Source organism: Streptomyces sp. R818, from assembly GCF_056172735.1.
Genome location: NZ_JAOCNE010000014.1, coordinates 617,610 through 672,387 on the forward strand (window position 1 = coordinate 617,610; position 54,778 = coordinate 672,387).

At 72.7% G+C, this 54,778-nt stretch carries 57 protein-coding genes and 1 pseudogene (2 of these 58 only partly in view); 22 read left to right on the plus strand and 36 right to left on the minus strand.

The window, feature by feature from the left end:
• The 3 genes from N5I75_RS34525 to ku all read right to left on the minus strand — a co-directional run.
• Window positions 1-984, minus strand: the 5' portion of a protein-coding gene (locus N5I75_RS34525) for a thiamine pyrophosphate-requiring protein (RefSeq protein WP_476684088.1). 813 nt of this gene lie to the left of the window's left edge; the window shows 984 of its 1,797 coding nt (coding positions 1-984); the start codon lies at window positions 982-984; its stop codon lies beyond the left edge, outside the window.
• An 87-nt stretch (window positions 985-1,071) separates the two neighbouring features.
• Window positions 1,072-2,022: a TIGR03557 family F420-dependent LLM class oxidoreductase gene (locus tag N5I75_RS34530; RefSeq protein ID WP_476684089.1), complete on the minus strand. Its 951-nt coding sequence runs from the start codon at window positions 2,020-2,022 to the stop codon at window positions 1,072-1,074.
• A 101-nt stretch (window positions 2,023-2,123) separates the two neighbouring features.
• Entirely contained in the window at window positions 2,124-3,095 is a 972-nt protein-coding gene (ku, locus tag N5I75_RS34535; protein ID WP_476684090.1) for a non-homologous end joining protein Ku, read from the minus strand.
• A gap of 272 nt (window positions 3,096-3,367) precedes the next feature.
• On the opposite strand from ku, the gene N5I75_RS34540 reads away from it, so the two are divergent.
• From N5I75_RS34540 to N5I75_RS34560, 5 genes are all read left to right on the plus strand, one after another.
• Window positions 3,368-4,162, plus strand: a complete 795-nt coding sequence (locus tag N5I75_RS34540; RefSeq protein WP_476684091.1) for a SigB/SigF/SigG family RNA polymerase sigma factor — start codon at window positions 3,368-3,370, stop codon at window positions 4,160-4,162.
• Between the two features lie 19 nt (window positions 4,163-4,181).
• Window positions 4,182-4,856 (plus strand): DNA polymerase ligase N-terminal domain-containing protein, encoded by a 675-nt coding sequence (locus N5I75_RS34545; RefSeq protein ID WP_476684092.1) that lies wholly within the window; start codon window positions 4,182-4,184, stop codon window positions 4,854-4,856.
• Window positions 4,853-5,866, plus strand: a complete 1,014-nt coding sequence (gene ligD, locus N5I75_RS34550) for a non-homologous end-joining DNA ligase (RefSeq protein WP_476684093.1) — start codon at window positions 4,853-4,855, stop codon at window positions 5,864-5,866. Before N5I75_RS34545 ends, ligD begins: the two co-directional genes overlap by 4 nt.
• Complete coding sequence (locus tag N5I75_RS34555; RefSeq protein WP_476684094.1) at window positions 5,863-6,519, plus strand: HhH-GDP family DNA glycosylase; 657 nt, start codon at window positions 5,863-5,865, stop codon at window positions 6,517-6,519. The genes ligD and N5I75_RS34555 overlap by 4 nt, the downstream gene beginning before the upstream one ends.
• 124 nt (window positions 6,520-6,643) lie before the next feature.
• Complete coding sequence (locus N5I75_RS34560; RefSeq protein ID WP_476684095.1) at window positions 6,644-7,855, plus strand: MFS transporter; 1,212 nt, start codon at window positions 6,644-6,646, stop codon at window positions 7,853-7,855.
• A 66-nt stretch (window positions 7,856-7,921) separates the two neighbouring features.
• Here N5I75_RS34560 and N5I75_RS34565 read toward each other — a convergent pair whose 3' ends face one another.
• Together N5I75_RS34565 and ctaD are read right to left on the minus strand one after the other, a co-directional pair.
• The gene (locus tag N5I75_RS34565) at window positions 7,922-8,272 is read right to left on the minus strand and encodes a hypothetical protein (RefSeq protein ID WP_476684096.1); all 351 of its coding nucleotides are present in this window, start codon (window positions 8,270-8,272) and stop codon (window positions 7,922-7,924) included.
• Window positions 8,269-9,972: an aa3-type cytochrome oxidase subunit I gene (ctaD, locus tag N5I75_RS34570; RefSeq protein WP_476684097.1), complete on the minus strand. Its 1,704-nt coding sequence runs from the start codon at window positions 9,970-9,972 to the stop codon at window positions 8,269-8,271. Before ctaD ends, N5I75_RS34565 begins: the two co-directional genes overlap by 4 nt.
• 257 nt (window positions 9,973-10,229) lie before the next feature.
• On the opposite strand from ctaD, the gene N5I75_RS34575 reads away from it, so the two are divergent.
• A complete protein-coding gene (locus N5I75_RS34575) occupies window positions 10,230-12,026 on the plus strand; it encodes an ATP-binding SpoIIE family protein phosphatase (protein ID WP_476684098.1) in 1,797 nt (598 codons plus the stop codon).
• 13 nt (window positions 12,027-12,039) lie between these two features.
• Here the strand turns inward: N5I75_RS34575 and N5I75_RS34580 are convergent, their stop codons facing one another.
• Window positions 12,040-12,462: a hypothetical protein gene (locus N5I75_RS34580; protein WP_476684099.1), complete on the minus strand. Its 423-nt coding sequence runs from the start codon at window positions 12,460-12,462 to the stop codon at window positions 12,040-12,042.
• A gap of 347 nt (window positions 12,463-12,809) precedes the next feature.
• Between N5I75_RS34580 and N5I75_RS34585 the strand changes: the two genes are divergently transcribed.
• The gene (locus tag N5I75_RS34585; RefSeq protein ID WP_476684100.1) at window positions 12,810-13,076 is read left to right on the plus strand and encodes a hypothetical protein; all 267 of its coding nucleotides are present in this window, start codon (window positions 12,810-12,812) and stop codon (window positions 13,074-13,076) included.
• A 111-nt stretch (window positions 13,077-13,187) separates the two neighbouring features.
• Here the strand turns inward: N5I75_RS34585 and N5I75_RS34590 are convergent, their stop codons facing one another.
• From N5I75_RS34590 to N5I75_RS34635, 10 genes are all read right to left on the minus strand, one after another.
• Window positions 13,188-13,523 carry a hypothetical protein gene (locus tag N5I75_RS34590; RefSeq protein WP_476684101.1) on the minus strand — a complete coding sequence of 112 codons (336 nt, stop codon included), beginning with the start codon at window positions 13,521-13,523 and terminating at the stop codon, window positions 13,188-13,190.
• Window positions 13,524-13,621: 98 nt separating this feature from the next.
• A complete protein-coding gene (locus N5I75_RS34595) occupies window positions 13,622-14,200 on the minus strand; it encodes a hypothetical protein (protein ID WP_476684102.1) in 579 nt (192 codons plus the stop codon).
• Window positions 14,201-14,295: 95 nt separating this feature from the next.
• Complete coding sequence (locus tag N5I75_RS34600; RefSeq protein WP_476684103.1) at window positions 14,296-14,670, minus strand: hypothetical protein; 375 nt, start codon at window positions 14,668-14,670, stop codon at window positions 14,296-14,298.
• A 52-nt stretch (window positions 14,671-14,722) separates the two neighbouring features.
• Window positions 14,723-15,721 carry a nuclear transport factor 2 family protein gene (locus N5I75_RS34605; RefSeq protein ID WP_476684104.1) on the minus strand — a complete coding sequence of 333 codons (999 nt, stop codon included), beginning with the start codon at window positions 15,719-15,721 and terminating at the stop codon, window positions 14,723-14,725.
• A 66-nt stretch (window positions 15,722-15,787) separates the two neighbouring features.
• Window positions 15,788-17,140: an MFS transporter gene (locus N5I75_RS34610; RefSeq protein ID WP_476684105.1), complete on the minus strand. Its 1,353-nt coding sequence runs from the start codon at window positions 17,138-17,140 to the stop codon at window positions 15,788-15,790.
• Window positions 17,141-17,267: 127 nt separating this feature from the next.
• On the minus strand, window positions 17,268-18,065 hold the full coding sequence (locus N5I75_RS34615; protein ID WP_476684106.1) for an HpcH/HpaI aldolase family protein: 798 nt from the start codon (window positions 18,063-18,065) through the stop codon (window positions 17,268-17,270).
• Window positions 18,062-18,832, minus strand: coding sequence for an SDR family NAD(P)-dependent oxidoreductase (locus tag N5I75_RS34620; protein WP_476684107.1), 771 nt, complete (start codon window positions 18,830-18,832; stop codon window positions 18,062-18,064). Before N5I75_RS34620 ends, N5I75_RS34615 begins: the two co-directional genes overlap by 4 nt.
• Window positions 18,829-20,139, minus strand: coding sequence for a histidinol dehydrogenase (hisD, locus tag N5I75_RS34625; protein ID WP_476684108.1), 1,311 nt, complete (start codon window positions 20,137-20,139; stop codon window positions 18,829-18,831). Before hisD (N5I75_RS34625) ends, N5I75_RS34620 begins: the two co-directional genes overlap by 4 nt.
• Before the next feature lie 63 nt (window positions 20,140-20,202).
• A complete protein-coding gene (locus tag N5I75_RS34630) occupies window positions 20,203-20,955 on the minus strand; it encodes an alpha/beta fold hydrolase (protein WP_476684109.1) in 753 nt (250 codons plus the stop codon).
• Window positions 20,952-22,091, minus strand: coding sequence for a cupin domain-containing protein (locus N5I75_RS34635; protein ID WP_476684110.1), 1,140 nt, complete (start codon window positions 22,089-22,091; stop codon window positions 20,952-20,954). The genes N5I75_RS34630 and N5I75_RS34635 overlap by 4 nt, the downstream gene beginning before the upstream one ends.
• A 183-nt stretch (window positions 22,092-22,274) precedes the next feature.
• Here N5I75_RS34635 and N5I75_RS34640 point away from each other — a divergent pair, with 183 nt between their 5' ends.
• Entirely contained in the window at window positions 22,275-23,273 is a 999-nt protein-coding gene (locus tag N5I75_RS34640; protein WP_476684111.1) for a LacI family DNA-binding transcriptional regulator, read from the plus strand.
• 13 nt (window positions 23,274-23,286) lie between these two features.
• Here the strand turns inward: N5I75_RS34640 and N5I75_RS34645 are convergent, their stop codons facing one another.
• The 3 genes from N5I75_RS34645 to N5I75_RS34655 all read right to left on the minus strand — a co-directional run bounded on the left by N5I75_RS34645 (window position 23,287) and on the right by N5I75_RS34655 (window position 27,232).
• Entirely contained in the window at window positions 23,287-24,708 is a 1,422-nt protein-coding gene (locus N5I75_RS34645; protein ID WP_476684112.1) for an amino acid permease, read from the minus strand.
• 181 nt (window positions 24,709-24,889) lie between these two features.
• A complete protein-coding gene (hisD, locus tag N5I75_RS34650) occupies window positions 24,890-26,251 on the minus strand; it encodes a histidinol dehydrogenase (protein ID WP_476684113.1) in 1,362 nt (453 codons plus the stop codon).
• 66 nt (window positions 26,252-26,317) lie between these two features.
• Window positions 26,318-27,232 (minus strand): LysR family transcriptional regulator, encoded by a 915-nt coding sequence (locus N5I75_RS34655; RefSeq protein ID WP_476684114.1) that lies wholly within the window; start codon window positions 27,230-27,232, stop codon window positions 26,318-26,320.
• Between the two features lie 118 nt (window positions 27,233-27,350).
• Here N5I75_RS34655 and N5I75_RS34660 point away from each other — a divergent pair, with 118 nt between their 5' ends.
• On the plus strand, window positions 27,351-28,226 hold the full coding sequence (locus N5I75_RS34660) for a carbon-nitrogen hydrolase family protein (protein ID WP_476684115.1): 876 nt from the start codon (window positions 27,351-27,353) through the stop codon (window positions 28,224-28,226).
• Between the two features lie 22 nt (window positions 28,227-28,248).
• Here N5I75_RS34660 and N5I75_RS34665 read toward each other — a convergent pair whose 3' ends face one another.
• Complete coding sequence (locus N5I75_RS34665; RefSeq protein WP_476684116.1) at window positions 28,249-28,668, minus strand: hypothetical protein; 420 nt, start codon at window positions 28,666-28,668, stop codon at window positions 28,249-28,251.
• 35 nt (window positions 28,669-28,703) lie between these two features.
• A complete protein-coding gene (locus N5I75_RS34670; protein ID WP_476684117.1) occupies window positions 28,704-29,708 on the minus strand; it encodes a LacI family DNA-binding transcriptional regulator in 1,005 nt (334 codons plus the stop codon).
• Between the two features lie 143 nt (window positions 29,709-29,851).
• Between N5I75_RS34670 and N5I75_RS34675 the strand changes: the two genes are divergently transcribed.
• Window positions 29,852-30,667 carry a phytanoyl-CoA dioxygenase family protein gene (locus N5I75_RS34675; RefSeq protein ID WP_476684118.1) on the plus strand — a complete coding sequence of 272 codons (816 nt, stop codon included), beginning with the start codon at window positions 29,852-29,854 and terminating at the stop codon, window positions 30,665-30,667.
• Entirely contained in the window at window positions 30,660-32,087 is a 1,428-nt protein-coding gene (locus tag N5I75_RS34680; RefSeq protein ID WP_476684119.1) for a sugar porter family MFS transporter, read from the plus strand. The genes N5I75_RS34675 and N5I75_RS34680 overlap by 8 nt, the downstream gene beginning before the upstream one ends.
• 22 nt (window positions 32,088-32,109) lie before the next feature.
• Here the strand turns inward: N5I75_RS34680 and N5I75_RS34685 are convergent, their stop codons facing one another.
• Both N5I75_RS34685 and N5I75_RS34690 read right to left on the minus strand, forming a co-directional pair.
• Complete coding sequence (locus N5I75_RS34685; protein ID WP_476684120.1) at window positions 32,110-33,063, minus strand: YihY/virulence factor BrkB family protein; 954 nt, start codon at window positions 33,061-33,063, stop codon at window positions 32,110-32,112.
• 147 nt (window positions 33,064-33,210) lie between these two features.
• A complete protein-coding gene (locus N5I75_RS34690) occupies window positions 33,211-33,384 on the minus strand; it encodes a hypothetical protein (RefSeq protein WP_476684121.1) in 174 nt (57 codons plus the stop codon).
• Between the two features lie 162 nt (window positions 33,385-33,546).
• Here N5I75_RS34690 and N5I75_RS34695 point away from each other — a divergent pair, with 162 nt between their 5' ends.
• From N5I75_RS34695 to N5I75_RS34710, 4 genes and pseudogenes are all read left to right on the plus strand, one after another.
• Window positions 33,547-33,705 (plus strand): hypothetical protein, encoded by a 159-nt coding sequence (locus N5I75_RS34695; protein ID WP_476684122.1) that lies wholly within the window; start codon window positions 33,547-33,549, stop codon window positions 33,703-33,705.
• Window positions 33,706-33,949: 244 nt separating this feature from the next.
• Window positions 33,950-34,536, plus strand: a pseudogene (locus tag N5I75_RS34700) (FAD-binding oxidoreductase); the annotation flags it as partial.
• An 81-nt stretch (window positions 34,537-34,617) separates the two neighbouring features.
• On the plus strand, window positions 34,618-36,390 hold the full coding sequence (locus N5I75_RS34705) for a glycoside hydrolase family 15 protein (protein WP_476684123.1): 1,773 nt from the start codon (window positions 34,618-34,620) through the stop codon (window positions 36,388-36,390).
• A 21-nt stretch (window positions 36,391-36,411) separates the two neighbouring features.
• Entirely contained in the window at window positions 36,412-37,413 is a 1,002-nt protein-coding gene (locus N5I75_RS34710; RefSeq protein ID WP_476684124.1) for an SDR family oxidoreductase, read from the plus strand.
• A 69-nt stretch (window positions 37,414-37,482) separates the two neighbouring features.
• Here N5I75_RS34710 and N5I75_RS34715 read toward each other — a convergent pair whose 3' ends face one another.
• The gene (locus N5I75_RS34715; protein ID WP_476684125.1) at window positions 37,483-37,797 is read right to left on the minus strand and encodes a hypothetical protein; all 315 of its coding nucleotides are present in this window, start codon (window positions 37,795-37,797) and stop codon (window positions 37,483-37,485) included.
• Window positions 37,798-37,822: 25 nt separating this feature from the next.
• On the opposite strand from N5I75_RS34715, the gene N5I75_RS34720 reads away from it, so the two are divergent.
• Window positions 37,823-38,281 (plus strand): ANTAR domain-containing protein, encoded by a 459-nt coding sequence (locus N5I75_RS34720; RefSeq protein WP_476684126.1) that lies wholly within the window; start codon window positions 37,823-37,825, stop codon window positions 38,279-38,281.
• Window positions 38,282-38,467: 186 nt separating this feature from the next.
• On the opposite strand, the gene N5I75_RS34725 is transcribed toward N5I75_RS34720, so the two are convergent.
• A complete protein-coding gene (locus N5I75_RS34725) occupies window positions 38,468-38,977 on the minus strand; it encodes a hypothetical protein (protein ID WP_476684127.1) in 510 nt (169 codons plus the stop codon).
• A 70-nt stretch (window positions 38,978-39,047) separates the two neighbouring features.
• A complete protein-coding gene (locus N5I75_RS34730) occupies window positions 39,048-40,073 on the minus strand; it encodes a YdcF family protein (protein ID WP_476684128.1) in 1,026 nt (341 codons plus the stop codon).
• Between the two features lie 149 nt (window positions 40,074-40,222).
• Here N5I75_RS34730 and N5I75_RS34735 point away from each other — a divergent pair, with 149 nt between their 5' ends.
• Entirely contained in the window at window positions 40,223-41,032 is an 810-nt protein-coding gene (locus N5I75_RS34735) for a thioesterase family protein (RefSeq protein ID WP_476684129.1), read from the plus strand.
• Between the two features lie 9 nt (window positions 41,033-41,041).
• On the opposite strand, the gene N5I75_RS34740 is transcribed toward N5I75_RS34735, so the two are convergent.
• Window positions 41,042-41,587 carry a DoxX family protein gene (locus N5I75_RS34740; RefSeq protein ID WP_476684130.1) on the minus strand — a complete coding sequence of 182 codons (546 nt, stop codon included), beginning with the start codon at window positions 41,585-41,587 and terminating at the stop codon, window positions 41,042-41,044.
• A 248-nt stretch (window positions 41,588-41,835) separates the two neighbouring features.
• On the opposite strand from N5I75_RS34740, the gene N5I75_RS34745 reads away from it, so the two are divergent.
• Window positions 41,836-42,048 carry a hypothetical protein gene (locus N5I75_RS34745; RefSeq protein ID WP_476684131.1) on the plus strand — a complete coding sequence of 71 codons (213 nt, stop codon included), beginning with the start codon at window positions 41,836-41,838 and terminating at the stop codon, window positions 42,046-42,048.
• A gap of 13 nt (window positions 42,049-42,061) precedes the next feature.
• Here N5I75_RS34745 and N5I75_RS34750 read toward each other — a convergent pair whose 3' ends face one another.
• A complete protein-coding gene (locus tag N5I75_RS34750; RefSeq protein WP_476684132.1) occupies window positions 42,062-42,625 on the minus strand; it encodes an EF-hand domain-containing protein in 564 nt (187 codons plus the stop codon).
• Between the two features lie 217 nt (window positions 42,626-42,842).
• Between N5I75_RS34750 and N5I75_RS34755 the strand changes: the two genes are divergently transcribed.
• Window positions 42,843-43,700 (plus strand): ATP-dependent DNA ligase, encoded by an 858-nt coding sequence (locus tag N5I75_RS34755; protein WP_476684133.1) that lies wholly within the window; start codon window positions 42,843-42,845, stop codon window positions 43,698-43,700.
• 113 nt (window positions 43,701-43,813) lie between these two features.
• Here the strand turns inward: N5I75_RS34755 and N5I75_RS34760 are convergent, their stop codons facing one another.
• From N5I75_RS34760 to N5I75_RS34775, 4 genes are all read right to left on the minus strand, one after another.
• Window positions 43,814-45,517: a glycoside hydrolase family 13 protein gene (locus N5I75_RS34760; protein ID WP_476684134.1), complete on the minus strand. Its 1,704-nt coding sequence runs from the start codon at window positions 45,515-45,517 to the stop codon at window positions 43,814-43,816.
• A 61-nt stretch (window positions 45,518-45,578) separates the two neighbouring features.
• Complete coding sequence (locus N5I75_RS34765; protein ID WP_476684135.1) at window positions 45,579-46,427, minus strand: carbohydrate ABC transporter permease; 849 nt, start codon at window positions 46,425-46,427, stop codon at window positions 45,579-45,581.
• Window positions 46,424-47,395 carry a carbohydrate ABC transporter permease gene (locus N5I75_RS34770; RefSeq protein ID WP_476684136.1) on the minus strand — a complete coding sequence of 324 codons (972 nt, stop codon included), beginning with the start codon at window positions 47,393-47,395 and terminating at the stop codon, window positions 46,424-46,426. The genes N5I75_RS34765 and N5I75_RS34770 overlap by 4 nt, the downstream gene beginning before the upstream one ends.
• Window positions 47,392-48,720 (minus strand): extracellular solute-binding protein, encoded by a 1,329-nt coding sequence (locus tag N5I75_RS34775; RefSeq protein WP_476684137.1) that lies wholly within the window; start codon window positions 48,718-48,720, stop codon window positions 47,392-47,394. Before N5I75_RS34775 ends, N5I75_RS34770 begins: the two co-directional genes overlap by 4 nt.
• A 176-nt stretch (window positions 48,721-48,896) precedes the next feature.
• On the opposite strand from N5I75_RS34775, the gene N5I75_RS34780 reads away from it, so the two are divergent.
• On the plus strand, window positions 48,897-49,925 hold the full coding sequence (locus N5I75_RS34780; protein WP_476684138.1) for a LacI family DNA-binding transcriptional regulator: 1,029 nt from the start codon (window positions 48,897-48,899) through the stop codon (window positions 49,923-49,925).
• Here the strand turns inward: N5I75_RS34780 and N5I75_RS34785 are convergent.
• Window positions 49,922-50,758 carry a prephenate dehydratase gene (locus N5I75_RS34785; protein WP_476684139.1) on the minus strand — a complete coding sequence of 279 codons (837 nt, stop codon included), beginning with the start codon at window positions 50,756-50,758 and terminating at the stop codon, window positions 49,922-49,924. The genes N5I75_RS34780 and N5I75_RS34785 overlap by 4 nt on opposite strands.
• A gap of 226 nt (window positions 50,759-50,984) precedes the next feature.
• Between N5I75_RS34785 and N5I75_RS34790 the strand changes: the two genes are divergently transcribed.
• Window positions 50,985-51,857: a GNAT family N-acetyltransferase gene (locus tag N5I75_RS34790; RefSeq protein ID WP_476684140.1), complete on the plus strand. Its 873-nt coding sequence runs from the start codon at window positions 50,985-50,987 to the stop codon at window positions 51,855-51,857.
• 20 nt (window positions 51,858-51,877) lie between these two features.
• Here N5I75_RS34790 and N5I75_RS34795 read toward each other — a convergent pair whose 3' ends face one another.
• A complete protein-coding gene (locus N5I75_RS34795; RefSeq protein WP_476684141.1) occupies window positions 51,878-52,306 on the minus strand; it encodes a VOC family protein in 429 nt (142 codons plus the stop codon).
• Window positions 52,307-52,749: 443 nt separating this feature from the next.
• Between N5I75_RS34795 and N5I75_RS34800 the strand changes: the two genes are divergently transcribed.
• On the plus strand, window positions 52,750-53,199 hold the full coding sequence (locus tag N5I75_RS34800) for a hypothetical protein (RefSeq protein WP_476684142.1): 450 nt from the start codon (window positions 52,750-52,752) through the stop codon (window positions 53,197-53,199).
• Window positions 53,200-53,230: 31 nt separating this feature from the next.
• Here N5I75_RS34800 and N5I75_RS34805 read toward each other — a convergent pair whose 3' ends face one another.
• Together N5I75_RS34805 and N5I75_RS34810 are read right to left on the minus strand one after the other, a co-directional pair.
• The gene (locus N5I75_RS34805; protein WP_476684143.1) at window positions 53,231-54,130 is read right to left on the minus strand and encodes a sucrase ferredoxin; all 900 of its coding nucleotides are present in this window, start codon (window positions 54,128-54,130) and stop codon (window positions 53,231-53,233) included.
• A 10-nt stretch (window positions 54,131-54,140) separates the two neighbouring features.
• Window positions 54,141-54,778, minus strand: the 3' portion of a protein-coding gene (locus N5I75_RS34810; RefSeq protein ID WP_476684144.1) for a cupin domain-containing protein. 568 nt of this gene lie beyond the right edge of the window; 638 of the gene's 1,206 nt are visible here — the last part of the coding sequence; the start codon falls outside the window, past its right edge; its stop codon occupies window positions 54,141-54,143.

Below are 54,778 nucleotides of genomic sequence, written 5' to 3' on the forward strand. Positions count from 1 at the left end.
CAGCCGCGACAAGGTCTTCTGCGCGTCACCGACGAGGTTCAGCTCGAAGGGGTACCGCAGCCCGATCATGTGCGGATCGATGTCGATCTGCACCGCCCGCGCCTGCCCGAACTCCGGCAGGAACTGCGAGTACGGGAAGCTGGAGCCGATGACAAGGAGGGTGTCGCACTCCTGCATCAGCTCGTACGAGGGCCGGGTGCCGAGCAGTCCGATGGAACCGGTGACGTAGGGCAGGGTGTCGGGGAGGGCGTCCTTGCCGAGCAGCGCCTTCGCGACACCGGCGCCGAGGAGGTCCGCGACCTGCTCGACCTCCGCGCGGGCGCCGCGCGCGCCCTGGCCGACGAGGACGGCGACCTTCTCGCCCGCGTTCAGGATCTCGGCCGCCTTGAGGAGGTCCTCGTCCGCCGGGACGGGCGCGTAGGACGACATGCCGAGACTGGACGGGACCATCTTGAAGGCGTGCGTCGGCGGCGAGTAGTCCAGCTCCTGCACATCGGCCGGGACGATGATCGCGGTGACGGTGCGGCGCGCGTAGGCGGTGCGGAAGGCGCGGTCGATGACGCCGGGCAGCTGCTCGGGGACGGTCACCATCTCGCAGAAGTCGGAGGCCACGTCTTTGTAGAGGCTCAGCAGGTCGACCTCCTGCTGGTAGGAGCCGCCCATGGCGCTGCGGTTGGTCTGCCCGACGATGGCGACGACCGGCACATGGTCCAGCTTGGCGTCGTACAGGCCGTTCAGGAGGTGGATCGCGCCGGGCCCCGAGGTCGCCGCGCAGACACCGGCCTTCCCGGAGAACTTCGCGTAGCCGACCGCCTCGAACGCGGCCATCTCCTCATGGCGGGCCTGGATGAACTCGGGCTTGTTGCCGGCGCGGCCCCACGCGGCGAGAAGGCCGTTGATGCCGTCGCCCGCGTAGGCGAAGACATGCTCGACCTCCCAGTCGCGCAGGCGCTCGAGGATGTGGTCGGAGACCTTCTTCGACACGATGAGTCCTTTCCTGTCTCCCGAGGTGAGATGTCGGATTCCGGGTGTCCGTCCTGCGCGCACACATGCGCGGCTCCGCCGTCCGGACTACAGCCGGGGCAGGATCTCGGCCCGGTAGAAGTCGAAGAAGCCCTGCTGGTCGGGGCCGATCTGGTTGACGTAAACCTCGTCGAACCCGGCGTCGGCGAACTCCTTCACCGCGCTGAGATGCGCGTCCCTGTCGTCGCCGCAGACCACGGCGTCGGCGACCATCTCCTCCGTGACCAGCTCCGACGCCTGCTCGAAGTGGGCCGGGGTCGGCAGGACCTGCGGCAGCTCGCCGGGGAGCTGCTCGTTGGGCCAGAGCCGGTGCACGGTCTTCACGGCCTGCGCCCGGTCCGGACCCCAGCACACCTTGAGCCCGCCGATCACCGGGTTCTGCCCGCCGCCAGCGCGACGGAACTGGCCGACCAGATCCGCGTCCGGCGTCATCGTCACGAACCCGTCGCCGATCCGCCCGGCGAGCGCGGCGGCCTGCGGGCCGAACCCGGAGACGTAGAGCGGCGGCGGGCTGTCGGGGCGGGTGTAGAGCCGGGCGTTCTGCACGGTGTAGTGCGTGCCGTGATGGGTGACCTGCTCACCGGTGAAGAGGCGGCGCATCACGTGCACGGCCTCCTCCAGCATCTCCATGCGCTGCGGCGCCTCCGGCCAGGCGTCGCCGAGGATGTGCTCGTTCAGCGCCTCACCGGTGCCGATGCCGAACCGGAAGTTGCCCTCGGTCAGGACCGCCGCCGTGGCCGCCGCCTGCGCGTTGATCGCCGGGTGCATCCGTACCGTCGGACAGGTGACCAGCGTCGTCACCGGCAGCGACGTCACCTGGGAGAGCGCCCCGATCATCGACCAGACGAACGAGGCCTGCCCCTGCTCGTCGTTCCACGGATGGAAGTGGTCGGAGATCGCCAGCGCCCGGAACCCGGCCTGCTCGGCGGCGCGCGCCTGCGCGAGCAGCTCGGCGGGGGTGAACTCCTCGGAGGACAGGAAGTATCCGTACGTAGTCATGGTGGCCTTCCGACACTGTGCGCGGGGTCGCGGATCTCACGGGCCGCCGGGTACCCGCGAGGCACGACACGGAACGGCCGCACGCCACCACGCGGACCGGGTCACGCCGAGCGCCGCGCCCGTTTCGTCGCCGCCTTCTTCGCGGGCTGTTCGGCGGGCTGCCCGGCCGTCTTCTTCGCCGGGGCGGCCTTCTTCGAGGCCGTCGCCTTCTTCGTCGTCTTCTTGGCGGCCGCCTTCTTCTTCGGCATCTCGTGCACCGTCGCGTGCGCGTCGTCCCCCGAGCCGCGCGAGCTCTTCGCCTGCTGCACCGACTGCTCCAGCGCGGCCATGAGGTCCAGGACACGGCCCGACGCGGGCTCCTCGGGCGCGGCGGCGGGAGGCTGCCTGCCGTCGGCCTTGGCGTGGATGACCTCCTCCAGGGCCGCCGTGTAGCGGTCGGCGGCCCACTCGGCCTCCTCCAGCGGCTCCTCGCGGGTCATGGAGTCGATGAGCAGCAGGGCCTCGTCGACCTCGTCACCGGTGATGTCGACCGGGGCCGGGGCCAGCTCCTCGGGGGAGCGGACCTCGTCGGGCCACTTCAGGGCGTGCAGGGCGATCACGGACTCCTTGACGCGGAGCAGTCCGAGCCGCTCCCGGCCGTGCCAGGCGAACTTGGCGATGGCGGCCTTCGCGTTGCGCTCCAGGGCCTTGCGCAGCAGTACGTACGGTTTCGTGGCGGCCTGCCCGCCGGCCTCCAGGTAGTAGCCCTCGCCGATCTGGATCGGGTCGATGGACTCGTACGGCACGAACGCGACGATCTCGATCGCCTTCGCGGTGGGCAGCGGCATCTCGCGCAGCTCCTCGTCGGAGACGGCGACGACCTGCCCGGGGGCGATCTCATACCCCTTGCCGATCTCGTCCTGGGTGACCTCGCGGTCCTCAAGCTCGCACACCTTGCGGCTGCGGACCCGCCCCATGTCGTCCAGGTGGTACTGGTGGAAGCGGATGCTGTGGTCCTCGGTGGCGGTCATCACCCGGATCGGGATCGTGACGAGCCCGAACGAGATGGCGCCGGTCCACACGGGGCGGGGCATGGAGAACCTCCCTGGTCGGCCCCGAGAACGCCAGTCTAGGACGGGACCGGCGATCCGGCCGGGCCGCGCGCGGCGCCGGCCCGCTCCGCATGCGGCCCGCACCCGCCGCGCGTAGCGTGATCAGTGGCCCGCTGTTCGTCCTGGGGGACGACGGGCAGGCGGTGTGAGTGCTTGAGACCACAGGCGCGTCCGCGGGGAGCGGTACACCCGGATGCAGTCTGTTCTCTGCTTCTCGCGTTCTTTTCTTTCCAGCGTTGAGGAGCGAGTTCTCCATGGCCACTCGGCATGCGCACGACGATGCACCTGACACCGACCACACCTTCGCCCTGATGGCCGACAGCCCCCGGGGGCGCGAACACGACGTCCTCTTCGAGGAGCTGGTCGAGGCCTGGCTGCCGATGGCGAACCGCCTGGCCAGGAGGTTCCGCAACAAGGGCGAGAACATACAGGACCTGGAGCAGGTCGCCGCCATGGGCCTCGTCAAGGCCGTCGAGCGCTACGACGTCGGGCGCGGCGCCTTCGAGGCGTACGCGGTCCCCACCATCACCGGCGAGCTGCGGCGCCACTTCCGCGACCACACCTGGGACGTACGGGTGCCCCGCCGGGTGCAGGACCTGCGCAACAAGCTCCGGGTCGCGCGCCGCGAACTCATGGACGCCCCGGGCCACGAGGGCGAGCCGAGCGTCGAGGCGATCGCCGTCCACACCGACCTCACCTGCGACGACGTACGGGACGGGCTCGAAGCGCTGGAGAGCTACAGCGCGCTCTCCCTGGACGCGGAGACGGGCGCGGCGGACGACGGGTTCAGCCTGGCCGACACCCTCGGCGAGTCCGACGCGGGCTACGACCTCATCGCCGACCGCGAGGCCGCCAAGGAGGGCCTGCGCGATCTGCCCGAGCGCGAGCGCACCATCCTGTACCTCCGTTTCTTCGAGGACATGACGCAGGCCCGGATCGCCGAGGTGGTCGGCATCTCCCAGATGCACGTCTCCCGCCTCATCAACCGCAGCTGCGCCACGGTCCGCGAGCACGCGGCCCGGCCCGCCCGGCACGAGCAGGCCGCCTGAACCACAGAGAGGAGCTGCCGTGAGCGACGAGGACGGACTGCGGACCTATCGCGGGAAGCGGCACTTCGACCGGACGAGCGAGCCGAGCGGCGAGCAGGACGGGAAGACCGCACCGTCCGGCTCCGGCGCGGACTCCGACTCCGGTCCCGATTCCGGCGAGCCGGTCTTCGTGGTGCAGATCCACGACGCCAGCACCATGCACTTCGACTTCCGCCTGGAGGTCGACGGCGTCCTCAAGTCCTGGTCGATCCCGAAGGGCCCCTCGACGGACCCGCACGACAAACGGCTCGCCATCCCCACCGAGGACCACCCGATGTCGTACCGCGACTTCGAGGGGACGATCCCGGCGGGGGAGTACGGCGGCGGCACGGTCATCGTCTGGGACCAGGGCACCTACCGCCCGATGAGCCACGACAAGCGCCACCGCCCGGTCGACTTCGGCACCTCCCTGGAGAACGGCCACGCCACCTTCGAGCTGCACGGCGACAAACTGCGCGGACAGTACGCGCTCACCCGCTTCCACGGCCGTGAGGAACGGGACGGCGGTACGGCGAAGAAGCCGACCTGGCTGCTCGTGCGCAAGGGCGCGGCGGCCGGACACGGTTCGGGCACCGGCACCCCCGACCCCCGCAGGGCCCGCTCGGCCCGCACCGGGCGCACGCTGCGCCAGGTCGCCGACGAGGACCAGGCATGACGGGCCTCCTCGACACGCTGCCGCCCGCCCTCGACGGCCGTACGCGCCCGGCCGCGCCCGGCGTCGAACTCGCCGCGAGCCCCATGCTCGCGACGCTCAGCGACCGCCGGAACTTCCCCGCCGGCTGGATCTTCGAGCGGAAACTGGACGGCATCCGGGTGCTCGCCGTGCGCGAGCGCGGCGAGGTGACGATCCGGTCCCGCTCCGGCCGCCGGATCGACGCCACCTACCCCGAGATCGTCGAGGCGCTCGCCGCCCAGGACGGCGCGGACTTCACCCTCGACGGCGAGATCGTCGCCTACGCGCACGGGCGCACCGACTTCTCCCTGCTCCAGCAGCGTATGGGCCTCACCCGCCGCGCCGACGTCGAACGGAGCACCGTCGCCGTCACCTACTACGTCTTCGACCTGCTGCGCCTCGACGGCGTCGACGTGCGGCGCCTGCCGCTGCGCACCCGCAAGTCCCTGCTCCGGCGCGCCCTGACGTTCCGGGCGCCGCTGCGCTACACCACCCACCGCAACGAGGGCGGCCCCGCACTCCTCGCCGACGCCTGCGGGCGCGGCTGGGAGGGGCTCATCGCCAAACGGGCCGACAGCACCTACCAGCCCCGCCGCTCCGACGACTGGCTCAAGCTGAAGTGCAGCTTCGGCCAGGAGTTCGTGATCGGCGGCTTCACCGAACCCGCGGGCAGCCGCGAAGGGCTCGGCGCCCTCCTCATCGGCTACTACGACGAGGGCACCCTGCGGTACGCGGGCAAGGTCGGCACGGGGTTCGACCGGCGCACCCTGCTCGACCTGCGGCGCCGCCTCGACGCGATCGAGGAGAGCACGTCCCCGTTCGCGGGTCGCATCGCACAGCGCGGCGCCCACTGGGTGCGGCCCCGCCTCGTCGCGCAGATCGACTTCTCGGAGTGGACCCGCGACGGAATGCTCCGCCACCCCCGCTACCAGGGCCTGCGGAACGACAAGAACCCGGCCGACGTCGTCAGGGAACGCCCGGAGAAGACATGAGCGCGCACAAGACCGACCAGAAGAAGCTGATGGGGGAGCTGCTGCGCGGGTACGGGCAGACGTACGCCGCCGAGGCGGGCATCACCCTCAAGAACACCCCGCAGCCGCTGTACCGGACGCTCGTCCTGGCGAGCCTCCTCAGCGCCCGCATCCGCGCCTCCGTCGCCGTCGCGACCGCGCGGGCGCTGTACGACGACGGGCTGCGCGACCCGCGCACCATGCTCGACGCCACCTGGCAGCAGCGCGTCGACGCCCTCGGCAAGGGCCACTACCGGCGCTACGACGAGCGCACCGCCACCCAGCTCGGCGACGGCGCCCGCCTCGTCCTCGACGAGTGGGGCGGCGACCTGCGCAAAGTGCGCGAGCGGGCCGACGGCGACGCCGACGCCCTGCGCGCCGAGCTGCGCAAGGTGCCCGGCCTCGGCCCGACCGGCGTCGACATCTTCCTGCGCGAGGTCCAGGACCTCTGGCCCGAGTACGCGCCCTTCCTCGACGCCAAGACGCTGCAAGGCGCCGAACGCCTCGGCCTGCCGAAGGACACCGGCGCGCTGCTCCGCCTCGCGGGCGACGGCACCCCGCGCGCGGAGCTCGCCGCCGCGCTCGTCCGGGCCGCGCTCGACAAGAGCGTGGTGGAAGCGGTGCGGGTGACATAGCTCACGCACACGTACCGGTCGATCTTGGAATGTGCACGGTCCCCCGCACTGCTGCAATGCTGGTGGGCTTGCCCCCCGCAGAGCACGTCTGCGGACCGCTGTACTTCGAAAGGTCTCCTGCACCATGCCGCTGGCCCTGTTGGCCCTGGCTGTTGTCGCGTTCGGCATCGGCACGACCGAGTTCGCCACCATGGGGCTGCTGCCCCAGATCGCCGACGGCGTCGACGTCTCCGTGCCGCACGCCGGCAACCTCGTATCGGCCTACGCCCTCGGTGTCGTCGTCGGCGCCCCCGTCCTGACCGGCATCGGCGCCCGCATCCCGCACAAGCGGTTGCTGCTGCTCCTGTCGGGCCTCTTCGTCGTCGGCAACGTCGCCTCCGCGCTCGCCCCGAGCTTCGGGACGCTGTTCGCCGCCCGCTTCCTGGCCGGGCTGCCGCACGGCGCCCTGTTCGGCGTCGGCGCGGTGGTCGCCTCCCGGCTCGTCGCGCCCGAGCGGGCCGCGCGGGCCGTGTCGAAGATGTTCCTCGGGCTCACCGTCGCCAACATCGTCGGCGTCCCCGCGGGCACGGCGCTCGGCCAGCACCTGGGCTGGCGCGCCGCCTACTGGGCGGTCGCCGTCATCGGCGTCCTCGCCCTGGTCGCCCTCGCGCTGTTCGTCCCGCACCAGCCGCGCGGTCAGCAGTCGGGCATCCGGCACGAGCTGCGCGCCATGGGCAACAAGCAGGTCGTGATCGGCCTCGCGACCGCCGTCGTCGGCTTCGGCGGATTCTTCGCCGTCTACAGCTACCTCGTACCGATGCTGACCCACGTCACCGGCATCTCCGACACCTCCACCACGCTGGTCCTCGCGCTCTACGGCGTCGGCATGACGCTCGGCACGCTGCTCGCGGGCCCGCTCACCGACCGCGCCCTGCGCCCGACGCTCTACGGCGGCCTCGCGCTGCTCGCGGTGGCCCTGGTGACGTTCTACTTCACCGTCCACGCCACCGTCCCCGCGCTCATCACCATCACCGTCATCGGCGCGATGGGCTCCCTCATCACCACACCCGTGCAGATGCTGCTCATGGCCAAGGCGGAGAAGGCCCCGACCATGGCGGCGGCCTCCAACCACTCCGCCTTCAACCTCGCCAACGCGGGCGGCGCCTGGCTCGGCGGCCTCGCCATCTCGGCGGGCTGGGGCTGGGCCTCGCCCAACCTCGTCGGCGCGGTCCTCGCCGTCGCGGGCCTCGGCCTCGCCTTCACCGGCGGCGTCATGGACCGCGGCACCCGCCGCTCCGAGGTGATCAGCTCGTCCCTCGCGAAGACCCCGGCGGAGGAGACCACCCCCGCGCCCTGAGGCGCGGCAGGACACGCACAGGGGCCGTACGCCCGCCGGAATCCCCGGCAGGTGTACGGCCCCGGTTCACTTCTCGGCGACGTACGAGAACGAGACGTACGCGCACAGGGCGACGGCCGTGCCGACCCCGCCCAGACACCAGCCGAGACAGCGCGCCTTCAGCCTGGCGTACCGCTCGTCGTACTCCCCGCGCAGCTCACGCGCGCGGGCCGCGATCTGTGCGAGCGCCGCCTTGTGGAACGCGAGGCGCTCCTCGGTGAAGACGCGCTCCACCTCCTCGCGCTGCCCCGTGGTGAGCCAGGGCAGCCGCCGGGTGAAGTCCTCGGCCTGCGCCCGCGCCTCGGTCACCTTCGACGTCCACAGCAGGTACCCCTCCATCTGCTGGAGGCCGGACTCCACGTCGCGGTCGGCGCTCATTCGGAGTGGGTCTCGTTGCGGTGCCGGTTCTGGTTCGAGTCCAGGGCCGCGACGCCCGGGTGGTGCAGGTCGAACGCGGGGGACTCGGAGCGGACCCGCGGCAGGGTGCAGAAGTTGTGCCGCGGCGGCGGGCAGGACGTCGCCCACTCCAGGGAGCGGCCGTACCCCCACGGGTCGTCCACCACGATCTTCCGGCCGTACTTGGCGGTCTTCCAGACGTTGTAGAGGAACGGCAGGAGGGAGAGCCCGAGCAGGAAGGACGAGATCGACGAGATGGTGTTGAGCGTGGTGAAGCCGTCGGCCGCGAGGTAGTCCGCGTACCGGCGCGGCATCCCCTCCACACCCAGCCAGTGCTGGATGAGGAACGTGCCGTGGAACCCGACGAACAGCGTCCAGAAGGTGATCTTGCCGAGCCGTTCGTCGAGCATCTTGCCGGTGAACTTCGGCCACCAGAAGTGGAAGCCCGCGAACATCGCGAAGACGACCGTGCCGAAGACCACGTAGTGGAAATGGGCCACGACGAAGTACGAGTCCGAGACGTGGAAGTCGAGCGGCGGCGCCGCCAGGATGACGCCGGTCAGACCGCCGAAGAGGAAGGTCACCAGGAAGCCCACCGACCACAGCATCGGTGTCTCGAACGACAGCGAGCCCTTCCACATCGTGCCGATCCAGTTGAAGAACTTCACACCGGTCGGCACCGCGATGAGGAACGTCATGAAGGAGAAGAACGGCAGCAGCGCGCCGCCCGTGACGTACATGTGGTGCGCCCACACCGTCACCGACAGACCGGCGATCGCGATGGTCGCGCCGACCAGACCGGAGTAGCCGAAGATCGGCTTGCGGGAGAAGACCGGGATGACCTCGGAGACGATGCCGAAGAACGGCAACGCGATGATGTACACCTCCGGATGGCCGAAGAACCAGAACAGGTGCTGCCACAGCAGCGGACCGCCGTTCGCCGCGTCGAAGACGTGCGCCCCGAACTTGCGGTCCGCCTCCAGGGCGAGCAGCGCGGCGGCGAGCACCGGGAAGGCGAGCAGCACGAGGACGGCCGTGAGCAGCACGTTCCAGGTGAAGATCGGCATACGGAACACGGTCATGCCGGGGGCGCGCATGCAGATGATGGTGGTGATGAAGTTGACCGAGCCGAGGATGGTGCCGAAGCCCTGGAAGGCGAGGCCCATGACCCACATGTCGCCGCCGATGCCCGGGGAGTGCACGGCGTCCGACAGCGGGCTGTAGGCGAACCAGCCGAAGTCGGCCGCGCCCTGCGGGGTGAGGAAGCTGCCCATCGCGATCAGCGAGCCGAACAGGTACATCCAGTAGGCGAACATGTTCAGCCGCGGGAACGCCACGTCGGGGGCGCCGATCTGCAACGGCATGATCCAGTTGGCGAACCCGACGAAGAGCGGCGTGGCGAACATCAGCAGCATCACGGTGCCGTGCATCGTGAACGCCTGGTTGAACTGCTCGTTCGACAGGATCTGGTTCCCCGGCCTGGCCAGCTCGGCGCGCATGAAGAGCGCCATGACGCCGCCGATCAGGAAGAACGCGAACGACGTCGACAGGTACATCGTGCCGATCGTCTTGTGGTCGGTGGTGGTGAGCCACTTCACCACGACCGAGCCGGGGCGCCGCGCGTGGGCACTCTCCGAGTTGGGTGCGTCGGGCGCGGCCTCCGCGCTCTCCAAGGACGTCATCAGGTGTGGCTCTCTTCGTCGGTGCCGGCGAGGGATACGCGCAGCGGGGGATACGACCACGACTAGCCCAGGCTCGCCGCCGAAGCCGCGACGCGCCCTCCCGCGCGCGCGTGGTTCCCCCGAATGCACCAGTTCCGGGGTTGACGGGCCCGCCCCGCGCCGCGGCGAGCGGGCACATCCCGGCGAACCGGCGGAACATGGGAGGCGTCAGACCGGCGAGATGCCGAGACGCACGAGACGCACGAGGACGGACGGGAGTGGCACAGGTGGGTGGTGGTGGGCGCGAGCACGGCCGTTCCGCGGAGTACGCCGCCGAGGTGCGCCAGGTCGAGGCGTTGAACCGGCTCGAGGGCCCGGCCGCCGACGGCACCGGCGACCCGGCCGAGCGCGTCCGGCACCGCGCCGCCGACCTGCTCGTCACCGGGCACGCCCTGGCGCGCACGGAGTCCCTCGGCGACGCCCTCGCCCTGATCTCCCGCCTGCACGACCCCGCGCTGCCCCTGTGCGGCCAGGCGGTCTTCCGCGCCGACCGCGAAGTCCTGCACTGCGTCGGCCACTTCGGCTTCCCCGGCTGCGAGGACCCCGCCTTCCGCGTACCGCTGGACAGCGACTACCCCGGGGCGCAGGTCGCCAGGACCGGCCGCCCCGTCTTCCTCGCCTCCCCCGAGGAGTACCGCGACCGCTCGCCCGCCACCTTCGAACGCTCCGACCGCGAGGGCCACAAGGCGTGGGCGTTCCTGCCGCTGACGACGTACGGGCAGGTCACCGGCGTCTGGCTGACCGCGTTCGACGCCCCGGTGCAGATGACCGACGGCGTCCGCGCCCTCCTCGTCGCCCTCGCACGGCTGCTCAGCCAGAGCGTCGAGCACACCTACACCGGCGAGGCCGACCGCGCGCTCTCCCAGAGCCTGCGCTCCAGCATGTCCGGGACCGCCGCCGGCGTCGAAGGCCTCACCACCGCCGCCCGCTACCTGCCCACCGGCGGCGGGCTCATGGTGGGCGGCGACTGGTTCGACTGCATCTCCCTGCCCGGCGGCCGCCTCGGCCTCGTCGTCGGCGACGTCCAGGGCCACGACATGCACGCCGCGGGACTGATGTCCCAGCTGCGCACCGCCATCCACGCGTACGCCATCGAGGGCCACGGCCCCGACGCCGTCCTGACCCGCGCCTCCCACTTCCTCGCCGCGCTGGACGAGGACCGCTTCGCGACCTGCATCTACATGGAGGCCGACCCCGCCACCGGCACCGTGCGCATCGCCCGCGCCGGACACCCGCACCCCGTCCTGCGCCTGCCCGACGGCACCTGCCTGCTCAAGCACCTCAGCGGCGGCCTCCCCCTCGGCCTGGAGCTCACCGAGGACAACTACCCGGTCAACGTCCTCAGCCTGCGCGAGAACGAGATCCTCATGCTGTGCACCGACGGCCTGATCGAGGCGGGCGGCCACGACATGTACTCCGGCTGGCTCCGCGTCCGCAGCGCTCTCTCGCCCGGCACCCCCGACGACCTCGACGCCATGGCGGACCGGCTCCTCGGCGCCGTCGTCGCCCCCGGCGACCCGCGCTCGCCCGACCAGCCGGCCTCCATCACCGAGGACGACATCGCCCTGCTCCTGCTGCGCCGCGACCCCTCCGTGCCGCACTCGGGCCCGCCCGTGCGCCGCCTGCGCCTCACCCTCGAACAGGACCAGGCGGAGGCGCTCAGCGAGGCCCGTATCGAGTTCCAGGGCCTGCTCCACGACTGGGCGCGGCCCGAGCAGATCGACACCGCCGTCCTGCTCGCCTCGGAGCTGCTCGGCAACGTGCTGGTCCACACCGAGCACTCCGCGCTCCTGCGCGCCGACATCAGCGGCGCCCCGGGGCAGCGGCGCCTCCGCGTGGAGGTCACCGACCGCAGCGACGACGTCCCCCACCGGCGCGCCCCCGGAGAGATGTCCTCCTCCGGGCGCGGCCTCGTCCTGCTCGACCTGCTCGCCCACCAGTGGAACGTGCGCCCCGAACCGGAGGGCAAGACCGTCTGGTTCCTCCTCGACGAGGACGGCCCCGAGGAGCCCTGAGGCTGAGCCCGGCTCAGGCGCGGCCGTGCAGGGCCGTGCGGACCTGGTGCGACGCGGTCGGGAACAGCTGCGGGTCGGGGCCCGCGCCGAGGGAGGCGGTGATGAGGGCCTCGGTGCGGGGTGCGGTGGCGGGACCGGCGTTGCGGGCCGTGTACACGGTCTCCTTGTGCCGCTTGCCGTCGCAGGTGGGCGTAATCGAGGCGGCGTAGATGCCGCCCTTCGAGGTGTCGGCGAGGGCGACGTGCAGCGTGTCGGTGCCCATCAGCGCGTCGCACCGGTAGCGGACGGTCACCGCGACGCGGTCGTTCGCCGCCGTCGCCGAGACGATGTCGATCCGGTCGGCGGCCGTCGCGGGCGGGGTGGTGAGCGCGGCGGCGGCCGCGGTCAGGGCGAGGACGGTCGCGGTGCGGACGAGGCCTTCGCGGGTGCGGGACATGGAACCTCCGGCGGCTGGGACGGGGCTGCGGGCCGATCGGCCCGGCCGGTTCGAGTCTGTGCCGCCCGCCCCGGGCGCGCAGCGCGCTCCGTGCGCGGTGGCCGCCGTACGGGGGAATTGCGCAAAGTGCGCAAAAACCGTTTACTCCTACATTTGAGCAGGTCAGAAGGGTTGCGAGGGGAGACAACGCTGTCGTTCGGATTTCACGCACGGTGATGGTTGCGGATGCGGGGCGTGCACGGAGGCGGCAACGTCGGACGCGGCGGAAGGTGGCCCGTTCCGCCGGACCCCGGCAATGGCGCCGGGGGCTTGCCTTGGGCCGGCGAACTCTGAAAGGACCGCATCAGATGCGCAAGATTGCCAAGTACGTCGCTGTCGGCGCCCTCGTCACCCCCCTCGTCATCGGCAGCGCCGGCCTGGCGTCGGCCCACGACGGTCCGGGCCACGACGGCCCGGGCTACGGGAAGGCGTCGAACTCCGCGGGCGTGAACGGCGGACGCACCTCCGCCACGTTCAGCGGCTTCGGCCCTGACGGCAAGGCCTACTTCGTCACTACCAGCAAGCAGGCCGGTCCCACGGGTGCCTCCGGCACCACGGTGGGCTCGCACTCCTGACGCGCTCCCCGGTGCGGCTCGACCGCTGAGCCGGACCGCGCCGTGTGCCCCGAAGTCGGCCGGCTTCGGGGCACACGGCTGTGCGGAACGCAAGGAGTCACGGGGTCGGGGTCAGGAGTGCGTGCGGATCGTGGACCAGGTGGGACCGCCGGGGCCGCCGACCGTCACGACCGACTTCTCGAAGTACGCGGTGCCCGCGTCGTCGAAGCCGGACGCGGTGGTGGTGCAGACGATGCGGCCGCCGCTGAAGTCCAGCGTCTCCTGGCCGAACGCCGGGCCGCCGGGGCTGAACGGCGCCTCCGCCGTGGGCATCCGCGCACCGGCCGCGGGGGGAGGCTCCGCGGCGGCTGCGGCCCCCGGCGCGGCCAGGCAGAACCCGGCGGCCAGGGCGAGGGTCAGAACGGTCGGACGCGGCGCGAGGCGGCGCCCCGAAGGCAGGATCGACATGGTCCGACCGTGCCCGCCGGGCACCGGCGGGGGCGGCGACGCACCGGCACGGGCCGGTCGCCGCCACCCGTAAGTGTCATTGTCCGACTGCGGTCGGGCTAGTGGCCGGAGGCCGTGGTGACGGGCAGCGGAAGCGGGCGCGTGGCGGCGCCCGCCGTGACCGGCACCTTCGAGTCGGCCGAGGCGGACGGGGCGGACGGGACGGCGGAAGCGGCCGGGGCCGCGGGCGTCGGCGACACCGCCCCCGGGATGCTGGTGGTGGTCTTCTCCGGCGCGAACAGGGCGTTGCCCCGGAACGTGACGGTGGCCGCGCTCATCTGATGCGGCGTCACATGGAACGTGCAGGTGAACCGGCCCTCGCGGGTCGTGGTGGTGTTGCACCTCTGCGGCGCGGTCCGGGCGTCGCCGCTGACCTCCACCGACACCGCGAGCCGGGCCAGGGGGAAGAGCAGGGTGTCGCCCTCGACGAGCCGCCCCTTGACCCGCAGCGTCGACGCGGAGCCGACGACGGTCTCCCGGGCGCTCAGTTCGGTGACGACCGTGGCCGTGCGCGTGGTGTCGGCGGGCCGGTGGTGCGGGGCCGCGGGCGGCCGGCCGGCGGCGCCCGCGGCCGGCGCGGCCACGCCGATGACCAGTGGCGTGACCGCGGCGAACAGCAGTTGTCTGCGGATATGCATCACACAGCGCTCCCGTGCAAGAGGAAAGACGAACGATCTTCTTGCGGGGTGTATGCCACTCGCGGGACGACGGTTAACGGGGCCGTGCGCGCCCCTCAGTGATCGGAGTAGCTGAAGTCCCCGACCGTCCAGGCGTTGACGTCCGAGATGGCCACCCGGTACATCCCGCCCGTCTCGGGGATGCCCATGGTGCCCTGGAGGATGCGCGCGACGTGGAAGTGCAGGTGGGTGGGTGTCCCGGCCGGCGCGGGCGGCGCGTCCGTGTCCAGCGAGATGAAGGCGGTCGCGAACGGGCCTAGGTGGTCGGAGTCCTTGAGGACCTCCGACACCCGCCGGCGCCAGACCGCTTCCGGCGCGAGGCGGCCGGTGATGACCGTGCCGCCGGTGACCACAGTCAGGGACATCTGAGTGCTCTGTTCCGACTCCACGGTGGCCGCGAGCACGGTGAGCAGTTCGTCAGGCTTCGACATGGCCGCAGATTCTATGTGACCCGGTCCCCCGTGACCGGGTCACCCCACGTCATCAGTAGATGTTGACCTCGACCTCGGGGCCGTCGCCCCGGGCCGCGTTGATCTGCGCGCGGAGCGAGATCTCGTCGTAGACGCGGAACTCCTTGACGATGCGGCCCTCCTGGACCAGGAACTGGGAGACGCCGAGCATGGTCACCGGCTGCCCGGTCAGCGGGCCGAAGTCCGGCGTGCCCCGGTAGCTGCCGTGCAGGGTCCACAGGACGGCGATGCGCAGGCCCGCGTAGCGCGGGTCGTGGTGGGTCTGCACGTCGCGGACGGCGAACTTCGCGTCGGGGAAGGCGCCGACCAGCGACAGGAGGTCGCTCTGGTAGCGCTCCGGGCGGATGACGGTGCGGTCGCCGACGGTGTGCAGGAACAGGTCGCGGACCATGTAGTCCTTGATCTTGTTCAGTCGGCGCTGCGACCACACCTCCTCGATGAACTCCAGGACCATCTCGCACTCGGGGCGGAAATCGTCCGGGCGCGGACCGCTGACGCCGCACGCCAGGACGTCGGCCGGGGGCTCCTCGGTCATCGAGCCGGTGTAGCCCTGGAAGCGCAGCGCGCGGGCGGCCTCGGCGGGGTCGATGCCGAGCTGCAGACAGTCCGCCAGCTCGTCGCGGACCACCCACTCCTCGACCATGCGGCCGCGCCGGTAGAGGCAGTTGGCCACCGTGCGCTTGCGGACGCGGATGTTGCGCCCGCCGACGAGGTGCTCGTCCGCGGAGAAGACCAGGTGCGAACTGAGGAACGCGTCGTCCCCGCGCGCCTCCCACACCACGTCCTCGGCCTGGCCGATGTGGCCCGGCGTGGAGCCGATCCGCATCGTGGTGCCCTCGATGACACCGTCACGGCCGACGACGGTGCCCAGGCTGGTGTGGACGATCGAGTCGGGCTCGTAGTTCTCGACGATGTGGGCGATGTCGCGGTCGACCCAGATGCGGTCGGTGACCTCGCGGATGAAGTCGTCCGGGTCCTTGTAGGGGAGGTAGGCGGCGGGGTCGAGCGGCACGGGTGGCTCCGTTCTCAGAGGGTGGGTATGTGTATGCGTATGCAGGTGGGCTGACGTTCCCGGTGCTCAGGACTGCTTGGCGAACTTGTCCGCGCCGAGCTGGCTCCGGTAGGTCTCCGTCATGAAGCGGCTCACCGTCACCAGGGCGAGGAGCGCGGCCACCGCCAAGTAGACCCAGACGGCATAGATCGTGTCGAAGGTGTTCACGAGCAGCGCGGCCACGAACGGCGTGATCCCCATGAAGATGGAGAACGAGCTGTTGTACGCGATGGCGCTGGCGCTGAACCGGGTGCGGGTCGCGAACAGCTCGGCCGCGCAGACCGTGATGATGCCGGTGAGGAAGAACTCCGGTACTAGGTAGATGAGTTGGCTGGCGACCGCGGCCCCGAAGGTGCCCGCCTCACCGACCCAGAAGGCGACCGGTACGAGAACGATGCAGGCGGCGGCGCCCGTCATCAGCATCGGCCTGCGCCCGATCCGGTCCGACAGCATGCCGGCCAGCGGCAGCATCGGGATGAGGACCGCGATGGAGATGGCGTTCGAGGCGAGGCCCATCCAGCGCGGAAGCCCGAGCGTGTCCGTCAGGTACTGCGGATAGAACGTGACCCAGGTGTAGGAGAGGATCGCGCACATGATGGAGATGCCGCAGTAGACGAGGATGGGGCGCGCCTGCGTGCGCAGCGCCTCGCGCACCGGCGCCTTCACGACCTGCGTCCCGTCGGCGGTGGCCCGGACGAACTCGGGCGTCTCCTGGATGTGCCGGCGCAGCCAGATCCCGACCAGGCTGAGCGGGATCGCGAGCAGGAACGGGATGCGCCAGCCGTAGGAGTCGAGCGCGTCCCCGTCGAAGACCCAACTGGTCAGCGCGGCCGTACCGGCACCCGCGAGCGTGCCGACGAAGCAGCTGTTCGAGGCGTACGAGGTGTAGTACGCCCGCCGGTTCGGCTCGGCCCACTCGACGATGAAGGCCACCGCGCCGACGTACTCGCCGCCCGAGACCGTGCCCTGCACGACGCGGAGCACGAGCAGCAGGACCGGCGCGAGGATGCCGACCTGGTGGTAGGTGGGCAGGGCGCCGATCAGCGCGGTCGCCACGCCCATGAACACGATCGTCCACAGCAGGGTCTTCTTGCGTCCTGCCCGGTCGCCCCAGCGGCCCACGAGGGTGCCGCCGAGCGGCCGGAACAGGCAGGCCACGGCGATGATCGCGTAGGTGCCGAGGACCGCCACGGTCCGGTCGCTCTCGGGGAAGAAGGCGGGGGCCATGATCGGGGCCATGTAGCCGTAGAGCCCGTAGTCGAACTGCTCTACGAAGTTGCCGATGCTGCCCGCGCCGATGGCCCGGCGGATCGCACGGCGCCGGACCGGATCGGACGGCGGCGCGTCGGGGAGGGTGGTGGGAGGCGCTGCGGCGGACATGGCTTCTCCGATCGCGCAGGGGGAGAGGGGTGCGGAACGTGCGGGGAGCACGGGGGAGCGGGGCGTTCATCCGTGGTGTGCATACGTATGAACTCGGAATGAACGCTAAGGGCCCCGTCAGGGGGCGTCAAGAGGCTGCCGGGGAGTAAGTGGCGTCCGGGGACGCCGGCTCCGCGAGGGCGCGGAACGTGTCCATCAGGACGTGCGCCATGTTGAAGAGAATCAGCTGCGAACCGGCCTTCTCGGCGGCCCTGGCACGCTCCTGACCGGGCACGATGGTCATGACGGCGCGACCGGTTGCGCGGGCGGCGCCCTGCGCATGGGCGATGAGCCCGTCGACGGTCTCCTGGCCCGGGAAACCGAGGTCCGCCGCGAGGTCGGCCGGGCCGACCAGGACGGCGTCCACACCCGGCGTCGCGGCGATCTCCTCGGCGGCGGCGCAGGCCCGCTCCGTCTCGATCATCGCCACGACGAGGGTGTCCTCGGCGGCGGCCACGTGCTCGGCGGCGGTGACCGTGCCGAACCGGCCCGCCCTGCTGTAGGTGGCGAACCCGCGCTCACCGAGCGGCGGATAGTGGCTCGCGGCCACCGCGCGGCGGGCGTCCCCGGCGCTGTCCACGTGCGGATGGATCAGTCCGACGGCGCCCAGGTCCAGGCAGCGCAGGGCGAGCGACGGCTCGGCCGTGCCCACGCGGACCAGGACGTCGATGCCCTGCGCCGCGGCGGCGGTGAGGTGGTGCTGGAGCAGCGCGGTGTCGGCGGGACCGTGCTCGCAGTCGATGACCACGTAGTCCAGGCCCGCGACGCCCGCCATCTCCACGAGCGTCTCAGAGGGCAGCCGCAGCAGCGCGCCGCGCAGGCGCTCACCTGCCGCGAGCCGCTGCTTGAGGCTGCGGCGCGGCTCTCCCGCGCGCGGCGCCGTCACCGTGCCACCATCCCGGCCGACAGGTCGATGTCGGCGCCGCACAGGCCGCGCATGCGCAGCATCGCGGTCACGGCGTCGCCCACCTCGTCCTCGGTGACCATCCGCCCGAGAGCGGAGCGCGCCACGAACGCCTGCTCCGCCTCGGCGTAACTGCTGCCCGTGCGCTCGGCCTCCAGGCGGAAGTTGCGCTCCATGCGCGGGCCCGAGACCGGGCCGGGGGAGAGCGAGTTGACCGTGACGCCCAGCGGCCCGACCTCGCCCGCAAGGGTCGTCGTGAGGCCGATGACCGCCATCTTCGAGGCGCAGTACGGCGTACGCCGAAGCAGCGGCCGTTTGCCGGACACGGAGGCGATGTTGATGACGTCACCGGCGCCGCGCCCGGTCATGGCGGGCAGGAAGGCGCGGCACATGAGGAACACGCCGCGCACGTTCACGTCGAAGACCTCGTCCCACTCCGCCGGGTCGATCTCGGTCAGCGGCGCGACGGGTCCGGCGATCCCGGCGTTGTTGACCAGGATCGATATCTCCTGGTCCGCGAGGCTCGCGGCGAGTTCCCGTACCTGGTCCGGCCGCGACACGTCGCAGACCCGGTGCTCGGCGCGCGGGCCGAGGGCGGCGACCGTCTCCTTCAGCGCGGTCTCGTTGCGGCCGGTGATCACGACGCGGGCACCGTCGGCGAGGAGGGAGCGCGCGACGGCGGCGCCGAGCCCGCTGCCTCCTCCGGTGACGAGCGCGGTCCGGCCGGCCAGCGGCTCGGCGGCGCTCACGCCCGGCCCTCCTCGTTCCACGGCAGCGTGCCCTTGCCGTACTTGGCGGCCCGTACGTCGCCGGAGCGGGCGTGGCCCTCGAACAGCTCGACCCGCGCGGCCCGCCCGCACACCTCACCGAGCAGGGCGGAGGAGGAGGTGTCGGTCACCTCCTGATACGTCACCGTCTTGAGGTACTTGCCGACCCACAGGCCACCCGTGTAGCGCGCGGCGCCCCTGGTGGGCAGCACATGGTTGGTGCCGATGACCTTGTCCCCGTACGAGACACATGTGCCCTCGCCGAGGAAGAGGGCGCCGTAGTCGTGCATCTTCTCCAGGGCCTGGCGCGGGTTCTCGGTGAGGACCTCGACGTGTTCACTGGCGTAGGAGTCGGCGATCTCGAAGGCCTCGTCGAGGGTGCCGGCGACGACGATCTCACCGTGGTCGCGCCAGGCGGGCCCGGCGAAGTCCTTGGTCGGCATCCCGGGCAGCAGCCGCTCGACGTGCGCGGCGACCTGGTGGCCAAGGTCCTCGGAGGTGGTGACGAGGACGGCGGGGGAGTCCGGGCCGTGCTCGGCCTGGGAGAGCAGGTCGACGGCGACGACGAACGGGTCCGCGTGCTCGTCGGCGATGACCAGGATCTCCGTCGGCCCGGCGAACAGGTCGATGCCGACCTCACCGAAGAGCTGCCGCTTGGCCTCGGCGACGTACGCGTTGCCCGGACCGGCGATCATCGGGACGCGCCCGATCGTCTCCGTGCCGAGGGCCAGCGCGGCGACGGCCTGGACGCCGCCCAGGAGGTAGATCTCGTCGGCGCCCGCGAGGTGCATCGCGGCGACCGTGGCGGCGGGGATCTCGCCCCGGATCGGCGGAGTGCAGGCGGCGACCCGGGGGACGCCCGCGACCTTGGCGGTCACGATCGTCATGTGCGCGGACGCGGTCAGCGGGTAGCGCCCGCCCGGCACGTACGCGCCCGCGCCGGACACCGGCACATGGTGGTGGCCGAGGCGGACCCCGGGCAGGGTCTCGATCTCCACGTCGCGCATCGAGTCGCGCTGCGCCTGTGCGAACGCCCGCACCTGTTCCTGCACGAAGCGGATGTCGTCCAGGACGGTCTCCGGGACGTCGGAGACGATGCGCGCGATGTCGTCGGGCGACAGCCGGAACGATTCGGGGCTCCAGCCGTCGAACTTCTCCGAGTACTGGCGAACGGCGTCGTCACCGCGCGCGCGGATGTCGTCGAGGATGGCGTGGACGCGCTCGGCGACATCGGCACGGCCGGCGCTGACCTGCGCGGCGGGCACGGGGGATTTCAGGTGTCGGGGCATGACGGCTCTCTTCTCACGGATTCTTACGGAGGTGCAGGGGTGCAGGGGTGCAGAAAGGTCAGGTCAGGTCAGGGCGACCGGGGCCGCGCCGCGCTCGGCGGCGTCGACGACCGCGCGCACCGCCTCGGTCACGGCACCAGGCCGTTGCCACGGCAGCAGGTGCCCCGCGTCGGGCAGCTCCCGCAGCCGGGCGCCGGGCACGGTGTCGGCGATCGCCCGGTGGAACACGGGCGGGCACAGGGCGTCCCGCGCGCCGCTCAGGACGAGGGCCGGGCAGCGCGCGGAGCGCAGCGCGTCGGCCGCGTCGGTGCGGGTGGCCTGCGCGGCGAGCTGGGCGCGGGCGGCGCCAGGACCTACCCGGTGAGCCATCTCCCGGTAACGGTCGGCCTGTTCGGGGGTGAAGCGGCGGCCGGGGAACATGTCGGGGAGGGTCTGTTCGACGACGTCCGCGAAGCGCCCGGCGTCGATCTTCTCGCCCATCGCGCGCCAGGCCGCGTACTGCTCGGGGCGCGGCGCCTGCGCGTTGGTCGACATCACGCACAGGCCCGCGATCCGCTCCGGGGCCCGGCGCAGCGCCTCGAAGCCGACGATGGCGCCCAGGCTGAGGCCGACCAGGACGAACGGGCCCGGCACCGAGGCCAGTACGTCGTCCGCGAGCGCCCCGATGTCCGGCTTCGTCAGCGGGACGTGACGCACCTCGCGGTCGCCGGGGAAGTCCACGTCCGCCCATAGACCCCGGTCGCAGAGCATCCCGGGAACGACGACCACCGGCAGCGGGCGGCCCTCGCCGCCGCCCCGGCGCACGGCGGCGGTCACCAGCGCCGGGCGGAGCGCGGCAGCAGCGCGTACGGGGCGACGTAGCCGTTGTGGTCGATGCCGAGGCCCGCGTCGGCGGCGGCCTTGCAGACCTCCTCGTCCCACTCCAGACGGACGCGGCCGTCGCCGGAGTTGACCACGAGGAGATCGCCCTCGGTGTCGCCGGCATTGCGCAGGGTCCGCCAGGCGTCCTGCGGCACGGAGAGCATGTCGCGCGGGCCGATCCGGACGGAGACAGGGTCCGTGCGGTTGAGCGTGATCTCCCACTCGCCGCTCTGCACGATCAGCGTCTGCGTCTCGTGCTGGCGGTGGTACGAGACGCCCTGGCCGGGCTCGGCGCGCAGCCACGCCGCGTTGTGGCCGTGCGGGTTGAAGATGCGCGGCTCCTGGTGCGGGTCCTCGGTCATGCCGTAACCGATGACGCAGGCGAGGCGGGCGCCGCCGCCGGGCAGGGAGCTGTCGAGGAAGGGGTGGTCCGACCAGACCAGGTCGTCGGTGGCGGCGACGCGGCGCTTCATCTCGTCGGGGCTGTAGTGGCGGAGGCGGTCGATCTGCTCCTGGGCCATCGGCGTGACGCGCTCGCTCTCCGGCGGCAGCGCGTCACCGGCGACGGTGTCGATGAGCTGATTGTCGGCGCTGAGGTAGAGGCCGTGGCCCGCCGCCTCGCGCAGGACCGAGGGGCCCCAGATGATGCCGCCGGTGTGGTCCATGCCGAGGACGGTGAACATCCAGCCGTCGTCCGGGCCGGTGTTGGTGAAGCCGCGGAAGATCCAGGTGGGGACGGAGGCGATGTCACCGGCGCGGAGCGTGAGTTCGCCCTCGGTGCCGTCGGCGCCCCAGCGCAGCAGGTACTCGCCCTCGGTGCAGATGAACACCTCGGCGGTGTAGTGCAGGTGCAGGTTGTTGGTGATGCCGTGCGGCATGGCGGCGGCGCCGATGTTGTAGCCGTGCGGCAGGCGGAGGTTGACGAACTGGCCGGCGGCCTGCGAGACGCCCGGCCCGATCATCGCGTAGTTCTCCTTCCGGTCCGAGCCGGGTGTGCGGCAGTCGATGAAGGCCTGGTTGCAGGAGACGAAGTCGCTGCGGCGCACCGTGCGCTCCGCGAGTTCGCTGCTGGTGACGGTGGCTTCGGGCATGACGGACGACTCCTTGCTGCACGCGCAGCCGACCTGCGGATGCGTTGTTGGAATACGTATGCATTCCCATGACAGGTGTTGGGGTGGCGTTGTGTCAAGGGGTCGGGCCGGATTCGGCATACGTATACTGATCCGGAAGCCCGCCGGGATGGCGGCGCGGTGCCGGGGACGAGGGGCGAGCCGATGGGGATCACCAGTCACGACGTGGCCAGGCTGGCCGGGGTCTCGCAGCCCACGGTCTCGCGGGCGCTGCGCGACGACCCCCGGGTGTCGCAGGCGACCAGGGAGAAGGTCAGGCGGGCCGCACTGGCGCTGAACTACGTGCCGAGCGAGGCGGGGCGCACCCTGTCCACGCGTTCGACCCGGCGCGTCGGCGTCATCGTCACCGACCTGACGAACCCGTTCTATCCGCATGTGATCGCCCCGCTCCACGACGAGCTGCGCGGTCTCGGCTACCGGATGATGCTGATCACCGAGCGGTCCGACGAGGCCGTCGCCGAGGAGAAGCTCCTCGACCAGTCCCTGGACGGGGTCGTCCTGGCGACGGCGACCACGGATTCCCGCCTGCCGGCCCAGCTGGAGCGGCGCGGTATGCCGTACGTCTTCCTCAACCGCGACACCGGCCGCCCGGACGACTACGCCTCGGTCGTCGACAACGAGGGCGGTGGCCGGCTCGTCGCGCGCGAACTCGTCGCCCTGGGCCACCGGCGCGTCGCGGGCGTCTTCGGCTCGGCCAACACCACCACCGGGCGCGACCGCGAGCTCGGGTTCCGGCTGGCTCTCGCCGAGGCGGGCGTCGGGCTCGCCGAGGACCGGGTGGTGCGCGGCGCCTTCGAGTTCGACACCGGCTACCGCGCGCTGCCCCGGCTCCTCGACGCCGCCGCGCCGCCGACCGCCGTGTTCTGCGGCAACGACGTGGTCGCCATCGGCGTCCTGAACGCCGCGCTCGCGGCGGGTGTCCGCGTCCCCGACGACCTCACCGTCATCGGTTTCGACGACCTTCCGATGGCGGCCTGGGAGGTGTTCCGGCTCACCACCGTCCGGCACGACCTCGGCGAACTGTCGCGGCAGGCGGCCCGGCTCCTGGTCCGGCGCATCGGCGGCGAGGTCGACGCGGCCGGTGAACGCCTCGTGCTGCCGACCGAGTTCGTGCCGAGGGCGACGCACGCGCGCGTGTCCTGACGGGCCGCGTCGTTCACAGCCGGGCGGCGGCGGGTTCAGCCGTGTCCGCGCCGCTGCCGGTGGATCCCCGTAGCCTGCGCTGGCGTACGACCCCCACGGCGACGAGGACCGCAGCGAGGCCCAGCGAGAGCCAGAGTTCGAGCCGGTGTCCGGGCAGGACGGCCATGAGGACGAGCACCCCGGCGATGAAGACGATCGTGGCGAGCGTGAGGTAGGGGAACGCCCACATGCGCACCTCGGCCGGGCGGCCGCCCTTGCGCCGGTTCGCGTACTGGGTGAGCGCGATGACGAGGTACATCATGAGCGCGATCGCGCCGCTGGAGGCGATGAGATACGTGAAGACGCTCGGCAGCAGGTAGTTGGCGACGACCGCGGCGGCGCCGATGACGGTGGAGGCGACGACCGCGTTGCGCGGCACTCCGTGGCGCGAGGTGCGGCCGAAGGCGGCGGGCGCGTCGCCGCGCTTGGCCAGCGAGAACACCATGCGCGACGCCGTGTAGACGGCGGAGTTGAGGCAGCTGCTGACGGCGACGACCAGGACGACGTCCATGATGCGGCCCGCGCCCGGGATGTTCATCAGCTCCAGGACGGCCTGGTACGAGCCGGCCTCCGCGAGGTCGGCGGAGTTCCACGGCACGAGGCAGACGACGACGAGGATCGAGCCGATGTAGAAGAGCCCGAGGCGCCAGACGACCGCGCGGACGGCCTTCTTGATGTTCTTCTTCGGCTCCTCCGACTCGGCGGCGGCGATGGTGACGATCTCGCTGCCCTGGAAGCTGAACATCGCGGTGAGCAGCCCGGCGAGGATCGCGACACCGCCCTTGGGGGCGAAACCGCCGTCGCTCCACAGATGGGAGATGCCGTGCGTGTCGGAGCCGGGCAGCACCCCGAGGATCGCGAGCACGCCGAGGACGAGGAAGGCGACGATCGCGACGACCTTCAACAGCGCGAACCAGTACTCGAACTCCCCGTAGTTGCGCACCGCGAGCAGGTTGCTGCCCGCGAGGAGCACGATCATCGCGAGCGCCGGGATCCAGCTCGGCAGCGAGGTGAGGGCGGCGATGACCTCACCGGCCGCGATCGCCTCGATGGGGATCACGAGAATGTAGAACCACCAGTAGAGCCACCCGATCGAGAACCCCGCCCAGCGGCCGAGCGCGCGGTCCGCGTATGTGGAGAAGGACCCGGTGTCGGGCTGCGCGACGGCCATCTCACCGAGCATCTGCATGACGAGCACGACGAGCGCGGCGGCCAGCAGGAACGAGATCAGGACGGCGGGGCCCGCGGCGGCCACCGCGGTGGAGGAGCCGACGAAGAGACCGGCGCCGATCACCCCGCCGATGGAGATCATGGTGATCTGGCGGCCCTTGAGGCCCTGGGTGAGAGCGGCGCCCGCGGGGGCGGCCGGTGGTGGCTCGGGCGGGTGGTGCGGCATACGGGGATCCTCGGATGGGCGTGGGGACGCGGGCGACCTGACGGGAGAAGGGGGCGGGGACGGGCCCGTGTCCGCGCCGCCGCACGGGTGGGAAGGCGGCGCGGACACGGGGGACGGGGGAGGCGGGCCCCGCCGCCGGGCAGCGCGGGCGGCGCGGCGGCGGGGAAGACGGCGGGACGGGTCAGAGCTGCTCGCGCAGCGCCGCCGGCACGGCGTCGAACATCTTGTCCGTGCGGCCGACCTTGTCGAGGCGCAGGGTCGCGGTCGCGCCGTGGGCGGCGAGGCCCTCGAACGCGGAGATCCGCTCGACGGCCGGGGCGAGCGCCGCCGTCCCCTCCTTCACGGCCCGTTGGTACGTCAGCGGCTTGAGGAAGCGGGAGACGGAGAGCCCGGCGTTGTAGCGGGCGGTCTTGCCGGTCGGCAGGACGTGGTTGGTGCCCGCGATGCCCTTGTCGGAGTAGGCGACCGTGGACCAGGGCCCGATGAAGAGGGAGCCGTAGCAGGTGAGGTTGTCCAGGTAGTAGTCGTCGTCCTCGGTCTGGATCTCCAGGTGCTCGGGGCCGAGGACGTCGGCGACGGCGACCGCGTCGGCCTTGTCGCCGACCACGATGACCGAGCCGAAGTCGCGCCAGGCCGGACCGGCGATGTCGCGGGTGGTCAGCGTCGCGAGCTGGCGCTCGATCTCCGCGATGACGGCGCGCCCGGTCGCCTCGGAGGTGGTGATGAGGGCGGCGGGGGAGTTGGGGCCGTGCTCGGCCTGGCCGAGGAGGTCCGCCGCGACCCACGCCGGGTCCGCGCTGTCGTCGGCGATGACCGCGACCTCGGAGGGGCCGGCCAGCAGGTCGATGCCGACCTGGCCGAAGAGCTGCCGCTTCGCCTCGGTGACGAACGCGTTCCCGGCGCCGACGAGCATGTCGACCGGGGCCTCGCCGAGCAGGCCGAACGCCATCGCGCCGAGTGCCTGGACGCCGCCGAGGGCGAAGACGCGGTCGGCGCGGGAGAGGTGGGCGCCGTAGAGGACGGCGGGGTGGGCGCCGTGCTCGCCCGACGGGGGAGTGCAGGCGAGGACGGTCGGGACACCGGCCGTCTTGGCCACGTTGACGGTCATGAAGGCGCTGGCGAGGAGCGGGAAGCGGCCCGCCGGGAGGTAGGCGCCGACGCGCGAGACCGGCACGTAGCGCTGGCCTCCCGCGACGCCCGGGGCGAGTTCGATCTCGAAGTCGGTGAGGTGCTCGCGCTGGGCGGCGGCGAACCTGTGGGTGCGCTCGTACCCCATTTCCAGGGCGGTGCGGACGTCCGGGGGCAGCGCGTCCCCGGACTTCTTCAGCTCGGTGGCGCCGATCTCCAGGTCGCCGGACCAGCCATCCAGCTCCTCGGCGTAGGCGCGGACCGCGTCCATGCCCTTGCGCTCGATCTCCGACAGCATCTGCGACACCCGCTCGACGACCTTCGGGTCGCGCTGGGCGGGGGGACCGTCGACGGACGGCTTCTTGAGCCAGTTCAGAGGGGGCAGGGCCTGGGCTTCGTCGTGCGTGATCTGCATGGCGAGGACGCTAGGCGCTCCGCTGGCACAGGACCAGAGGGGCAGTTCCTGTCCTGTCCACAGGGTTTACCTGTACTTCAGCTCCGTGCCGATCTCGCGCAGGGTGTCCTCGGCGATCCGGGCCAGCTCCCGGGTGGCCCGGGACAGCGGGTGCCCCCGGCGCCGGACGAGGGCGATGGTGTCGTACAGCGGCTCGTCGAAGGACGCGGTGTGCAGCCCGGCGGGGAAGGTCGGGCCCGCCACGACGGCCCGGCTGGCGATCGTGTCGCCCACCCCGGCGGCCACGAGCTTCAGGGCGGCCTCGACGTGTTCGAGCTCGATCAGCGGGTCGACGTTCACCCCGGCGAGCTGGGCGCGCTCCGCGATCTGCCGCCGCGTCGGGTCCTGCCAGCCGTAATGCGCGTCGTAGAGCACGAGCGGCGCGCGCGAGAACGCCTGGATGGTCACGGGCGCACGGGTGCGCTCCTCGTCCGCGCTGACGTAGTACACCTCGTCGCGCAGGAGCGGGGTCACGGCAAGACCCTCGTCGTCGATGGGCAGGACGACCAGGCCCGCCTCGATGCGTCCGGCGGCGACGGCTGCGGCGGTCTCCGCCGAGTTCTGGCCGACGAGGCGGACACGGACCGACGGATAGCGGGCGTGGAAGAGCTGGACGAGGTTGGAGAGCAGGTAGTAGTCGGCGTTGCGCAGCACCCCGAAGGTGGCGGTGCCGCCGCCGAGCGAGCCGAGCGAGCGCACCGCCCGCGTCCCGTGGTCGGCGGCCTCGACCGCCTGCTGCGCGTACGGCAGCAGCTCCTGCCCGGCCGACGTCAGGGTCAGGGTGCGGCTGCCGCGGACGAACAGCTCGGCGTCCAGCTCGGCCTCCAGACGGCGGACGAGTTCGGAGGCCGATGCCTGCGCCATGTCCAGGGCCTGCGCCGCGGCGGTGAACGACCCGAGCCGCTCCGCCTCGACGAAGGCCCTCAGCTGAGTGAGGGTCATGGCCGCCATGCAAGCACAGGTTCACCCTGTGGTTCGCACAGGGTCCGGGGCCCTTGTCCTGGGGGCGGCCCGGGTGATTGGCTCGGCCGCGCCGCCCGCCCACCGGAGAGTGACGCCCATGTCCCAGCCTTTGCCGATCGGCCTCGTCCAGGCCGCCGCCCGCCCGCACGGCGCGCCCGACCTGGACTCCTTCGCGGCGGAGGTGAGCCGCCACACCAGGACCTACCCGGGTGTGCGGCTGTTCGCCCACCCGGAGCTGCACCTGTGCGGGCACACGCCGGACGAGGACCCCGAAGAGGTCATGGCCGCGGCGGCGCAACCGCTCGACGGGCCGCGCGGCAAGACGCTGGCCGCCCTCGCGGGCGACCTCGGCATCTGGCTCGTCCCGGGCAGCGTCTACGAGCTCGGCGAGGACGGGCGGATCTACAACACGGCCGTCGTGTACTCGCCGCAGGGCAGGCGTGTGGCGGCCTACCGCAAGATCTTCCCGTGGCGCCCGTACGAGACCACGGCCCCGGGTACGGAGTTCGTCGTCTTCGACATGACCGGGTACGGGCGCGTCGGCCTGTCCATCTGCTACGACGCCTGGTTCCCCGAGGTCACCCGGCACCTGGCCTGGCAGGGCGCGGACCTCGTCCTGAACCTGGTGCGCACCCCGACCGTGGACCGGGCGCAGGAGCTGGTGCTCGCCCGCGCCAACGCGATCGTCAACCAGACCTTCATGGCCAGCGTCAACGCGGCCCCGCCGGACGGCATCGGCCGCAGCGTCCTCGTCGACCCCGAGGGCCGGGTCCGCGCCGAGACCGGCCCCGAGCCGGAACAGGTCCTGACGGACGTGGTCGACCTGGCCGAGGCCCGCAGGGTCCGCACCCACGGCACCGCTGGCCTCACCCGCGTATGGGACCCCTTCGCCCAGGGCCAGGCACCGCTCGAACTCCCCTTGTACGGGGGCCGGATGGACCCGGCGCGGTGGCACGCGGGGCTGGGGGACTGACGCGCCGAGCTGCTCGGGCACCTCAGCCGGGCAGTAGTTCTTCGGCTCCGGCGGCGAGTTCGAGGGGCACTTGGCGCACGGTGCCGGACTCGGCGATGAGCACGTCGGGGATGTGGTTCTCGTGGAAGCGCACGTACCCGATGGTTCCGCGGGTGGTCGTCCGTGCGGCCAGCCGGCGCAGGAGTTCCCGCAGGGGTTCGAACTCGTCGGGGTGCACCTCCTGACGTGCCAGGAGGGACCAGCCCCGGGGCCCGCGCCGCAGAGTGGCGGTCAGCGCCCCGCCTATGCGGTGCGCGGGACCCGCGGCGGCCAGGAGCGGATACTCCTCGCTCTCGTCCTGCCCGTCGTCCCGCGGCGTCTCGCCCAGGTGCCACCGCAGGAGATCCAGCTCGGGGGAGTCCGGCAGGTCCAGGGCCAGGCACAGCTCGTAGAGGTCACTCACGCCGCAACGCTAACCCCTCCCGCCGGAGGCGGCTCTCAGGCCGTCCCGCGCACGACCAAGCGGTGCGGGACGATCAGGTCCTGTGGGGGGACGGCGTTGCCGGGGCTGTATATGCGGTCCGCCAGGCATTGCAGGGAGCGTTCCGCGATCTGGTGTTTGTCCGGGGCGATGGTGGTCAGGGGCGGGTGGCTGTAGCGGCCGTCCTCGATGTCGTCGAAGCCGACGATCGCGATGTCCTCGGGGACGCGGAGGCCGCGTTCGTGAGCGATGTGGAGAGCGCCGAGGGCGAGTTCGTCGCTGAAGGCGAAGACGGCGTCGGGCGCGGCGCCGCTGTCGAGGAGTTCGGTCATGGCGCGGGCGCCGTCCGCCCGGTGCAGGGCGGTCACCGGGCGGCGCAGCGCGTCGGGCCGGGGAAGACCGGCCCGGTCGAGCGCCCGGGCGTGGCCCTCGGCGCGCAGCAGGGCCGTGCCGTTGTGCAGATGGGGCTGGAGCCCGATCGCGGCGATCCGCCGCCGGCCGAGGCCGACGAGGTGGCGGGTCGCCTCGTCGGCGGCGGTGACGTTGTCGACGACCACGCGGTCCGCGGCCCCGTGCGGGCTGCGCTCGCCGAGCAGGACGAGCGGCACGGCCGGTGCGGTGGCGGCGAGTTCGGCCGGGTCGAGGGCCCAGGGGCTGATGATCAGGCCGTCGACGACGCGGCCGCCGCCCTGGGTGAGCAGCCGGCGCTCGGCGTCGGCGTCGCCCCGCGTCTGGTCGATGATCACGGTCCAGGAGCGGCGCCGCGCCTCGTCGACGAGGAGCCCCGCGAGTTCGCCGAAGTACGGGGAGTGCAGTTCGGGGATGGCCAGACCGATGATGCCGGTGCGGCCCGCGCGCAGGCTGCGGGCGGCCAGGTTCGGCTGGTAGCCGAGCGCGTCGATCGCCTCCTGGACGCGCTGCCGGGTCTCCGGCGCCACCGCGGCGCTGCCGCTGACGACGTTGGACACGGTGCGCACGGAGACCCCGGCCCGTGCGGCCACATCTTTCAGACGACTGCTCACCGCGTCATCTTTGCATGCCCGGTCCCGCCCGGAGCGGACCGTGTCCGCCCTCACGAAATCCCCGCGCCAAAGGGTATTGCAACGTTGCATTCAACGATGCAATGTAGGGCGCAAGCGAAAGCTCTGCTTGCAAGGAGGCAAGGATGACGGACGTCGACGTGGCCCAGGACGTGGCGAACCTGTACGAGGACGGCATCACCGCGCACAAGGGCGCCTTCACCCCGGAGTGGGCCGACCGGCTGCGCGAGGACATCGAGGCCGCCTACGAGGAGGCGCGCGCCCGGCCCGACGGCGCCGTGGGCCGCGGCCCGAACCGCTACTACGTGGAGATCCACCCCGAGCAGCTGCGCGGCTTCGTCGACCTCGTCGACCACCCCTGGGTCCGCTCCGTCGCCACCGCCGTGCTCGGCCCCGACTACCGCATCGTCGAACTCGGCTTCGACGTCCCCCTGGAGGGCGCGGTCAACCAGCCGTGGCACCGCGACTTCCCGATCCCCGACGAGACGCGCGCCGAACGCCGCCTGACCTCCCTGGCGTTCAACGTCACCGCGGTCGACACCGCCGAGGACATGGGCCCCTTCGAGATAGCCCCCGGCACCCAGTGGGACGACGAGCCCGACTTCGAGCACGGCATGTTCCCGCCCCGCGAGCGCTACGGCCGCTACGAGGAGCGCGCCGTGCGCAAGTACCCGCAGCGCGGCGACATCTCGGCCCGCACCGCGCTCACCATCCACCGCGGCACGAAGAACGAGTCCGCGAAGGCGCGGCCCGTCCTCGTCCTCGGCCTCGACGGGCCCGAGGCGCACAACGCGGACCGCCACGACACCGCCGTCACCAGGGAGTTCTGGGAGACGCTGCCCGAGCGGGTCCGCCACCACCTGGACTGCCCGGTCGTCGACAAGCTGACGCCGATCACGCAGAAGCACACCATCGAGGGTCTGGTCATGGGCGATGCCTGAGGCGTCGACCCTGGGCACCCGCCCCACGGCACACCCGCCCAGTACGGGACGGACACCGCTCCTCGTCTACGCGGTCGCCGCCGTCTCGGCCCTCGGCGGCCTGCTCTTCGGCTACGACACCGGCATCATCTCCGGCGCCCTGCTCCACCTCCGCGACGACCTCGACCTCTCCTCGCGCGAACAGGAGATCGTCGTCAGCGTCATCCTGCTCGGCGCCATGGTCGGCGCGCTCGTCTCCGGACGCGCCGCCGTGCGGCACGGGCGGCGCAAGGTCGTGGCGACCGTCGCGGTGATCTTCGGCGTCGGCGCGGTGGCCGCCGCGCTCGCCCCCGGCGTGACCACCCTGATCGCCGCGCGCTTCGTGCTCGGCCTCGCGGTCGGCGGCGCCTCCAACATGGTGCCCGTCTACATCGCGGAGCTGGCCCCCGCCGCCGTCCGCGGCCGCCTCATGGTGCTCTTCCAGCTCATGGTCGCCATCGGACAGCTCATCGCTTACCTGTGCGGCTGGGCGCTGAACGACAGCGGCGGCTGGCGCGTCATGTTCGCCCTCGCCGTCATCCCCGCCGTGGCCCTCGCCGTCGGCATGGCGTTCCTGCCCGAGAGCCCGCGCTGGCTCATCGAGCAGCACCGCCACGACGACGCCGCACGGACGCTGCGCAGGCTGCGGCCCGCCGGGGCGGACGTGGCGGCGGAGATCGCCGAGATCACCACGGTCACGGCCGACACGGCGTCCCACAGCGGCGGTTGGCGTCAGCTGCGGCAGCGGTGGCTGCGCCCGGCGCTGCTCATCGCCGTCGGCATCGCCGCCTTCTCGCAGCTCACCGGCATCAACGCCATCGTCTACTACGCCCCGACGATCCTGGACGACGCGGGCTTCGGGAACTCCGTGGCGCTGCTCACCGGCATCGGCATCGGCGCCATGCTGGTCGTCGCCGGTGTGGTGGGCGCCATCGCCGTCGACAAGGCGGGGCGGCGCCGCACGATGCTGTGGTTCCTGCCCGGCTCGGCGCTGGCCATGGCGGTGCTCGCGCTCGCCTTCGCCACCGGTTCGGGCTCGGCCGCCCAGCGCTGGACGGTGATCGTCTCCCTGTTCGCGTACATCCTGTGCAACGGCGTCGGCATGCAGGCCGTGCTGTGGCTGATCGGCCCCGAGATCCTGCCGCTGAGCGTGCGCGGCCCGGCCACCAGCCTCGCCACGCTGTCGGTGTGGGGCTTCGACCTGCTCATCGCCATGACGGCGCTGACGGCCATCAACACCGTCGGCCGCTCGGGCACGTTCCTCTTCTACGCGCTGATGAACGTCGCCTGCATCGTCTTCGTCGTCGCCAAGGTGCCGGAGACCAAGGGCCGGAGCCTGGAGAGCATCGAGCGCGCCCTGCGCGGCCCGCTGCCCTTCCGCAGAGCGCTGGACGAGAAGTGAGACGCCCGGCCGGTCAGGCGCCTCACACGCCCGGGTCGGGCTCCGCGGGGCCCGGCCGCAGGGCGCGGACCGCCTCCAGCTGGGCCGCGAACGACAGGCCGAGGAAGAGCGCGATGGACGTGAGATAGGCCCACAGGAGCAGGGACATGAACGCGCTGAGCGGCCCGTAGACGGTGTCGAAGGAACCGCTGAGCGAGAGGTACAGGCTCAGCGCCCACGTCAGCAGCGACCACAGCACCAGATACACGGCCGCGCCGAACGCCAGCCACGTGTAACCCGGTTGGCGGCGACGCGGCGAGCGCCGGAAGATCGCGCTCGCCGAGAGCAGCGCGAGGAGCAGGCCGAGGGGCCAGCGCAGGGTGTTCCAGGCCGCGCGGGCGCCGTCACCGAGGTCGTAGACGGACACGGCCGCCGCCCCCAGGTCACCGCCGGCCACCATCATGACGAAGCCGAGGCCCAGGGGGAGTCCGGCGCTGAGCGCCATGACGAGGCCGCGCGCGTACTTCCGCAGGAAGGGCCGGTCGCGCTCATTGCCGTAGATGCGGTTCGCGCCGCGCTCGACCTGGCACATGGCCGTCGTGATGTTGGACAGCGAGAACGCGAGGGCGAACCAGAGCGCCACCTGCGTGCCGCCTCCCGCGGTGCGACGGCTCCTGGCGAGCGCGTCGTCGACGACCTCCGCGCTCGGCCCGGCCGCGATGCGGTGGATGGTCTGCTCCGCGAACCGTCCGACGCTCTCGGTATGCAGCGTCGTCGACAGACCGACGAAGACGATGGCGAGCGGGATCAGTGAGAGCACCGTCTGCAGCGCCAGCGCACGGGCGTGGCTGAACCCGTCCGCGTAACGGAACCGCACGAACGCGTCCCGCAGCAACTGACGGCCGCCGTAGCGGCGCAGCGCCTCGAACGCCTCGTCGCCGGAGAGTTCGTCGCCCCGCATGTCGCGGGTCTCGGGGACCTTGGTCGCCGTACCCATCGCTCCCCCTCGTCACTCACCCGCCCGGCTGTGTTCCGCGCACTTCCCTGCCCCCGATCAGGGCGCGCAATCGGGAGCGGCGCCCCCGGGCCGGGCGGTACCCGGTCCGGGGGCGCCGACGTCACAGCGCTGCGAGTGCCCGGGGGCTCAGCGGTAGCCGTCCTCGCGGCCGTCCTCGGGGAGCAGCGGCTGCGTGTCGTCCTCGCGGCGCCTGTCGCGCTCCTGGTCGCGGCGGTCGCGCCCCGGCTCCTGACGGCCCCGCTCGTCCTGGGGGTCGAACGGGTCGTAGGTCGGGTCCTCGATGTTGCTGCGGTCGGCCATGTCGGCTCCTTCGTCTGTGCGAGTGGATGGGTGCGGGTGTTTCCGTGTTGGTGGAACACGACCCACGGTGAGCCGGTCGTCGGCCCCGCGCACGTCGGGGGCGGCGCCGACCACTCGACTGGGCGCATGTGTCGTCGGCCCGGCCCCGGGCATCCGGTGTCCGTGGACAGGTGGACGGACGGCTCGGTACCCGCGGCGCTGGCGGCGGGTGCGCGCGCCCCCGACTTCGTGCCCCTGTGGGCGCAGGCCCTGATCGTGGTGGTGGCCTTCACCGTCGTCGGCCTGGCCTGGCACCGCCGGAACCGGCGCAACAGACGCTGACGGACTCGGCCCCGCGCGCCGCGACAGCGCTCCCGCGCGGTGCGAGGCTGGGTTTCCGCCCCGCGGACCACGGGCGGACCGTGGTCACGGCCGACATGTCGAGCGTCCAGGAAGGCGGCCCGTTCCATGCCCAGCTCCACCTCCGTGCCCGCCCCCGCCGTGGACGTCCCGACACTGGAGGCGGCGCTCCGGGCAGAGGCGGACGGCGAGGTCCGGTTCGACGCGGGCAGCCGCGGCGCCCACGCCGGACGACCAGGACGTGAAGCGGCTCGCGGCGCGGTTCCGGACCTTCGCCGAGCAACTGGTCCACCACGCCCCGACGACTGGCAGCCGCCGCGCCTCGCCCGGCAGGGGACCGTCCAGACCCCCTGCCACCAGCACGCCGTCATGAAGTCCGACGCCGACCGCGAAATCATGCGCCGCGCCCACCTCGACGCCGACGTCCTCGACGAGGGCTGCTGCGGCCTGGCGGGCGACTTCGGCTTCGAACGCGACCACCACGACGTCTCCATGACCGTCGCCGAGCAAGGCGTCCTGCCCGCCGTGCGCGCCGCCGCTCCCGGCGCCCGCGTCCTCGCCGACGGCTTCAGCTGCCGCACCCAGATCGAGGACGGCGCCACCGGCCGTCGCGCCCTGCACCTGGCCGAGGCGCTGGCCCTGGCCCTGGCCCACCCCGGCTTGCCCAGCGACTCCCCGGAACGCCTGGCGCGGCGCCCCGCGCCCCCGTCCCGTACCGCCCTGGTGGCCCCGACCGCGACCGCCGCAGCGCTGACGGCGACGGCGGCCACGGTGACGGTCCGAGCGGTCCGGCGCGCCACGCACCGCCGATGACACCCGCCCCGAGCGGGCCGCCCCTTCTGCACACGACACCCCCCACACCGGGGCCCCGCCCCATCCCAGGAGGCCGAACTCGTGACCCGCACCCCCTCCACCCCCTTCCCGCCCCACGCGCTGCACGATTACGCGCTGCTCGCCGACGGTGAGCGGGGCGCGCTGGTCGGGCCGGACGGGGCGCTGAACTGGTTGTGCGCGCCCGCCTGGCACGACGACGCCGTGTTCGCCTCGCTCATCGGCGGCGGAGGCGTCTACGCCGTGACCCCGCACGAGCGCTGGGTGCCCGGCGGGTACTACGAGGCGGGCACCCTGATCTGGCGGAACCGGTGGATCACCACGAGCGGAGTCGTCGAGTGCCGCGACGCCCTCGCCTTCCCCGGTGACGAGCGGCGCCTGGTCCTGCTCCGGCAGCTGTACGCGGTCGAGGGCACCGCCCACCTGCGCGTCGTCCTGGACCCGCGCGCCGACTACGGCCGCGCCCCGCTCGCCGACACCCACCGCGACGACGGGGACGTCTGGCACCTGCGGACCGGCCGCCACCGGCTGCGCTGGCAGGGCGCCCCCACCGCGAGCGCCGGTGCCGACGGCCTCGTCGCCGACCTCGTGCTGCGGCCCGGCGAGCGCCGCGACCTCGTACTCGAATGCTCCGACCGGCCGCTCCCCGACGAACTGCCCCGCGCCGAACGGGAATGGGCCCGGACCGAGCGGGCCTGGCACGACGCACAACCCGAGCTGACCCACACCATCGCGGGCGCCGACGCGCAACGCGCCTACACCCTGCTGCGCGGCCTGACCACACGCGGCGGCGGCATGGTCGCCGCGGCCACCACCAGCCTGCCCGAACGCGCGGAGGCGGGCCGCAACTACGACTACCGCTACGTCTGGATCCGCGACCAGAGCTACGCGGGCCAGGCCGCGGCCGCCGCCGGCGCCCACGACCTGCTCGACGCGGCCGTGCGCTTCACCGGGCAGCGGCTGCTCGCCGACGGCGCGCGCCTCACGCCCGCCTACACGATCCACGGCGACCCGATCCCCGGCCAGGAAGAACTCGACCTGCCCGGCTACCCCGGCGGCCACAGCCGCATCGGCAACCACGTACGCCAACAGTTCCAGCTCGACTGCTTCGGCGAGGCGCTGCTCCTGTTCGCCGCCGCCCAGCGCCTCGACCGGCTCGACTCCGAGGGCTGGAAGGCCGCCGACGCCGCCGTGCGGGCGATCGGCGAACGGTGGCGGGAGCCCGACGCGGGGATCTGGGAGCTGGACACCCGCGTGTGGACGCACAGCCGCCTCGTCTGCGTCGCCGGACTGCGTGCCCTGGCCCGCGCCGCTCCCCGCCACCCGCTCGCCGACACCTGCACCGCGCTCGCCGACACCGTCCTGGCCGCCACCGAGGCCACCTCCGTGCACCCCGACGGGCACTGGCAGCGCGCGCCGGACGATCCCGCCGTCGACGCCGCCCTGCTCCTCCCGGCTGTCCGCGGCGCCCGGCCCGCCGACGACCCCCGCACGCGCGCCACGCTCGCCGTCTGCCGCGAACAGCTCGCCGAGGACCACTTCATGTACCGGTTCCGCCACGACGACCGGCCCCTCGGCGACGCCGAGGGCGCGTTCCTGCTGTGCGGGTTCGTCATGGCGCTCGCCGAGCACCAGCAGGGCAACGCGGTCGACGCGCACCGCTGGTTCGAACGCAACCGCGGCGCGTGCGGCGCCTCAGGGCTGTACGCGGAGGAGTTCGACATCGCCCAGCGCCAACTGCGCGGCAACCTGCCGCAGGCCTTCGTGCACGCCCTCCTCCTGGAGACCACCGCCACGCTCGCGAAGGCCCCCGAGACCCACTCCGCAGACCACTGAGCCAAGGAGCTGACCCGAGCCATGTCCCAGACCGTCCTCATCACCGGTGCGAGCGCCGGGATCGGCCGCGCCACCGCCCGCGCGTTCGCGCGGCGCGGCGCGAACATCGTCCTGATCGCCCGCGGCAAGGCCGGACTCGACTCGGCCGCCGAGGACGTCGAGTCGCTCGGCGGCAGGCCCCTCGTCCAGGTCGCCGACGTCTCCGACGCGGCGCAGGTCGAGGCCGCCGCCGACGCCGCCGAGCAGACGTTCGGGCCCATCGACGTATGGGTCAACTGCGCCTTCAGCACCGTCTTCGCGCCGTTCGACGAGGTCACCGCCGAGGAGTTCGACCGGGCGACCCGGGTGACGTACCTGGGCTTCGTCAACGGCACCCGCACCGCCCTCCACCGGATGCTGCCCCGTGATCGCGGCACGATCGTGCAGGTCGGCTCCGCGCTCGGGGAGCGGTCCGTGCCGCTGCAGTCGGCGTACTGCGGCGCCAAGCACGCCATCAACGGCTTCACGTCGTCGCTGCGCACCGAACTGCTGCACCGCAGGAGCAACGTGCACATCACCATCGCGCAGATGCCCGCCCTCAACACCCCGCAGTTCTCCTGGGTCTCCTCCAAGCTGCCCCAGCATCCGCAGCCCGTCGCCCCCATCTACCAGCCGGAGGTCGCGGCCCGCGCGGTCGTGCACGCGGCGGACCATCCGCGCCGCAAGCAGTACTACGTCGGCGCCAGCACGGTGGCGACCCTGTGGGGCAACCGCCTGGTCCCCGCGCTGCTCGACCGCTATCTCGCGCGTACCGGCATCGACTCCCAGCAGACCGACCAGCTCCCGCCGACCGGCAGGAGCAACCTCTTCGAACCGGTCGACCGCACCGAGGACGGCCTGCACGGCGCCCACGGCGTCTTCGACGACCGGTCCCACGGCCGCTCTTGGCAGGCCGCCGTCTCCCGCCACCCGGTCGCGGGCCTGTCGGCGCTCGCGTCCGTCGCCGCCGCCACGGCCTGGGCCGGCCGGCGCGCCCGACGCTGACCAGGACGTGTGCCGAAACCGTTCCCCGCAGTCGCCGCCGGCGCCAGAATGGTGGCAGAGTCACGCGGTTCACCCGGGAACCGCGCTCGGCCGCGCCTCGCGGGGGACGACATCATGGAGCAGCCGGAGCGGGACGAGCGCCTGGCCCGCGCCGTGCTGGAACTGACGGCCACGGCGACGGACGAGTTCCACCTCGTCGACCTCCTGCGCGTACTGACCGAGTACGTGGTGGAGCTGCTCGGCGTCCCCGCGTCCGGGGCGGTCCTCGTCGACGACCGGGGGCGCCTCGTGCCCGTCGCGGCCACCACGGGCGCCTCGCACCGGCTGGGCGCGACCGAGGCCGAGTTCGACGAAGGGCCGGGCCGCGACTGCTGCGCCGGGCACGCGGCCGTCGGTCCGGTGGACCTGGGTGCGCGCACCGGCGCCGAACGCTGGCCGCTTCACCGCGGCCGCCCGCGCCGCCGGGTTCGGCGCGGTGGCCGCCCTGCCGATGCGGCTGCGCAAGGAGGCCGTCGGCGCGGTCAGCGTGTTCGACACCGGGCCCGGCCGGCTGCACCCGGCGGACCTGCGCGTGGCCCAGATTCTCGCCGACGCCACCACCATCGGGATCGTGCACCGCCGCTTCCGCCGCGAACTGGCCGACAGGGCCGACCGTTTGCGGACCGACCTCACCCGCCGCATCGCCGTCGAACAGGCCACGGGAGCGGTCGCGGCCCACCTCGGCATCGGCCCGGACGCCGCCCTCCTCCGCCTGCGCGCCCACGCCCGTGCCCGGCACATGACGCTGCCGGAACTGTGCGCGCGGATCGTGGCGGAGCGGGTGGACGCGGACCTGCCGGCTCTGCCCGGCGAACCGTACGAAGACTGAGACGGGGAGTGACTCGGGGGACCGACGGGTGAGTCGGCCGGCTCCGCCGACACGGGGATACGGGGCGGCGGAGCCGGCTGCCGCCCGGAAGCGGCCTCCGTATGGTGCCGCGTGGGATGAGCGCCCCACCAGGGCGCTTCGGCGGATCCGGGGGCGCACGGCGCGTGTCCCTCCAAGCCCGTCCTTTCAAGCCCGCCGGTGCTTGGCCCCGTAGAACGCGGAGCGTGCCGCCCGGATGCGGGCGCTCTGCCGGTCGGTGTCCCGGGCCCGCGCGAGAGCCTCCCGCAAGGCCCCGGGGTCGGCCAGATGCCCGCTGCCGTCCGGGGCGGTGCGCCACAGGAGGGCGTGGCGCTGCACGCCGGTCAGGGCATCGGCGTTCGGTGACGGGACGGCGATGCTCTCACCGGTGGACAGGACGGACGAGGAGCGCGGTTGCGGCGGCCAGCCGTCGGCGTCGTCGGGGTGGGCGAGGAGGTAGAAGACGGGGCGCGGCTCGATGTGCTGCTCCAGGACCGGCACCTTCTCGGCGAGGCCGCCGAGCTCCCACAGCACGGTCAGGCCGAGCGGCTGGGTCAGCCGCAGCGCGTCGAAACGGCGTCCGGTGGGGATCCGGGCCACATGCGGGGGCCGGTCCCACTGCCGCTGAACTTCCGCAGGGTCAGGGTGGCAGGACGCCAACCACGTCTCGCCGTCCATGCGTTGACCGTACGCCGCAAAGTCGTGCGCGTCAGCCGGACCGCATTACCGGCGGTCTCAGGACCAGGTCTCAGACGCGCCCCGACGGCGACCAGCCCAGCCACCAGATCACCAGGCCGCCCAGGACGAGCAGCAGAAAGATCGCGGCGTTGGTCCTGCGGTAGGTGAGCAGGAGCGCGACGAACTCGCGGATCATGGCGCTCGGCCAGAAGTACGAGGCGGTGCGGGCGCCGATGACATGGCCGCGCACGCCGGTGCGACGGGCGGTCACCGCGGCGCGGAACACGTGGTAGTTGTTCGTGACGATCACGCACCGGTAGTCCGGCTTGGCCTGCTGCATCAGGGCCTTGCTGAACCGCAGGTTCTCCTCGGTGGTGGTCGAGCGGTCCTCGCGCTGGACCAGGTCCTCCGGGACGCCGCGCGCGATCAGGTAGTCGGCCATCGCGTGGGACTCGGGCAGCTTCTCGTCCGGGCCCTGCCCGCCGGAGGCGAGCAGGACGGGCCGCCTTCCCCGCCGCGACAGCCTGGCGTGCTCCTCGCGGGCCCGGTCGAGGCGGCTCGCGAGCAGCGGCGGCACGGTGTCGCCGCCGATCAGACCGGAGCCGAGGACCACCACGTAGTCCGCCTTGCGCCGGATGCGCACCCTTTCGTAGAGCTGCGCGTAGAGGAGGAAGCAGGCGAAGAGGAAGACGACGAGTCCCGTCAGCACGACGGCGGTCGCCGCCGCCACCAGGAGCGTGCGGGTGTGCAGGACCAGGGCGGTGACCAGGAGACCGAGCAGCGCGACCAGGGCGAGACCCGCGCCGAGGGACAGCAGGTTGCCCGGGCTCCTGCCCTCCTTGCGCACCATGGTGACGCCATTGGCGAGCAGGAACCACGCAAGGGCGACGACCCCGAGCGCCGCGAGCACCAGCAGGGCTATGGCGACATCACTGCCCAACTGCGGCCTCTTTGCGGCCAGTCGCAGGAACAGCGCGGTCGCCGCGAAGACGATCGCGAGCCCGAGGAAGACGGCGTTGCTGACCCGGCGCCGTTCACGCAGCACTCCGAAACAGAACACGAGGAAACACACGAGCGCCGGGACGTAGGCCAACATGCCGCCATGCTACTGACGTGCGGGAAGCCCCGGTCGCGGCCCCTCGCCGAGGTGCCGGGTGCGAACAGTGCGCAGCGGCCTGGTCCGCCGTGCCGGACGACCGTTCGGTTACGTTGATCATCTCGCACCGGCCGGAAGGAACACGCCCGTTGAGCACCGACAGTATCGCCGGCACCGACAGCTACTACGAGCCGATCGACGCCCACCGCTACAAGCCGACCGCGCACGCGAGCGGCGCCTGGGACCCCGGCGAGCAGCACTTCAGCCCGCTCGGCGGCCTTGTCGTGCACGCCATCGACCGCCACCTGGCCGCGCGTCCCGGGCCCAGCGGCCTGGTCCTGGCGCGGATCAGCTTCGACATCCTCGGGCGGCTCGGCCTGGAGGAGTGCGAGATACGGGTGGAGACGGTCCGGCCCGGCCGCACCATCGAACTGCTCGAGGCCGTCGTCGTCATCGCGGGCCGGGCCGTGGTGCGCGCCCGCGCCTGGCTGCTCGCGCCGGGCGACACCGCCCGGGTCGCGGGCGGCGGCCCGGCGCCGCTCACGCCGCCCGAGGGACTCGCGTCCTGGGCGCTGGACGAGGAGTGGCCGGGCGGGTACATCGCCTCGGTCGACGTCCGCCCGGTCGGGCCGCCGCGCCCCGGCCGCACGACCGCCTGGGTGTCCACGCCGCTGAACCTGGTCGCCGGGCAGCCGAGCAGCGCGCTCGCGTCCTACGTGGCCCTGGTCGACACCGCGAACGGCATCGCCGTACGGGAGTCACCCGCGGAGTGGATGTTCCCGAACGTCGATCTCACGGTGCATCTGCACCGGCAGCCGGAGGGCCGCTGGACGGGTCTGGACACCACGGTGACGTTCGGCCCGGCCGGACACGGGGTGACCAGCACCGTTCTGCACGACGTACGCGGCCCGGTCGGCCACGCCGAGCAGATCCTCACCGTCCGCCCGCAGCAGGCGTGACGCCGCGCCCTACTTGCGGATGAGCAGGACGAGCGCCGCCATCACAAGCGCGAGCAGCACGGCGGCGACGCCGTAGCGCAGCCGGTGCGCGCGCAGGCCGGGCAGGAAGCGGTCCACGGCGATCCGGCCGGGACCGGTGAGGGCGAGCCCGGCGGCCCCGGCGGCGAGGAGCAGCTCGTACTCGACGCCGGCGGGCGCGAAGAAGCCGCCGCCCCACTTGACGGCCAGCGCGTTGATCATGGTGCCGAGCACGGCCGCGCCCGCGAGCGGCGTCAGGATGCCGAGGACGAGCCCGAGCCCGCCGAGGGTCTCACTGAGCCCGGCGACGACCGCCATGGCCTTGCCCGAGGGGTAGCCGCTCTGCTCGAAGAACTGGCCGGTGCCCTTGATGCCGCCGCCCCCGAACCAGCCGAAGAGCTTCTGCGTGCCGTGCGCGGCGACGGTCAGGCCGAGCGCGAGGCGCAGGACGAGGAGGCCGATGTCGTAGGCGTGGGGGGACGCGCTCTCGGGGGTGGTGTCCGGGGCGGACGGGCGGGTCGTCAGGACGGAGGTCATGTGGGGGTCCTTCCGGCGGGTCGGCTGCTGCCTCGTATGACGTACAACTTGAACTTTCAAGATCGTGGACGAGCCTAGCCGATGCGTGAAAGTTAAACAACGCGGCGGGGGAGGCGCGGCACGACTGACGCGCCCGCTCCGGGGCACATGGACGACATGAAGCTGCTGATCATCGTCATCCTCGTCGTCCTGGCCGTGGCCTGGTTCATGAACTCGCGGAAGGGGCGGTGACCGGCGACCCTGGAACCATGACGAGTGCCCCGATCATCGTGCACCCGCCGTCGCGCACGGGCGGCCGGCGGGTGACGGCGCGCGGCCGGATCCTCGGCCTCGCGCACTCGGACGACGACGTCGTGGAGTTCCTGCGGCGCGCCGGGCTCACCGACGCCGAGTCGCTCCTCGACGACCCGGCGTGGGTGAAATGGCGCGGCGGACGCGCCCACGACTACGAAGCGGCGTGAGCGGCGCGCTTTCTCAGGAGGTCACCGGCGGCTGTCCGAAGAGCCAGTTGCCCGGCGCCTTCGGATCGTCGCTGGTGAAGTACTCGACCACGGCCTGCTTCAGCTCGTCCTTGGAGATCACACCGTTGCCGTCCCTGTCGATCCGGCGGAAGCTCTCCTCGATCTCCGCGTGCGCGAGGCGCGGCGTCTGCCCCAGAACGAAGGCCCGGTACGCCGCCGGGGCGATCTCTCCTGTGCCCTTGATGTCCGCGAGGCTCAGCACCGACCGCAGGATGGATTCGCAGACCTCGTCCGCGAGCGCCGCGTCGGCTAAGAGGGCCTGGACCGAATCGACGAAGACGCGACGGGAGAGCCTGCCCTCGGCGTCCGTGTTGTGCCGGTGCGCCTGCTGCCAGGCGTTGCGGTAGGCGTCCACCATCGCCTCGGTCTGGGCCGGCTCGGGCGTCCGGTGCAGCTCCTTCGCCGAGCGCTGTCCCATGAGGACGTGGTCCGCCTCGGTCAGGACGCCGTCCCCGTCGGTGTCGAGCAGGTCGAAGGCGTGCTCCACCTTGGCCGTCAGGAAGTCGTGGGCAGGCATGCGGGGTCCTCTCGTCGGTGCCGGGACGCCTTCGCGGCGTGCGGGCGAGGCGCCTCATGCTGCAGGCCGTGGCGTCCGGCGAGCCGCCCTTGCCCGGCGGATCACCCGACCCGGTGACGCGGCGGGTGCCCGCGTCGACCCGCGCGTCAGCCGGGCCTGACGAACGAACGGCCTAGCCGGGACTGCGGTTTCCGCTCCGTTCGGCAAGCCTTGACGTGTGGAGTTTCCTGTCGCTGTCGCGCTCGCCGAGTCCGTGCCCACGCTGCCCACCGGAGCCGACTGGTGGTACGAGCCCAAGTTCGACGGCCAGCGGCTCGTCATGCACCGCACCGAGGAGGGGGTGAAGTGCCACGCCCGTACCGGGCGCACCGTCACCACCGCGTGGATGGACCTCGTCGCCGCGGCGCAGGGCGCGCTGCGCCCCGGGACCGTCCTCGACGGCGAAGCCGTCGTCTGGATCGACGGCCGCCTCGACCTCGCCGCCGCGGAGGCCCGCGGGAACGCGACGCCCCGCCGGGCGTCCGCGCTCGCGGCGGAGTACCCCGCGTACTACGCCGTCTGGGACTGCCTCGCCGTGGACGGCGTGGACCTGCGCGAACGTCCCTACCGGGAGCGGCGCGCGGCGCTGCTCGACGTCCTGGCCGACGCGAAGCCGCCGATCCGGCCGGTGCCCGCGACGGACGACGCGGAGGTGGCCCGGGTCTGGTTCGAGCAGCTCCAGGCGCAGGGCGTCGAGGGGGTCGTCGCCAAGCGCGCGGAGTCGCCCTACCGGCCGGACCGGGTCTGGCGGACGGCCCGGCACAGCGAGACGGTGGACGCGGAGGTCGTCGGCTACGTCGGCCCGGCCGTCCAGCCGCTGCGGGTCGTCGTCCGTCTCCCGGACGGCCGGCACCTGCTGTCCCAGACGGTCATCGCCCAGGTGGCCGCCGACATGGCCCGCCACATCACGCACGCGGGCCCCGGCCGCCGCGCCCGCACGGACGACGGCGAGACGTACACGACGACGGGGCGCGGCTTGGTGGTGGAGGTGGTCGCGGGCACGACGCGACATGCGACGGTCACGCGTGTGCGGTGACGTCCCCTGGGGCGCCGGACCCGCAGGCGCTGCAGACCCGTCAAGTCCGCCAGCCGCAGGCCCTGCGTTCGCGGCCCCTCCGCCCCGGCGCAAACCGTGCGGCTCGCGGGTTGTCAGGCCGGGCGCATGCGCTCAGGGGCGTTCGCCGCGCGCAGCCACACCGTCGTCCACGGCGGCAGCAGGCCGTCCCGCACGGGGCCGGAGGCCAGCAGGACCTTGCCCGCCGGGAGCGGCGCCGGGGCGTCCGACAGGTTGCTGACGGTGTGCCAGCCGTCTGCGCGGGCGAAGTGCAGCAGGCCGTGTTCTGTCTCGCGGGGTGTGCTCAGCCACGTCAGGTCCTCGTCCCGGACGAGCGAACGGCGCAGGCGCAGGGCCGCGCGGTACAGCTCCAGGACCGAGCCCTCGTCACCGCGCTGGACCTCGGCCGCGTACCGGCCCCAGTCCGCGGGCTGCGGCAGCCAGGAGCCGCCGGGGCCGAAGCCGAAGCTCGGGCCCCCGGCGGTCCAGGGCAGCGGCACCCGGCACCCGTCACGGCCCTTGACGAGCCCGGCGCTCCGCACCCACATCGGATCGCGCAGATCCTCGCGGGCCAGGTCGGCGACCTCGGGAAGGCCCAGCTCCTCGCCCTGGTACACGTAGGCGGAGCCGGGCAGCGCCAGCATCAGGAGGGCGGCGGCACGGGCCTTGCGCAGACCTGATTCAACGTCGGGCGCGGGGCTCTGCCCGTCGGTGAGCAGCCATGCCTCGATGTCCGGCTTGGCGGCTCCGTCGGGCAGGGCGTAGCGCGACGGGTGGCGCACCACGTCGTGGTTGGAGAGCACCCAGGTGCTGGTGGTGCCCGCGGCGCGGGCGTCGGCGAGCCCGGCGGTGACGGTGCCGCGCAGCTCGGCGGCGTTCAGGCGCGCGTAGAGGAAGTCGAAGTTGAACGCCTGGCCGAGCCCGTCCGGCGAGGCGTACGCGGCGCGCCGTGACGCCCGGACCCAGGCTTCCGCGACGGCGAAGCGCGGCGGGTCGTACGCGTCGAAGACCTTCCGCCAGCCCCGGTAGATCTCGTGCACGGCGTCCCGGTCCCACAGGGGGTGGCTGCCGTCGTCGGGCAGGGTGCCGGGCTGGTAGTCGGCTCCGTCGCCGAGGTCGCGCAGCGGTTCGCTCAGGTCCTTGGCGAGGCCGTGGGCGACGTCGATGCGGAAGCCCGCGACACCCCGGTCCGACCAGAAGCGCAGCGTCTCGTGGAAGTCCGCGCGCACCTCGGGGTGGTCCCAGTCGAAGTCGGGCTGCTCGGGCGCGTACAGGTGGAGGTACCACTGTCCGTCGGGGACCCGGGTCCATGCGGGCCCGCCGAAGCTGGACGGCCAGTCGGTGGGCGGCAGTTCTCCGTGCTCGCCCTTGCCGTCGCGGAAGACGTAGCGCTCGCGCGCGGCGGACCCGGGCCCGGCCGCGAGCGCCTCCTGGAACCAGCGGTGCCGGTCCGAGGAGTGGTTCGGCACGATGTCGACCATGATCTTCAGCCCGAGCCGGCCGGCCTCGGCGACCATCGCGTCGAAGTCGGCGAGCGTGCCGAGCCGCGGGTCGACGTTCCGGTGGTCGGCGACGTCGTAGCCGCCGTCCGCCAGCTCGGAGGGGTAGAACGGGCTGAGCCAGACGGCGTCCACGCCGAGGTCAGCGAGGTGGGGGAGGCGGGAGGTGAGACCGGCGATGTCGCCGATGCCGTCGCCGTCGGAGTCGGCGAAACTGCGCGGGTAGACCTGGTAGACGACGGCCTGCCGCCACCAGTCCGCCTCGTTCGACGGTCCGGCGGGGGCGTGGTGCTGGGTCATGCGGGGCCTTTCGGAACGTGCGAGCTTGCAAAGCGTGCGAGAGGACGTACAGGGGCGGGCGTCAGCCCTTCACCGCCCCCGTGGTCATGCCGGACACGATCGACCGGCGGAAGATCAGCACCAGGACCGCGATCGGCACGGTGGCGACCATCGCGCCCGCGAAGATCACCCCGTACGGCACCTGGTACTGGCTGGTGAACAGGGCGATCCCGACGGGCACGGTGCGCCGGTCGTCGGCGCCGTTGAAGGTGAGGGCGAGCAGGAACTCGGACCAGGTGGCCGTGAAGGAGAAGACCCCGGCGGTGAACAGTCCGGGCCGGGCCAGCGGCAGGATGACGGTCAGCGCGGTGCGCAGCGGCCCCGCCCCGTCGACGGTCGCCGCCTCCTCCAGTTCGCGCGGGATGCCGCTGAGGTAGTTGCGGAGGATCCAGATCGCGAAGGGCAGGTTGAGCGCCACGTACGGGATGACGAGGCCGGGGTAGCTGTTGAGCAGTCCCGCCTGGCGTTCCATCAGGAACAGCGGGACGAGCATCGCGATCGGCGGGAACACCGACAGCATGAGCAGCACCGTCATGATGGCCCCGCGCCCGCGCAGGGGCAGCCGGGCGAGCGCGTACCCGGCGAGGAACGCCAGGGACAGGATGAGGACGGTCGACGCGGAAGCCACGACGACACTGTTCAGGAAGTAGCGGCCGATGCCGTTGCGGTGGAAGGCGATGTCGTAGTTGTCGAGCGTGGGCTCGTTGGGGATGAACGAGGGCGGCGTCGCGCTGATCTCGCCCGGCCCCTTGAGCGACGCGGAGACCATCCAGAGCAGCGGCAGTGTCGTACAGACGACGATGAGCAGTCCGCCCAGATTGACGGGATTGACGTACCTGCGGACACCGGTGCGGGGGATGCGGCGGCTCATGCCTGGCCTCCTTCGTCGACCTGGGTGCGGAAGACGCGCAGCGACAGCAGGCAGCAGCCCATGACGATGGCGGCGGTGAGGACGGCGACGGCGGCGCCGCCGCCGAAGTCGAGGTTCTGGAACAGGATGCGGTAGCCGAGGATCGCCACCGACTGCGTCGCCGTTCCCGGCCCGCCCTGTGTCAGGACGAACGGCAGGTCGAAGATGCCGAACGCCTGGAGGATGCGGAAGAGCACCGCGATGGCGACGATGGGCCGCAACTGCGGCAGCGTCACCTTCCAGAACGTCGTCCAGGCGGACGCGCCGTCGATCTCGGCGGCCTCGTAGACGTCGCCCGGGATCAGCATGAGCCCCGCGAGGACGACGATCGCGACGAACGGTGTCGTCTTCCACACGTCGACGGCCACCATCGCCGCCATCGCGGGCGCCGGCTCGCCGAGGATGTCCGGCTGGCCGCCGAAGAGTTGCCCGCACAGCCAGCTGACCGCGCCGTACGTGCTGTTGAAGAGGTACGACCACAGCTGCGCGGCCACGACGTTGATCAGCGCCCACGGCAGCAGGAGCAGCGCGAGGATCCAGCCGCGGGCGGCGCCGAGCCGCTCCAGGACGAGCGCGACGACCGTGCCGAGGACGAGTTCCAGGGAGACGGAGACGATCGTGAAGCCCAGTGTGAAGGCGAGTGCCTGGTACCACTCGGGGCTGGTCAGCAGCGCCTCGTAGTGCGCGAGCGTGGGCGAGCCGAGGCGCAGGCCGCCGTAGTCGAGCTTGACCTCGCAGAAGGAGAGGAGCAGCGAGAAGAGGACGGGGAAGACCGTCACGGCCGCCACGACCAGGAGCGCCGGGGAGGCGAACAGCCAGCCGGTGCGGCGGCGCGGCGAAGCGCCCTTCTTCTTCGTGGCGCGCGGTGGATCGGCTCTCGGGGACGGATCGGGGGCGAGCCGGGTCTCCACCCTCGGTGCCGGGTTCACTGGGCCTTCCCTTCCAGCGCCTTGCGCAGCCCTTCGCGCGCGGCACGTACTCCGGCGGCGGGGGAGAGGTCGCCCCCGACGACGCCGTTCACGGGTGTGTAGAGCGCCTTGCTGACCTGCGGGTAGTACGGGGTCTGCACGGGCCGGTCGACGAGGGTGAGATCAGCGGCGCGCAGCACGGTCGGGTCGGCCGCCGCGCGCGCCTCCTCGCTCCGCAGCGCCGAAGTCAGCGCGGGCACGACGCCCGCCTCCCGGGCGAGGAGGCGCTGCACCTCGTCCCCGGCGCAGAACGTCGCGAACTCCATGGCCGCGCCCAGCTCCTGCGAACTGGGGTTCACGAAGTTGCTCCAGCCGCCCGCGCAGGAGATCCCGGAGCGGCCGGTGCCCTCGAACCCGGGCCGCGGCGTGACCCCGACCTTCCCGGCGACGCCGGAGACCTTCGGGGTGTTCGCGTTGACCCAGGCGTAGGACCAGTTGCGCAGAAAGAGTCCGCGCCCTCCGACGAACGCGTCCTGCGCGTCGGACTCCTCGTACGTCGTCACACTGCGCGGCGTGACCCCGCTGGACGTGAACTTCGCCATCAGGGAGAACGCCCGCTCGGCCGCGTCGCCGCCGAGCACCGCCCGCCCGGTGCCGTCGAGGACCGGCGCGCCCGCGTCCGCGAGGAACTCCGCGACGTTGGCGGTCAGCGCCTCGGTCACCGCGGCCTGCCAGAGGAACCCGGCGGAGACGTCCCCGGCGCGCTGCACCGTGCGCGAGGTGTGCAGCAGCTCCTCCCAGCTCCTCGGCACCCGCAGACCGTGCTTGGCCAGGAGGTCCTTGCGGTAGAAGAGGTAGGTGCTGTCCGTGAAGAACGGCACCGCGTAGACCTTGCCCTCGTACGTGGTACTGCGCCGCAGCGCCGCCGGATAGGCGTCCCAGAAGTCGCCCGGGAGCAGCGTCTCGACGGGCAGCGCGAGCGAGGCGTGGCCGAACTGCGCGGGCCAGGTCGTGTCGCCGAGGTACACGTCGGGCCGCGAGGAGCCGCCGGCGAGCTGGGTGGCGATGGCGCTGCGGTTGCCGTCGCTGGTGGACAGCGCGTTGATCTTCGTGACGCGGATGCCGGGGTGGCGGCGCTCGAACGCCCGGATGATCAGATCGGCCACGATGGCGCCGCGCCGCGAGGGGATCTCGGAGACCCACCACGTCAGCCGCGCTCCCGGCCTGGGCCGGGCCGCCGCCTGCGTGAGCAGGTCGTCGAGGTTCTTGCCCCCGCAACCGGACAGCAGACCCGCCGCGACGGCGCTCACGCCGCCCGCCAGCAGGGCTCTGCGTTTCAGGGCCATGGCACGCTCCTCACCATTGAGTGCCGCCCGATGACAGCGCTAGCACGGTACGAACGACGTTTTCGCGCTGTCAATGGGGGAGTAGCCGTTTGTTCAGCTCGAACCGGTGCCATGGAGGGCTCCGACGGTGACAGCGCTGTCATACGAAGGCCCGACCCTGTGTTAGCGTCCCGGGCATGGCCGGTGAGAATGGCGCCACGCTCGCGGATGTCGCTGAGCGGGCCGGAGTGTCCCCCTCGACCGTCTCGCGCACGATGCGCGGCCTGTCGACGGTGTCGCCCGCGACCCGCGCACGGGTCGAACAGGCGGCGCGCGAGCTGTCGTTCTCGATCTCGCGCAGCGCCTCCAGCCTGGTCACCGGGCGCACCGGCCGGGTCGCCGTCCTCGTGCCGAACCTGGAGTCCTGGTTCCTCGGCGCCACGCTCGCCGGCATGGCCCCCGCCCTCGCCGAGGCGGGCATGGACATGCTGGTCTACAGCGTCACCACGCCCGAGGAGCGCGCCCACTTCTTCGACCGCCTGCCCGCGCGCCGCAACGCCGACGCGCTGCTCGTCGTCAGCTTCGCGCTCTCCCCGGCGGAGCGGGAGCGCCTCGACGACCTCGGCCTGCCGCTGGTCTTCGTCAGCCAGCACGAGGAGCACCGGGCCAGTGTGTACGTGGACGACGCCGAGGCCGCCCTGCGCGGCACCCGGCACCTGCTCCACCTCGGCCACCGGCGCATCGCCTACCTGGAGCCCGCGGACCCCTCCGGTTTCGCCTGGAGCAGCAGGGCGCGCCTCGACGGCTACCGCGCCGCGCTGGCGGAGGCGGGCGTCGAGCACGACGAGGAACTCGTGCGGCAGGTCGCCGACTGGCAGGGGCCGGTCCTCGACGCCGCGGTGGGGCGGCTGCTGAGCCTCCCGCACCCGCCCACCGCGATCTTCGCCGAGACGGACGACATCGCCTTCCGGCTGCTGACCGTGTTGCGCGGGGCCAATGTCCCGGTGCCCGGCCGGGTCTCGGTCCTCGGCTTCGACGACCATGCGATGGCCGGCGCCTGGGACCTGTCCACGATGGCGCAGCCCGTACGCCAACTGGGCCGTGCCGCGGCCGAGTTGGCCCATGCGGTCATCCAGGAGCCGGACGGCAACATGGAGCGCCACGTGGTGCTGCCGGTGGAACTCATCCCGCGCGGCAGCACCGGCCCCGCGCCGGGGACCGCTTAGCGGCCCAGACGGTGCGGGTGCGCCGGGTACACGCCGAGGATGCGCACCTCGGAGGAGAAGAAGCGCAGCTCCTGGAGGGCGAGGGCGACGCGCTCCTCGTCCGGGTGACCCTCGACCTCGACGTAGAAGCAGCTCGGATTGAGCCCCGCGCCCATCTGGTAGCTCTCGATCTTCGTGAGGTTCACCGCGTTGCTGGCGAAGCCGCCGAGCGCCTTGTACAGGGCGCTGGGGATGTTCCGCACGGCGAAGAAGAGGCTCGTCATGGTCGGGCCCGCGTCGAGCGGCGCGAAGGCGGCGTCCCGGGAGAGGACCACGAAGCGGGTGGTGTTGTCCGGGTCGTCCTCGACCCCGCCGCGCAGCACGTCCAGCCCGTAGTGCGCGGCGGCGGCGGGCGGGGCGAGCGCCGCGTGGCGCGGGTCGCCCAGCTCGGCCACCTCACGGGCGGCCCCGGCGGTGTCGTCGCTGACGAGGGTGCGCCAGCCGCCCTCGCGAAGGATCTTGCGGCACTGGCCGAGCGCGTGCACGTGGCTGCGCACGCACTCCACCTGGTCGAGAGCGGCCCCGGGGGCGCCCACCAGGTCGAAGTGGATCGCGAGGAAGTACTCGCCGATGACGAACAGGCCCGACTCGGGCAGGAGGTGGTGGACGTCGGCGACGCGGCCCGCCGCGGAGTTGTCCACCGGGATGACCGCCAGGTCGGCGGCGCCGAGCGTCACGGCGTCGAGGGCCTGCTCGAAGTTGGAGCAGGGCAGCTCGGCGCTGCCGGGGAACAGCGCTTGGGTGGCGGCCGCCGAGTTGGAGCCGAATTCGCCCTGGTAAGCGACGGTCGTCACTGTCAGACACCTCTCAGCCGGGGACCGGCCTCTTCGGGTAGTGCTCTGGTCTCCGCGTGTGCGGTCCACGCGCGGTCCGTGTGCGGTTCGTGCACGGTGAAAGGGCCACCGTAGCTCCCGGACGAGGGGGAGCCGTGGCGCTGTCCACCACGAGAGATCGCGCGGGCCGCCGCAGGCCGGGAAATCCCGGTGCGGTCACGGGGCGCGATGGTGTGGGATCACCGTCATGGCGACAACGCTGCACCAACCGGAGGCCGGCCGGCTGAGCGAGATCCTGGACGCGCTGCGGGAGTGGCAGCACGACGAGGCGCCCGTGCAGCTCCATCCGGGGGACGTGGGCTGGTTCTGGCGCTCGGGCGAGCGGGCGACGGCCGCGGCGCTGCGGACCTGGCGCAGGGACGGCCGCATCCTCGCCGTCGGTCTCCTCGACGAGCCGGACGTGCTGCGGCTGACGATCGCGCCGTACGCCCGGCAGGACGCCGAGCTCGCCGAGCGCCTGGTGGCGGACGTGACGCTGCCGGAGCGCGGGGTCCTCGGCGCGGGGCGCGCCGCCGTCGACTCGCCGGGCGAGGCACTCGTCCACAAGCTGCTGGCCGAGGCCGGCTGGGGCCTCGACGAGCCGTGGACGCCGCTCCTGCGCGACCTCACGGAACCGGTGCCCGACCCGGGCCCCGGCCTGCGCGTCGAGGTGACCGGACCCGGGCGGGCGCGGGTGCGCACGGCGGTGCACCGGGCCGCGTTCGGCCGGCCCGCGTTCACCGACGAGCGCTGGCGCACGATGGCGGCCGGACCGGCCTACGCCGACGCGCGCTGTCTCGTCGTGCACGACGGCCGGGGCGACGCCGTCGCGGCGGCGACCGTGTGGTCGGCGGGGAGCGGCCGCCCCGGGCTCCTCGAACCCGTGGGCGTGCACCCGGACCACCGCGGCCGCGGCCACGGCAGAGCGGTCACCGTCGCCGCGGCGGCCGCCCTGCGCCGGCTGGGCGCGTCCAGCGCGCTGGTCTCCACCCCCAGCGCCAACGCCGCCGCCGTCGCCACCTACAGGTCCGCCGGTTTCCGGGAACTGCCCGGCACGAGGGACCAGTACCGGAGCGCGTAGGGCCGCGACCTCCGTCTCCGCTAGGGGCGGACGTACGGCCGGGTCATGATCTCCATGTTGTGCCCGTCCGGGTCCTCGAAGTACGCGCCGCGACCGCCGAACAAGGTGTTGACCCTGCCGGGTTCGGTGTGGCCGGGGTCGGCGTAGTAGGTGGTCCCGAGCGTCTCCAGGCGGTCGATCATGGCGTCGAAGCGTGCCTCGGGCACGAGGAACGCGTAGTGCTGCGGCTGGATCGGCTCGTCCCGCTTCTCGTAGTAGTCGAGCGTCACGCCGTTGCCGAGGTCGACGGGCAGGAACGGGCCGAACGGGGCACCGACCCGAAGGCCGAGGACGGCGGCGATGAACTCCGCCGACAGGTGACGGTCGCTCGCGTAGACGGCGGTGTGGTTCAACTCGACGGCGTGCGCCACTCGTTCGGAGGCGTGCGGGTGCTGCTGGGTGGGTGACATAGGTGTGTGGCTCCGGGTCTCTGGATGTGTCGGGACGAGGTGCCACGGACGGGCACCGGAAGAAGACACGGAGACGACGGCGGGCCTCTCGCCCGCCCCGGGCTCACGCCGAGGCCGGGACCCTCACTCGTGCGTGGCCCAAGGCCGACCCGGCAGTCACGCAGCCGACCCTAGGGCCTGTCGTCAAATTCCCGTCTGCCCCACGACGCCTGGCACGCACTCTCGCCGCACCGGGCACAAGGCCAAGTACGTCCAGTACGAGGCCTTGCACCCGGCACGCCGAGAGCACGCACCAGACGCCGCGGGGCCGCCCTCCGGGCGACGACGGGAATTTGACGACAGGCCCTAACCGCCCCGCACATGACGGAGCAACGTCTCACACCTTCGGTGCCACCTGCCCCGAGCGGCGATAGGGCAGGGCGATCATGGGGCAGCAGACGCCCATGAGCGAGAAACACGATGAGCCCGCCCGCGCACACCAGCGGCCCGACGGTGTGAGTGACGCGACCGTGGAGGCCCTCGGGTCGGTGTCGAAGGCGCTGGAGACGGTCGAGCAGGCGCGCGGCCACCTCTACGCCTTCCACCAGCTGACCGGCACCGCCGACCTCGAACTGGGCCGCGCCGTCGAGCTGTTGCGCACCGCGGGGCACGAGAAGTGGGCCGAGCGGATCGACCGCGAACTGGTCGGGCGCAATGTCCTCGACGGCCGGTGGACCTTCCAGGTCGTCGAGGAGTACGACGCCGGGTTCTACGCGCTGTACAAGGACACGGAGCGCGAGGTGCGCGAGGAGCTGGCCCAGGGACGTACGCACCTGTACGAGGCGGAGATGAAGGAGGCCCGCCGCACGAAGGGGCACCCCGACCACACCGCGCGCCCCGACACCGCGACATAGACGCACGGGGCGCTCCCGGCAGCCGTAGGTGTCACAGCGCGCGCAGGGACGTGACCTCGTACGCCATCGCCGAACTCGGCGACTTCCCCTGGCAGGTGAGCCGGTACGGCGGTGTGCGGCGCGAGCGCACCTCGACGTCGAAGGCCGCCGCGAGCGGTGGCCGGCCGGCCAGGCGGATCCGCCAGAGGTCGTGGTCGCGGGCGGTCGACTCGACGGTGTACGCGTGCCGGCCCGCCGGACCGGCACGTTTGAGGACGGCCGCCAGCGCCGCCTGCTGGGGCGGGAAGAGATCCGTGTAGCCGCGCAGGTGGGTGGCGGTGATCCGGTCCGCCAGATGGTCCTCGACCGTGGTGACGGCGGAGTCCGGGGCGAGGCCGCCGTAGTAGACGCCGTCCGGCAGGACGACGACATTGGCGGCGAACCGGTCCCCGCCCACATGCGTGCACTCCCAGACCAGGTGCGGCCACCGCTCGCTGAGCGCGCGGCCGACCGGACGGCCGCGCACGGCGCAGCAGACGTCGTGCAGCCCGTGCGCGCAGACGAGGACGACCGGCGGATGGCCCCGCTCCCCGGGCGCGCCGAGGGCGTGGACGATCCCGGCGAGGTCCTGGTCGCGGCTCCACACGCCCCACACCTGGCGGTCCGTGCCGTCGGCGCCGCGCCGCAGCACGGCCCAGCGCCGGGGCCCGCCGCCGGGCAGGAGCCGGCCGTGCCGCCTGATCAGGAGGATGCGGGCGCGCACCTTCTGGGCCGCACCGAACACGAGCCCTTTGATCTCCGGTGCCAGGCCGAGTCCGTCGAACCCGTTGGACGGCCAGCCACCCCGGTACTCGATGAGGACCCACACCGAGCCGTACGGGGCGGTGCCCGCGAGCGCGTCGCCGCGCTCCAGGGCGGCGTCGGCGCAGAAGAAGCGCGCTGCGGCGGTCACCGCGGCCCCGTCACCGCTCGGCGGGCACCAGGACGCCCGCGCGCAGGAGTCTTTCGACGAGGGCGAGCCCCAGCCGGCCGGCGGTGTGGACGCCGCCGTCGAGGAGGCGGGCGACGGACGGCAGGTCGGCCTCCGTGAGGTCGAGCCAGCCGACGCGGGTGGACAGGCGCAGGCCGTCGAGGCGGGCGTCGAGCGCCGCGCGGAGCTGCACCGGCGTGTCGGGCGCGAGGGCGTCGACCGCCGCGAGCTGGGCCAGCGGCCCCAGCGGCGCGGGCCGCGCCCGGCCCCGCCGGGCGCGGTGGAACAACGGCGCGGGATCGGCCCGCGCGAGCGCGGCGGCGAGGCGTTCGCGCACGAACTCCACCTCGTCCGGCGGCGCTTCGGCGCCCAGCGGCAGGGAGGCGCGCAGCTGCGGGTCGTCGCGAAGGAGCGTGAGCGCCGCCTGGGCGAGGTGTTCGGCCAGCGCGTGCCGCGTCCAGGTGTGCACCCCGAGCGTCAGATGGATCGAGACGGCGCCCTGCGCCCGCGCGGCGTGCAGCCAGCCCCTCGGCAGGTAGAGGACGTCGCCCGGTCCGAGGACGGTGTCGAGGAACGGCTCGCCCGCGGCGGCCTCGGCCACCGCCGTACGGTGCTCGGTCCAGGGCTGGT

Coding starts and splice junctions, on each gene's coding strand:
- N5I75_RS34725 (WP_476684127.1), bottom strand. CDS start 38,977: ATGGACGGCGAGACGTGGTTGGCGTCCTGCCACCCTGACCCTGCGGAA.
- N5I75_RS34760 (WP_476684134.1), bottom strand. CDS start 45,517: ATGACCCAGCACCACGCCCCCGCCGGACCGTCGAACGAGGCGGACTGG.
- N5I75_RS34585 (WP_476684100.1), top strand. CDS start 12,810: ATGCGCAAGATTGCCAAGTACGTCGCTGTCGGCGCCCTCGTCACCCCC.
- N5I75_RS34600 (WP_476684103.1), bottom strand. CDS start 14,670: ATGTCGAAGCCTGACGAACTGCTCACCGTGCTCGCGGCCACCGTGGAG.
- N5I75_RS34610 (WP_476684105.1), bottom strand. CDS start 17,140: ATGTCCGCCGCAGCGCCTCCCACCACCCTCCCCGACGCGCCGCCGTCC.
- hisD (WP_476684113.1), bottom strand. CDS start 26,251: ATGCAGATCACGCACGACGAAGCCCAGGCCCTGCCCCCTCTGAACTGG.
- N5I75_RS34675 (WP_476684118.1), top strand. CDS start 29,852: ATGACGGACGTCGACGTGGCCCAGGACGTGGCGAACCTGTACGAGGAC.
- N5I75_RS34730 (WP_476684128.1), bottom strand. CDS start 40,073: ATGTTGGCCTACGTCCCGGCGCTCGTGTGTTTCCTCGTGTTCTGTTTC.
- N5I75_RS34800 (WP_476684142.1), top strand. CDS start 52,750: ATGAGCGAGAAACACGATGAGCCCGCCCGCGCACACCAGCGGCCCGAC.
- N5I75_RS34780 (WP_476684138.1), top strand. CDS start 48,897: ATGGCCGGTGAGAATGGCGCCACGCTCGCGGATGTCGCTGAGCGGGCC.
- N5I75_RS34685 (WP_476684120.1), bottom strand. CDS start 33,063: ATGGGTACGGCGACCAAGGTCCCCGAGACCCGCGACATGCGGGGCGAC.
- N5I75_RS34680 (WP_476684119.1), top strand. CDS start 30,660: ATGCCTGAGGCGTCGACCCTGGGCACCCGCCCCACGGCACACCCGCCC.
- N5I75_RS34555 (WP_476684094.1), top strand. CDS start 5,863: ATGAGCGCGCACAAGACCGACCAGAAGAAGCTGATGGGGGAGCTGCTG.
- N5I75_RS34580 (WP_476684099.1), bottom strand. CDS start 12,462: ATGTCCCGCACCCGCGAAGGCCTCGTCCGCACCGCGACCGTCCTCGCC.
- N5I75_RS34540 (WP_476684091.1), top strand. CDS start 3,368: ATGGCCACTCGGCATGCGCACGACGATGCACCTGACACCGACCACACC.
- N5I75_RS34750 (WP_476684132.1), bottom strand. CDS start 42,625: ATGCCTGCCCACGACTTCCTGACGGCCAAGGTGGAGCACGCCTTCGAC.
- N5I75_RS34765 (WP_476684135.1), bottom strand. CDS start 46,427: ATGAGCCGCCGCATCCCCCGCACCGGTGTCCGCAGGTACGTCAATCCC.
- N5I75_RS34640 (WP_476684111.1), top strand. CDS start 22,275: ATGGGGATCACCAGTCACGACGTGGCCAGGCTGGCCGGGGTCTCGCAG.
- N5I75_RS34740 (WP_476684130.1), bottom strand. CDS start 41,587: ATGACCTCCGTCCTGACGACCCGCCCGTCCGCCCCGGACACCACCCCC.
- N5I75_RS34775 (WP_476684137.1), bottom strand. CDS start 48,720: ATGGCCCTGAAACGCAGAGCCCTGCTGGCGGGCGGCGTGAGCGCCGTC.
- N5I75_RS34710 (WP_476684124.1), top strand. CDS start 36,412: ATGTCCCAGACCGTCCTCATCACCGGTGCGAGCGCCGGGATCGGCCGC.
- ligD (WP_476684093.1), top strand. CDS start 4,853: ATGACGGGCCTCCTCGACACGCTGCCGCCCGCCCTCGACGGCCGTACG.
- ku (WP_476684090.1), bottom strand. CDS start 3,095: ATGCCCCGCCCCGTGTGGACCGGCGCCATCTCGTTCGGGCTCGTCACG.
- hisD (WP_476684108.1), bottom strand. CDS start 20,139: ATGCCCCGACACCTGAAATCCCCCGTGCCCGCCGCGCAGGTCAGCGCC.
- N5I75_RS34595 (WP_476684102.1), bottom strand. CDS start 14,200: ATGCATATCCGCAGACAACTGCTGTTCGCCGCGGTCACGCCACTGGTC.
- N5I75_RS34565 (WP_476684096.1), bottom strand. CDS start 8,272: ATGAGCGCCGACCGCGACGTGGAGTCCGGCCTCCAGCAGATGGAGGGG.
- N5I75_RS34635 (WP_476684110.1), bottom strand. CDS start 22,091: ATGCCCGAAGCCACCGTCACCAGCAGCGAACTCGCGGAGCGCACGGTG.
- N5I75_RS34790 (WP_476684140.1), top strand. CDS start 50,985: ATGGCGACAACGCTGCACCAACCGGAGGCCGGCCGGCTGAGCGAGATC.
- N5I75_RS34690 (WP_476684121.1), bottom strand. CDS start 33,384: ATGGCCGACCGCAGCAACATCGAGGACCCGACCTACGACCCGTTCGAC.
- N5I75_RS34745 (WP_476684131.1), top strand. CDS start 41,836: ATGACGAGTGCCCCGATCATCGTGCACCCGCCGTCGCGCACGGGCGGC.
- N5I75_RS34530 (WP_476684089.1), bottom strand. CDS start 2,022: ATGACTACGTACGGATACTTCCTGTCCTCCGAGGAGTTCACCCCCGCC.
- N5I75_RS34655 (WP_476684114.1), bottom strand. CDS start 27,232: ATGACCCTCACTCAGCTGAGGGCCTTCGTCGAGGCGGAGCGGCTCGGG.
- N5I75_RS34560 (WP_476684095.1), top strand. CDS start 6,644: ATGCCGCTGGCCCTGTTGGCCCTGGCTGTTGTCGCGTTCGGCATCGGC.
- N5I75_RS34660 (WP_476684115.1), top strand. CDS start 27,351: ATGTCCCAGCCTTTGCCGATCGGCCTCGTCCAGGCCGCCGCCCGCCCG.
- N5I75_RS34795 (WP_476684141.1), bottom strand. CDS start 52,306: ATGTCACCCACCCAGCAGCACCCGCACGCCTCCGAACGAGTGGCGCAC.
- N5I75_RS34590 (WP_476684101.1), bottom strand. CDS start 13,523: ATGTCGATCCTGCCTTCGGGGCGCCGCCTCGCGCCGCGTCCGACCGTT.
- ctaD (WP_476684097.1), bottom strand. CDS start 9,972: ATGACGTCCTTGGAGAGCGCGGAGGCCGCGCCCGACGCACCCAACTCG.
- N5I75_RS34645 (WP_476684112.1), bottom strand. CDS start 24,708: ATGCCGCACCACCCGCCCGAGCCACCACCGGCCGCCCCCGCGGGCGCC.